The following is a 42,500-nucleotide window of genomic DNA, read 5'->3' as shown; positions in this document are numbered from 1 at the left end:
CAAAAAAGGGGCAAAACTATCAAAGACTACAAGCTCACAAACACACTGTTGAGTTCTCAAACAACACGATGTTGTATTTCCAGCTATCCGGAGCATAAACAAACCCCACCGTAAACCTTGCGGTTCATCTTGGGGGCTTGTCGCTCCGATCGAGGAACACCCACTCTACCACAACAGCGGGAGCTTGGTTCGTATTCCCCGGCCTGGTAACCCGCGCCCTGTGGTCTCCCACCGGCCCGGTCTCCCCGGCAACGAAGAAAAGATTACACCCCCCGAAACACCCCTCGAACAGGGGGGTCCCTTAACCGCGTATTCGCAGCTCAGGGACCCCGCTGGCCCGGCTCAGCGCAGGACGCGCACGCCGGCGAGGTTCCGCTTGCCCCGGCGCACCACGAGCCAGCGCCCGTGCAACGCGTCCGACCCACCGGGCCGCCAGTCCTCGGCGGTGATCTTGGTGTTGTTCACGTACGCGCCGCCCTCCTTCACCGTGCGGCGCGCGGCGCCCTTGCTGTCCACCAGGCCGCCCGCCACGAGCAGGTCGACGATCGTCGGCTCTTCCGCGAGCTTGACCTCCCCGGTGGGGACCTCGGCCAGCGCGGCGTTGAGCGTCGGCTCGTCCAGCTCGCCGAGCTCGCCCCTGCCGAAGAGAGCCTGGCTCGCCGCGATCACCTGACGCGTCTGCTCCTCGCCGTGCACGAGGTCCGTCAGCTCCTGCGCCAGCCTGCGCTGGGCGAGGCGAGCCGCCGGACGATCAGCGGTGGCCGTCTCCAGCTCCGCGATCTCGTCCCTGCTCAGGAACGTCAGCAGCTTGAGGTACTCCACGACGCTCGCGTCGGGCAGGTTGAGGAAGTACTGGTACCAGGCGTACGGAGTGGTCATCTCCGGATCCAGCCAGACGTTGCCGCCGCCGGTGGACTTCCCCAGCTTGCGCCCCTCGGAGTCGGTCACCAGCGGAGTGGTCACCGCGTGCACCTGCGCGCCGTGCACCCGTCGCACCAGGTCGACCCCCGCGACGATGTTGCCCCACTGGTCGGATCCGCCGATCTGCAGTTTGACCCCGTGCCGCTCGTACAGCTCCCGGTAGTCGGTCGCCTGCAGCAGCATGTAGCTGAACTCCGTGTAGGAGATCCCGTCGCCCTCGAGCCTGCGCTTGACGGTCTCGCGCGCCAGCATCGTGTTGACGGAGAAGTGCTTGCCGACGTCACGCAGGAACACGGGCACCGACATCGCGCCGAGCCAGTCGAGGTTGTTGACCTCGATGGGCGGCAGGTCCGCGTGGCCGAAGTCCACGAACTTCGCGAGCTGCCCGCGCAGCCGCTCGGCCCACTCCCGGACCGTCTCCTCGGAGTTCAGCGTGCGCTCACCGACATCGCGGGGGTCGCCGATCAGCCCGGTGCCCCCGCCCGCGAGCAGCACCGGCCGGTGCCCGGCGTTCTGGAAACGCCGCAGCACCAGCATCTGCACGAGGTGGCCGGCGTGCAGGCTCGGGGCGGTCGGGTCGAACCCGATATAGACCGCCAGCGGACCCGCGTCGAGATCGCGCCGCAGCGCGCCGAGGTCGGTGGACTGCGTGATCAGCCCTCGCCAGGCCAGCTCGTCAAGAATGTGCTCACTCACGCACCGGATTTTCCCCCACGCCCCGGTTCACCCCTCAGCCCGGGCACGAACCCGGCCGCCCCGCCGGTAGGTGCTGACCGCGGGCGACCCGTCGATCCAGAACCGCCAGGGGATGCCCATCGCCGCGGCCACCCCCACCCGGGGGCCGGTGCGGATCCGCTCCGGTGGCACGCGCGGACCGTCGAGCAGGCGCACGGACGCCTCCGGATCGGTGAGGTCGATACCGTTGTGGGCCCGGTCGACACCGAGCACGGACGTGAGCACAGCGGGGCCTTTCGCGACGGCCCCGTTGCCCCTCGCGGTCGGGCGGCGCGCCTTGGCCAGCTCGGTGCCCTCCAGCACTTCTCCGGCCCGCAGCAGCACCGCACCCGGCTGTCCGTCGGTGAGCCCGACGATGTTGGCGCAGAAGTGCATGCCGTAGACGAAGTACACGTACAGGTGCCCCGCCGGACCCCACATCACGTCGTTGCGCGGCGTGCGGCCCCGATAGCAGTGCGAGGCCGGGTCGTCGAGCCCGCGGTATGCCTCGACCTCGGCCAGCCGCACCCGCACGGTGCCCTGCTCGCCACGCGACTCCAGCACGCAGCCCAGCAGCCGCCGGGCGAGGTCGACGGGATCGATGGCGAGCTCGTCGCGCGTGAGCTGACGCCTCATCGCGGCACGGGCCCACGGGTCGGGAACGGCACGACTCCCCCAGCAGTGTCGGTCGGAAAGGCCAACCACCACTCTAGGAGCCCGCCGAGGTGGTCGATCACCCTGTCGCCCACGCCCGGTGCCCGGCCAGCCGCGCGACGAGCCGGTCGCGCTGCTCGGCGACCCGCGCCGGCGCCGTGCCGCCACGGGCGTCCCGCGAGGCCACGGAGCCCTCGACGGTAAGGACCTCGCGCACACTCGGCGTGAGAGCCGGATGGATCTTCGCCAGCTCGTCGTCGGTCAGCTCGTCGAGTCCGGCGTCACGGCCCTCCGCGACCCGCACACACTCGCCCGCCGCCTCGTGCGCGTCGCGGAACGGCACGCCCTGCCGCACGAGCCACTCGGCGATGTCAGTGGCGAGCGTGAACCCGGCCGGTGCCAGCTCGGCCAGGCGCTCGGTGTGGAAGGTGAGCGTGCCGAGCATCCCGGCGATCGCGGGGAACAGCAGCTCGAGCTGCTCGACGGAGTCGAAGACCGGCTCCTTGTCCTCCTGCAGGTCCCGGTTGTAGGCGAGCGGTTGCGCCTTGAGCGTCGCGAGCAGCCCGGTGAGGTTGCCGATCAGCCTGCCCGACTTGCCCCTCGTCAACTCCGCGACGTCCGGGTTCTTCTTCTGCGGCATGATCGAGCTGCCCGTGGCCCACGCGTCGTCGAGCGTGACGTAGCCGAACTCGGCCGTGTTCCAGATGATGACCTCCTCGGCGATCCGCGAGAGGTTCACCGAGAGCATCGCCACCGCGAACGCGAACTCGGCGGCGAAGTCGCGCGAGGCGGTGCCGTCGATCGAGTTCTCCACCGACGTGGTGAAACCCAGCTCCTCGGCCACGGCGTCGGGGTCGAGACCGAGCGAGGAGCCCGCCAGCGCGCCGGAGCCGTACGGCGACTCCGCGGCGCGGACGTCCCAGTCACGCAGCCTGCCGACATCGCGCAGCAGCGACTGCGCGTGGGCCAGCAGGTGGTGCGCCAGCAGAACGGGCTGCGCGTGCTGCAGGTGCGTACGGCCCGGCAGGACCGCGTCCGGGTACCGGTCCGCCTGCGCGACCAGCGCGTCGACGACGTCGAGCGTGCCCGTGACCACGCGGCGTGCCGCGTCCCGCAGCCACATCCGGAACAGCGTGGCCACCTGGTCGTTGCGCGAACGGCCGGCGCGCAGCTTGCCGCCGAGCTCCGCGCCGGCGCGTTCCAGCAGACCGCGTTCGAGGGCCGTGTGCACGTCCTCGTCCGCGATGGTCGGCGTGAACGCGCCGGACGCGACGTCGTCGGCCAGCGTGCCGAGCGCGGCGAGCATCGCTTCCAGCTCGTCGCCGGTGAGCAGCCCCGCCCGGTGCAGCACGCGGGCGTGCGCCCGGGAGCCGGCGATGTCGTAGGGCGCCAGTCGCCAGTCGAAGTGGGTCGAGGCGGAGAGCGCCGCCATCGCTTCGGCAGGGCCGCTCGCGAACCGCCCGCCCCACAGGGCCACCGGCTGTCCGCTGTCCTTCTCGGTCACGCTGTCACTCTCTGTCGGAAACGGTCAGTTCTTGCTCTGCTGGCGCTTCGCCGCGATCTTGCTGGGCAGGCCCCACAGCTGCACGAAACCCTTCGCCAGCGACTGGTCGAAGGTGTCGCCCTCGTCGTAGGTCGCCAGGTTGAAGTCGTACAGCGACTCGTCGCTGCGCCGGCCGGTCACGGTCGCGGTGCCGCCGTGCAGCACCATGCGGATCTCACCGGTCACGTGCTCCTGCGTCTTCGCGACGAAGCCGTCCAGCGCGTCCTTCAGCGGCGAGAACCACAGGCCGTCGTACACCAGCTCGCCCCAGCGCTGCTCGACCTGCCGCTTGAACCGGGCCAGGTCGCGCTCGACGGTGACGTTCTCCAGCTCCTGGTGCGCGGTGATCAGCGCGATCGCGCCCGGCGCCTCGTACACCTCGCGGCTCTTGATGCCCACCAGCCGGTCCTCGACCATGTCGAGCCTGCCGATGCCGTGCGCGCCAGCGCGGGTGTTGAGCTCCTTGATGGCCTCGAGCATCGTGACCGGCTTGCCGTCGATGGCCACCGGCACGCCCTTGTCGAACGTGATCACCAGCTCGTCGGGCGCCTGGAAGTGGACCGTCGGGTCCTGGGTGTAGGAGTAGACCTCCTTCGGCGGCGCGTTCCACAGGTCCTCGAGGATGCCCGTCTCCACCGCGCGGCCCCACACGTTCTGGTCGATCGAGAACGGCGACTTCTTGGTGACGTCGATGGGCAGGTCGCGCTCCTCGGCGTAGGCGATCGCCTTCTCCCGCGTCCACGCGAAGTCCCGCACCGGGGCGAGCACGTCGAGGTCCGGCGCGAGCGCGCCGATGCCGACCTCGAATCGCACCTGGTCGTTGCCCTTGCCGGTGCAGCCGTGCGCGACGGTGGTGGCGCCGTGGTACTTGGCGGCCTCGGCGAGGTGCTTGACGATCACCGGCCGCGACAACGCCGACACCAGCGGGTACCGGTCCATGTACAGCGCGTTGGCCTGCAGCGCGGGCAGGCAGTACTGGTCGGCGAACTCGTCGCGCGCGTCGGCGACGACGGCCTCGACGGCGCCGCAGTCCAGCGCCCGCTTGCGAATGGTCTCGAGGTCCTCGCCGCCCTGGCCGAGGTCGACGGCCACCGCCACCACCTCGGCGCCGGTCTCCTCGGCGATCCAGCCGATCGCCACCGAGGTGTCGAGCCCGCCCGAGTACGCGAGCACCACCCGGTCAGTCATGGTTGTTCTCCTCACTACCGTTTACGTCCGAAGTAGACGATCGCTGCGCCATCGCGGCGAAGCGGCCTGCCAGGTCCTTGCCCGACAGCGGTTCCCTGGCGATCACCGCCACCGTGTCGTCGCCCGCGATCGAGCCGACGACCTCCTCCAACGCCGCCCTGTCGATCGCGCTGGCCAGGAACTGCGCGGCCCCCGGCGGGGTCCGCAGCACCATGAGGTTGCCCGAGGCGTCCACCGAGACCATCAGCTCGGCCAGCAGCCGCGACAACCGGGACGTACCGCCCTGCACGCCCCGCACCGGGCTGCCGTCCTCGGGTATCACGTACACCGGCGCACCGGAGTCCGCACCCCTCAGCTTCACCGCACCCAGCTCGTCGAGGTCCCTGGACAAGGTAGCCTGCGTGACCTCGATGCCCTCGGCGGCCAGCAGTTTCGCGAGCTCTGTCTGGCTGCGGATGGCCATCGTGGACACCAGCTCGGTGATCCTGGCCTGGCGCGCCGCTCGACTCATCGTCGGTCCACCTGGTCGAGCAGCCAGACGAGCAGCGCCTTCTGCGCGTGCAGGCGGTTCTCCGCCTCGTCCCACACCGCGCTCGCCGGGCCGTCGAGCACCTCGTCGGTGATCTCCCAGCCCCGGTGAGCGGGCAGGTCGTGCAACACGATCGTGTCCTCGCCGGTACGGGCCAGTAGCTCGGCGTTGACCTGGTACGGCCGGAACGGCAGCACCCGGTCCTTCCCGTCGTTCTCCTGGCCCATCGACGTCCACGCGTCCGTGGTCACCACGTCGGCGCCGTCCACCGCGGCGTGCGGGTCGGTGAACACCTTCGCGCTGCCGCCCGTCTCCGCCGCCCGCTTGGCCACCGCGTCGAGCACCCACGGCGCCGGATGGAAGCCCTCCGGCGCCGCGACCCGCACGTGCAGCCCCGCCGTGACACCGCCGAGCAGCAGCGAGTGGGCCATGTTGTTGGCCGCGTCACCGAGGTAGGTCAGGGTCAGCCCGGCGAGGGTGCCCTTGCGCTCCCGGATCGTCTGCAGGTCGGCGAGGATCTGGCACGGGTGGAACTCGTCGGTGAGCGCGTTGACCACCGGCACGCTCGCCACCGACGCGAAGGAGTCGATGCGGGCCTGCGCGAACGTGCGCCACACCACCACGTCGACGTAGCGCGACAGCACCCGCGCGGTGTCCTCGATGGTCTCCTCGCGGCCGAGCTGCATGCTCCGCCCGTCGACCACCACCGGGTGCCCGCCGAGCTGCGCGATGCCGACCTCGAACGAGAACCGGGTCCGCGTCGAGTTCTTCTCGAAGATCACGGCGACGGCCTTCGGGCCCGCCAGAGTGTCCCGGTAGGGCTGCTTCTTCAGCTCGTCGGCGAGGTCGAGAACCTGGAGCTGTTCCTCGGGGCTCAGGTCGTCGTCGCGGAGGAAGTGGCGAGGCATGTCAGTCGGTGTCCTTCGTGGTGGTGGAGTCGAGCGCGCCGGGCAGCGCGGCCAGGAACTCGTCGGCCTGCTCGTTGCTGAAGATCAGTGGTGGGGCGAGCCGGATGACGTCGGGCTGGATCGGGTTGATCAGCAGGCCCGCCCGCTGCGCCGCGGCGGCGACCTTGGCCGACACCTGCTCGCGCAGCAGGATACCGATCAGCAGGCCCGAGCCCCGGACCCCGCCGATCAGCGGATGGCCGAGCTTCTCGACGCCGGCCGCGATCTCCTTGCCGAGGCCGGATGCGTGTTCGAGCAGCCCGTCGGCGGCGATCGTGTCCAGCACCGCGAGCCCGGCAGCGCAGCACACCGGGTTGCCGCCGAACGTCGTGCCGTGCTGGCCCGGCTCGAACAGCGACGCGGCCTGCCCGACGGCGATGCACGCGCCCAGCGGCAGGCCGCCGCCGAGGCCCTTCGCCAGCGTGATGACGTCCGGGACGATGCCGGCCCGGTGGAACGCGAACCAGCTGCCCAGCCTGCCGATGCCCGTCTGCACCTCGTCCACCACCAGCAGCGCGCCGTGCTTCGCCGTGATCGCACGGGCGACCTGCAGGTAGCCCTCCGGAGGGACGACAACGCCGTTCTCCCCCTGGACGGGCTCGACGACGAACGCGGCGGTCTCACCGTCGACGGCGGCCTCCAGCGCGGCGACGTCACCGAAGGGAATGTGCTCGACGCCCGGCACCAGCGGCTCGAACGGCGTGCGCTTGCCAGGCTGGCCGGTGAGCGACAACGCGCCCATCGTCCGGCCGTGGAAGCCGCCCTCGGTGGCGATCACCTTCGTACGGCCGGTGCGCCGGGTCAGTTTGAGCGCGGCCTCGACCGCCTCCGCCCCGGAGTTGCAGAACAGCACCCGGCCGTCACCGTCCACACCGGACAGATCGAGCAGCCGCTCGGCCAGCTTGAGCGCGGGCTCGTTGATGTAGAGATTGGATGTGTGACCGATCGTGGAGATCTGCCGCGTCACGGCCTCCACCACCGCGGGGTGCGCGTGGCCGAGCGCGTTCACGGCGATGCCGGTGAGCAGGTCGAGGTAGCGGTTGCCGTCGGCGTCCCACACCACGGCGCCCTCACCGCGCTCCAGCGACAGTTGCGGGGTGCCGTAGTTGTTCATCATCGCGGCCTGCCACCGCTGCTGCTTGTCCTGGTTGGACACTACGCTCCCCCTGTCTCCTGCGGCAGGACCATCGTGCCGATGCCCCGCGACGTGAAAACTTCGAGCAGTACCGAGTGCGCGATCCGCCCGTCGATCACGTGCGCCCTGCGGACACCGCCGTTGATCGCCCGCAGGCACGCCTCCATCTTCGGGATCATCCCGCTCGCGAGGCTCGGCAGCATTTCCTTGAGCCGGTCGGCCTCGATGCGGTCGATCAGCGACGAGCGGTCGGGCCAGTTGGCGTAGAGGCCCTCGACGTCGGTGAGCACCACGAGCTTCTCCGCGCCGAGCGCCGCCGCGAGCGCACCCGCGGCCGTGTCGGCGTTGACGTTGTGCACCACGCCGTCGACGTCCGGCGCCACGGTGGACACCACCGGGATGCGGCCCGCGTTCACGATGTCGAGCACGGCGTCCGGGTTGACGCTCGCGACCTCGCCAACGAGCCCGACGTCCACCTGCTCGCCGTCGACCGTTGCGTGCTTGCGCTCGGCGGTGAACAACCTGCCGTCCTCGCCGGAGATGCCGACCGCGTACGGCCCGTGCGCGTTGATGAGGCCCACCAGCTCGCGGCTGACCTGGCCCACCAGCACCATCCGGACCACGTCCATCGTCTCGGGGGTGGTGACGCGCAGGCCGCCCTTGAACTCGCCCTCGATACCCAGCCTGCCGAGCATCGCGGTGATCTGCGGGCCACCGCCGTGCACGACCACCGGCCGCAGCCCGGCGATGCGCAGGAACACCATGTCCTGCGCGAACGCCCGCTTGAGGTCGTCGTCGATCATGGCGTTGCCGCCGTACTTGATCACCACGGTCGCGCCGTGGAACCGCTGCAGCCACGGCAGCGCCTCGATCAGCACGCCGGCCTTCTCGGCCGCCGTCGCCAGCCGCTCGTCGGCGGGGACCAGTGATTCCGCGCTGTTGCCGCCCGTCATGTCGAGTACGCCGAGTTCTCGTGCACGTACGCGTGCGTCAGGTCGTTGGTCCAGATCGTCGCCTTCTCGGTGCCCGCCTTGAGGTCGACGACCACGCTCACCTCGCGCCCGGTCAGGTCGACCTTGTCGCGGGGCTCGCCCGGCTGGCCGTCCTTGCAGATCCACACGCCGTTGAACGCCACGTCGAGCGCGTCGGGCTCGAAGGCCGCGCTGGTGGTGCCGACGGAGGCGAGGATGCGGCCCCAGTTCGGGTCCTTGCCGAAGACGGCGGTCTTGAAGAGGTTGCTGCGCGCGATGGCGCGGCCCACCTCGACGGCGTCGTCCTCGGTCGCGGCGTTGACGACCTCGATGGCGATGTCGTGATCGGCGCCCTCGGCGTCGCCGAGCAGCTGCTGGGCGAGGTCGTGGCAGACCTCGGTGAGCCGTGCGGTGAACTCGGCCTCGTCCGGCGACGCCCCGGAGGCGCCACTGCACATGAGCAGCACGGTGTCGTTGGTGGACATGCAGCCGTCGGAGTCGAGCCGGTCGAAGGTCACCCGCGTGGCGGCTCGCAGCGCGCGGTCGGCTGTGTCGGCCTCCACCTGCGCGTCGGTGGTGACGACCACGAGCATCGTCGCGAGCGCGGGCGCGAGCATGCCTGCGCCCTTCGCCATGCCGCCGATGCTCCAGCCGCCGCCCTCGCGCAGGGCCTCCTTGCTGCGGGTGTCGGTGGTCATGATCGCCTCGGCCGCGGCGGGTCCTCCCGTCGCGGAGAGCCCGGCTGCGGCCTCGGTGATGCCGGCCATGAGCTTGTCGGCCTGCAGCTGCTCGCCGATGAGGCCGGTGGAGCACACGACGACGTCGATCGCGCCGATGCCGAGCTTGTCGGCCACCAGCTCCGCCGAGGCGTGCGTGTTCTGGAAGCCTTCGGGGCCGGTGTAGCAGTTGGCTCCGCCTGAGTTGAGGACGACAGCCCTGGCCTTGCGGCCCTGCATCACCTGCTCGCTCCAGAGCACCGGGTTGGCCTTGCAGCGGTTGGTGGTGAACACGGCGGCGGCGACGTCGGAGGGTCCGTCGTTGACGACGAGGGCGACGTCGGGCTTGCCGCTGGCCTTGAGGCCCGCGGTGACCCCGGCGGCACGGAAGCCCTGGGGGGAGGTGATCGTCATGGCGCGACTCCTACGGCCGGAAGTCCCGTGGTCTCGGGCAGCCCGAGCGCGATGTTCATGGACTGGACGGCACCGCCCGCGGTGCCCTTGGTGAGGTTGTCTATGGCGGCAACCACGACGAGGCGGCCCGCGTCGGCGTCGACGGCCACCTGCAGCTGGACGTTGTTGGAGCCGACCGTCGCCGCGGTGGTGGGCCAGCTTCCCTCGGGCAGCAGCTGCACGAACGGCTCGGCGTCGTACGCCTTCTCGTAGGCGGCCCTGACGGCGGCGAGGTCGGTGTCGGCCGTGAGCGGGGCGCTCGCGGTGGTGAGGATGCCGCGCGGCATGGGCGCGAGCACCGGCGTGAACGACACGGTCACGCGCTCACCCGCGACGAGGCCGAGGTTCTGGGCGAACTCCGGGGTGTGCCGGTGGGCGCCGCCGACACCGTAGGCGCTGGCCGAGCCCATCACCTCGGAGCCGAGCAGGTGCGGCTTGAGGCTCTTGCCAGCGCCGGACGTGCCGGTGACGGCGACGACCGTGACCTCGGGCTTGACGAGCCCCTCCGCGAACGCGGGCACAAGGGCGAGCGTGCCGCCGGTCGGGAAGCACCCGGGGACGGCGACGCGCTTGGCTCCCTGGAGCTTCTCGCGGGCGCCGGGCAGCTCGGGCAGGCCGTAGGGCCACGTGCCCGCGTGGTCTCCGCCGTACCAGCGCTGCCAGTCGGCCGCCTCGGTGAGGCGGTGGTCGGCGCCGAGGTCCACCACGAGCACGTCCGGACCGAGTTGGGCCGCGAGCTGGGCGGAGTGCCCGTGCGGCAGCGCGAGGAAGACCACGTCGTGGCCGGCGAGCTTCTCGGGGGTCGTCTCAGCGACGACCCGGTCCGCGAGCGGCACCAGGTGCGGCTGATGCCCCCGCAGCGGCGTGCCCGCACTGCTCGCGGCGGTCAGTGCGCCGATCTCGATGTCCGGGTGGGCGAGCAGCAGGCGGAGGAGCTCCCCGCCCGCGTATCCGGTGGCACCGGCCACCGCAACCTTCACCGTCATGCGAATGATTATGCATGATGACGCAATATCAATCAAACGGGTTCCCGTGAGCCCGCGGTGACGGCTCCGTTCGCGCCGGTTCGCGGCAGAGGGGCCGTTCTTGTCGGTGCCCGGTCCTACGGTCGCAGGAGATCAACGACAACGACAGGTGGGGGCAAGATGACCGGGCACGCGGACCGAAGCCGGTGGGAGAGGCGGGCTGACGATGACGCATCCGTTGGTACGAGCCGTGCGGGACGGGCTAGCCGAGCTGGCCGACCCTGCCAAGGCTCCCGACATGCGGCGGTACATGAAGTCGGAGCTGCCGTTCCGTGGGGTGCCCAAGCCCGCCAGGGAGATCCTCGGGCGCAGGCTGTTCGCGGAGCATCCACTGCCCGACGTGCCGGTGTGGGAGTCGGTGGTCCGGCAGCTGTGGGACGAGGCGGCACACCGGGAGGAGCGGTACCTGGCCATCGACCTCACGGGGCACCGCGCCTACGCCCGCTGGCAGACGCCGGAGCGGCTGCCGCTGTACGAGCACCTGATCGTCACCGGGGCGTGGTGGGACTACGTGGACGAGATCGCGATCCGCCGCGTCGGTCCCATCCTGCGGGCCGACCCGGCGACGGTGTCACCGCTGATGCGCGCGTGGGCCCACGACGGCGACCGGTGGAAGCGCCGCATCGCGGTGATCTGCCAGGTGGGGTCCAAGGAGGCCACCGACCCGGACCTGCTCGCGTACTGCGCGGAGGCAAACGTGGGTGACCCGGACTTCTTCCTGCGCAAGGGCATCGGGTGGGCGCTCCGCCAGTACGCCCGCACCGACGCGGACTGGGTCCGCGCGTTCGTCGCCGACCATCCGGGGCTGTCCCCACTCTCGCGGAAGGAGGCACTCAAGCATCTGAGCACCACCGCGTAGCGGCACGAGCCCCGGCGACCGCCTCTACGCGGGCGCGGCCTCAAGCGCGGGCGCGGCCTCAAGCGCGGGCGCGGCGTCAGCCGCAGGCGCGGCGTCAGCCGCAGGCGCGGCGTCAGCCGCAGGCGCGGCGTCAGCCGCAGGCACGGCACCAACCACGAGCGCGGCGTCAACCGCAGGCGCGGCGTCGGCCGCAGGCACGGCACCAACCACGGGCGCGGCCTCAACCGCAGGCACGGCGTCAACCACGGGGGGCGGCGTCAGCCGCCGTGCCCACTCAGCCGCGGAGGACGGCGCCGAACCGCTCCGCCGCGGCGGCGACGGCGGCATCGCGGGCCTGCGTCGCCTCCTCGACGGTGAGGGTCCGGTCGGGTGCGCGGAAGCGCAGCTTGTACGCCAGCGAGCGCTTGCCCTCGCCCACCTGCTCGCCCGTGTAGGTGTCGAACAGGGTGACGTCCTCGATCAGCTCGCCCGCGCCCTCGCGCAGCGAGGCGGCCAGGTCGGCGGACGGCACCTCGGCGTCGGTCACCAGCGCCACGTCCAGCAGCACGGGCGGGAACGGCGAGATCGACGGCGCGGGCCGTGAGTCCCGCAGCGGCACGGCGTCGAGGTCGAGCTCCATGGCCACGGTGCGCTTGGGCAGGCCGAGCGCCTCGACGACCTTGGGGTGCAGCTCACCGGCGTGGCCGACCGCGACGTCGCCGACCAGGAGGCGGGCGCAGCGGCCCGGGTGCCACGGCGGCAGGTCGGCGGCCTCGGTGTGCAGCTCGACACCGCCCGCCTCGGCGATGGTGCGGGCGGCCTGCACGGCGTCGGCCCAGTTCGCGGTCTCGCCGTCGCCCCACCAGCCGGAGCGGCGGCGCTGGCCGGTGAGCACCACGGCGACGTGCTGGGGCTGGTCGGGCACGGCCCGCTCCAGCGCGGCCAGGTCCTCGTCGCTCGGGCGAGCCGCGACGCCGGGGTCGGGCGCGGCCGCGCGGCCCTCGCCGGGCAGCACCACCTGGCCGATGTGGAAGAGCGCGAGGTCACGGAACCCGCGGGAGATGTTGCGCTGCAGCGTCTCCAGCAGACCGGGCAGAAGGGAGGTCGCCAGCTGGTTCTTGTCCGCCTCGAGCGGGTTGCGAACGGTCAGGCCGCGCCTGCGAGCGTCGTCGGCGGGCAGCCCGAACGCGTCCCAGACCGAGGCCGGGACGAAGGGGAAGGGCAGCACCTCGACATAGCCTGCCTCGGCGAGCGCACGGGACACCGTTCGACGGCGCCGCTGCGTCTCGGTGAGGCCACGGCCCGCGGGTGCGGGCGGCAGCGTGGACGGGATGCTGTCGTAGCCCTCGAGCCGCAGCACCTCCTCCACGAGGTCGGTGGGCTGCGCCAGGTCGCCGCGCCAGCTCGGCGGCACGGCCGTGACGAGCGCGGTGCCGTCGTCGCCGGTGCCGACGGCCACCTTGCAGCCGATCTGCGTGAGGCGGCTGACGGTCACGCCGCGCTCGTAGCGCACGCCGGCGACCCGGTCGGGCAGGTTGATCGGCATCGTGATGGCCGGCGTCGGCGGGACCTCGCCCACGTCGGTGCGGCCGGGCCGGATGCTGCCCTCGCCGTACTGGCGCAGCAGCCGGGCGGCGCGCTCCACGGCGACCGCGCACAGCTGCGGGTCGGTGAAGCGCTCGAACCGCTTCGCCGCCTCGGAGAAGAGCCTGTGCCTGCGCGCGGTGCGGCTGATCGACGGCGGGTCCCAGTGCGCGGCCTCGAGCAGCACGTCGGTGCTGTCCGTGCTGATCTCGGTGCTCGCGCCGCCCATGGTGCCCGCCAGCGAGATGACGCCGCTGTCGTCGGCGATCACCACGTCATCGGGGTCCAGCGCGCGCTCGGCGTCGTCCAGCGTGACGAGCTTCTCGCCCTGCCGGGCCCTGCGCACCACCAGGTCGCCCTTGATGGAGCCGGTGTCGAACGCGTGCAGCGGGTGGCCCAGCTCGAGCATCACGTAGTTGGTGACGTCGACGGCCAGTGAGATGGAGCGCATGCCGGACAGCAGCAGCCTGCGCCGCATCCACCACGGCGTCGGGGCGCCGGCGTCGAGACCCGTCACGCGGCGCAGCACGAAACGGCGGCAGCCCTCCGGATCCTCGATGTGCACGGGCCAGGCCTCGCCCTCGGCCTCGGGCACCTCGATCTTGGCGGGGTCACCGAGCGGCACGTCGAGCGCGCAGGCCAGCTCGCGGGACAGTCCGCGGATCGACAGCGCGTAGCCGCGGTCCGGCGTCGGAGCCAGTTCCAGGACGGTGTCGTCGAGGTCGAGCACCTCGCGGGCGTCGTCGCCGGGGCTCGCGGTGCCCGAGGGCAGCACGAGAATGCCGGTGTGGTCCTCGCCGAGGCCCAGCTCCCTGGCCGAGCAGATCATGCCCTCGCTGACGCGGCCGTAGGTCTTGCGTGCCGAGATCGTGAAGTCGCCGGGCAGCACGGCACCCGGGAGCGCGACCACCACGAGATCGCCCTCGGCGAAGTTGCTGGCTCCGCAGATGATCCCGTTGGTGCGCGGGCGGGTCGGGTCGACCTCCTCGGCGTCCTCGCCGGCGGCGGCCTCAGCGGTGTCGTCGTCGGAGTCGGCGTCGTCGTCCGCCTCGTCCAGGTCTGCGTCACCGACCTCCACCCGGCAGTACCGGATGGGCTTCTTGAACTCGGTGAGCTCCTCGATCTCGACCACGCGGCCGATCACGAGCGGACCGGTGACCGTGCCGAGCGGCTCGACGCCCTCGACCTCGATGCCGATGCGCACGAACGCGTCGACCAGCGCCTCGGTGGTCACGTCGTCGCTGAGCTCGAGGTGCTCCTTCAGCCAGCTGACGGGGACTCGCACTACGCCACTCCTTCTTGCGGGACACCGGCACCCGGTCGGCGCGCATGACCGGCTTCGCGATTGTCAGCCATTCACGCCTCCGTCCCGAAGGGAAGGGTGAACCGCACGTCGCCCTCCACCATGTCGCGCATGTCGGGGATGCCGTTGCGGAACTGCAGCGTCCGCTCGAGGCCCATCCCGAACGCGAAGCCCGAGTACACCTCCGGATCGACGCCACAGGCACGCAGCACGTTGGGGTTGACCATGCCGCAGCCGCCCCACTCGACCCAGCCCGCGCCGCCCTTCTTCTCCGGGAACCACACGTCCACCTCGGCCGAGGGCTCCGTGAACGGGAAGAAGTGCGGGCGGAACCGCGTGCCGGACTCCTCACCGAAGATCGCCCTCGCGAACGCGTCGAGCGTGCCCTTGAGGTGCGCCATCGTGATGCCCTTGTCCACGGCTAGCCCCTCGACCTGATGGAAGACGGGAGTGTGCGTGGAATCGAGCTCGTCGGTGCGGAACGTCCGGCCGGGGCAGACGATGTAGACCGGCAGGTCGCGGTGCAGCAGCGCCCTCGCCTGCACGGGCGAGGTGTGCGTGCGCAGCACGAGGTTCGAGTCGTCGTCGCCGACGTAGAACGTGTCCTGCAGCTGCCGCGCTGGGTGGTCCTTGCCGAAGTTCAGCGCGTCGAAGTTGAACCACTCGGCCTCGAGCTCTGGGCCTTCGGCGACCTCGTAGCCCATGCCGACGAAGACGTCCGCGACGCGCTCGGCGATCGTGGTGATCGGGTGCCGGGCACCCCGGGGCACCCGGTCCCACGGCAGGGTGACGTCGACGGCTTCGTCCCGCAGCACGCGCTCGTCCCGCTCGGCCTGCAGCGCGGCGAGGCGGGCGTCGTAGGCGGCCTGGACGGTCTGCCTGGCCTCGTTCACCCGCTTGCCTGCCTCGGCTTTCCGCTCCTTGGGCAGCGAACCGATCTCGCGGCGGGCGAGCGACAGCGGCGCCTGGTCGCCCAGGTGGGCCGGCTTCACCCCGGCCAGCGCGTCCAGGTCCGCGGCGGCGGCGAACTCCTCCTCGGCCGCCTTGACGGCGGCCTCGAGCTTCTCGGAGGCGAGCGGGTCCACCTGCGGGGACTCTTGCTTGTCGAAGGCTTCGGACATGGCTCCTCGGCGTCCGCAGACGGTTCTGGAAGCACCACGCAGGCGCGAGCGAACGTGGGCAGAAGGACGTGAAGATTCTAGGTGATCCGGGTTGGCTGCCCGGCGGTCACCCTCGGTCAGGGCTCGTTCCGCAACGCGCTCGCGTAGAGACAGACGGCGGCCGCGGTGGCCAGGTTGAGGCTCTCGGCCTTGCCGTAGATCGGCACCTTCACGACGGCGTCGGCCGAGGCCAGCACGTCCTCGGGCAGCCCGTGCGCCTCGTTGCCGAACAGCCACGCCGTCGGCGCGGCCAGGCCAGGCGCCGAGCGCAGGTCGTGGTCCGCGTAGCCGTGCGCGGCGACGGTGCGCAGCCCCGCCCGTGAGCACGCGGCCAACACTGCGGCGACGTCGCGGTCCCTGGCGACGGGGAGGTGGAAGAGGCTGCCGGTGGAGGCGCGGACGCACTTGCCGTTGTGCACGTCCACCGCGTCGCCCGCGAAGATCACCGCGTCGGCGCCCGCCGCGTCCGCGGCGCGGAGCACGGTGCCCGCGTTGCCGGGGTCGGCGATGCCGACCAGCACGGCGACCAGGCGTGGCGTCCCGGCCAGCGCGATGTCCACTCCGACGGTGACGGTGTCGCACACGGCCACGAGGCCCTGCGGCGACACGGTCTCCGACAGCAGCTCGGCCGCCCGCTGGTTGATCGGCGACACCCGGGGTGCCTGTTCGAGCAGGTCCGGGTGCCTGGCCGCGGCGGCCTCCGTGGCGAACAGCTCGTGCACCCGCCCGTACCGCAGCGCCTCGCGAACGGACTGTGCGCCCTCGGCGAGGAAGCGGCCCGCCTCTTCGCGGCCGGACCGGGTCGTCAGGCGCCGAGCGGCAACGACCCGGGGCGTCCGGTGCGTGAACACCGTGACCTCCCCGGGTCGGTCGTCACCGGCGATCAGGCCGACTTCTTCTCTTCGGTGTTGACGTTCTGCTTCGCGAGCTCGGCGAGCGAGGCGAACGCAGCGGCGTCGTTGACGGCGAGCTCGGCCAGGATCTTGCGGTCGACCTCGACACCGGCGGCCTTGAGGCCCTGGATGAACCGGTTGTAGGTGATGCCGTTCTGCCTGGCGGCGGCGTTGATGCGGGTGATCCACAGCTGCCGGAAGTCGCCCTTGCGGGCACGACGGTCCCGGTAGGCGTAGTTGAGCGAGTGGAGCGTCTGCTCCTTGGCCTTGCGGTACAGCCGCGAACGCTGACCGCGGTAGCCGCTGGCCAGTTCGAGAGTTGCGCGACGCTTCTTCTGGGCGTTCACCGCCCGCTTGACGCGTGCCACGGGTCCATCCTGTCGTTCAGGGGGCGCGCCCGGGCGCCCCGGTGGTTACGGCGGGTTCGTCGGGAGGTCAGCGACCGAGCAGCTTCTTGATGCGCTTGACGTCGGCGGCGGCGACCTCCGTGGTGCCCTCGAGACGGCGCGTGACCCGGCTGGACTTCTTCTCCATCAGGTGGCGACGGCCCGCCTTCTGGCGGCGGATCTTGCCGGTGCCCGTGACCCGGACACGCTTCGACATCCCGCTGTGAGTCTTGTTCTTCGGCATTCTTTCCTCTTTCAGACGGCAGCACACCGAGAACCGGTGTGCTGCTGTGCGTGCTCTCGGCCGACGCTGGCCGTCACGACTCGGCGGACTCGGTCTCCTTGGCCGCCTTCGACTTTGCCTTAGCGTTCTTGTGCGGCGCCAGCACCATGATCATGTTGCGGCCGTCCTGCTTCGGCGACGACTCCACGAAGCCCAGCTCGGCGACATCGTCGGCGAGCTTCTGCAGGAGCCGGAATCCCAGCTCGGGCCGCGACTGCTCCCGTCCGCGGAACATGATCGTCACCTTGACCTTGTTGCCGGCCGCGAGGAAGCGGGACACGTGGCCCTTCTTCGTCTCGTAGTCGTGCTGGTCGATCTTGGGACGCAGCTTCTGTTCCTTGATGACGGTCAGCTGCTGGTTCCGGCGGGACTCGCGGGCCTTCTGCGCGCTCTCGTACTTGAACTTGCCGAAGTCCATGAGCTTGGCCACTGGCGGCCGTGCCTGCGGGGCCACCTCGACGAGGTCGAGGTCGGCCTCCTGGGCGAGCCGCAGCGCGTCCTCGATGCGGACGATGCCGACCTGCTCACCGTTCGGTCCCACGAGGCGAACCTCGGGAACACGGATGCGCTCGTTGATGCGCGTCTCGGAGCTGATGGGGCCTCCTTGGTCCAAATGTCGCTGTTCTCGTTTCGACCCTGGTGCCCACATACCACGGGCCCCGGTCACACGTACTCTTCGTACTGGTGTGCGGGGCCCTCGATCCGATCGGTGCCTGGTCGTACCAGGCGTTCCGCCTGCGCCGACACGGATGAACCGCTCGTACGCCGCGGGACCGGACCCGGCCGCCTCGTCGTGCTGGCGGCGACTCGGGTGGGAGCGGGGCTCCACTTGCGGCCCCCGATCGCTCGGAGGCTGGTCGCTCGTGGAAGGGTACCAGACGTGGTGGACAACGCTTCTCAGCAGCCCGAAAATTCCCCGGAGGACCGCGAGCTCCGGGACATCCCGAGCGTCGAGGTCATCAGCAGGGCCGCCGTCATGCTGCTCTCCGCCGCCGCCGAACGGCTCGGTCTCGCCGACCCCGACCCCGAAACGAGCCCGCACCGCGACCTCGACGAGGCCCGGAGGCTGATCACCGCCCTGGCCGGGCTGGTCACCGCCTCCGGCGAGTACCTCGGCCTGCACGCCGCGCCGCTGCGCGACGGCCTGCAGTCCCTCCAGAAGGCGTTCCGGGAGGCCTCCGCGGTGCCGGACGCACCTGGCCAGGGTCCGGGCGAGAAGTACACCGGCCCGGTTTACTGAACTACCCGTCGAGCACGGCCAGCGCGTCGATCTCCACGAGCAGGCCCTCGGGCAGGCCCACGTACACGGTCGTGCGGGCGGGGTACGGCTCGGGGATGAGCGCGTTGTACGTCTCGTTCAGCTCGGCGAAGTGCGCGGTGTCGGTGAGGTAGACGCGCATCATCACGACGTCGGTCATGCTCGCGCCCGCCTCGGCGAGCACAGCCTCGAGGTTGGCGAACACCTGCCGGGTCTGCTCGGCGACGCCGCCGGGCACGACCGTCCCGGTGGCCGGGTCGATGCCCACCTGACCCGCGAGCTGCAGGATGTTGCCCTTGCGCTTCGCCTGCGAGTACGCGGCGACGGGCTTGGGGGCGGCATCCGTGCTGATCGCACCGTTCGTCATCGGCTGGTTCCTCCCTGTTCGTTCCTCGACCATCCACATCGGATGGACGCTTCCTCCGCGGCCGCCAGCAGGTCGGGGACCAGTGCCAGCAGGCCGTCGATGTCGAGCAGCACCGTGGGCACGGACAGCGACAGCGCGGCGAGCACCTCGCCGCGGGCTCCGCGCACCGGTGCCGCGATGCAGTGGATGAAGTCCTCGTGCTCGGTGGCGTCGAGGGCGTACCCACGTTCGGCCACGCGCTCCAGCTCGGCGAGGTAGGAGTCGGCGTCGGTGATGGTGTTCGCCGTGAGCGCCGGGTAGCCGAGCGAGCGGGCGAGCTCGTCGCGCCGGGCCGGGGGCAGCGCGGCGGCCAGCACTTTGCCGACAGCCGTGCAGTGCAGCGGCGCGCGCTTGCCGACGCGCGAGTACATGCGCACCGCGTGGTGTCCCTCGAACTTGTCGATGTAGACGACCTCGCCGTCCTCGAAGCTCGCGAGGTGCACGGTGTGGCCGGTGCGCTCGTTGAGCGCGGCCAGTGCGGGTTCGGCGCCGCGCCGCACGTCGCGCTGTTCGAGCGACCGGTTGGCGAGGTCGAACAGCGCGCTGCCGAGCCGGTAGTGCCGCGCGCCCTCGCGGTGCACGAAATGGTGCGACTCGAGCGTGCGCAGCAGCCGCAGGACGGTGGACTTGTGCACACCGATCTCCGCTGCGAGCTGGTCGAGCGTCTTCGGCTCGCCGGCCAGGGCGGCGACGAGCGTGAGCGCGCGGTCGAGGCTCTGGCTCATCCGCGCACCTCCCCGACGGTCAGCCGCGCCGCCGCCCACTCCGGCTCGGCGGCGCGCAGCAGCGTGGCCACGACGTCGGGGGGCAGCGGCGTGCTCACGTCGTCCCTGGTCAGCAGGGTCGCTGCGGCCTGGAGGTGCCCGGCGCGCAGACGGGTGCGGGCATCCTCGCCGCGGAGTGTGGCCGCGAGGAAGCCCGCCGCGAAGGCGTCGCCGGCACCGACGGGCTCCACCACGTCGACGGCGAGAGCGGGCTCGAACACCGGCGCCCGCCCGCGTTCCAGCAGCGTGGCGCCGCGCTCGCCGTGCTTGACCACCACCGTGGCCGGCTCGGGCAGCAGCGCGCGCAGGCGCGCGGGCTCACCGGTCCCCCACACCTGCTCGGCCTCGTCCTCGCCGGTCAGCACGAGGTCGGCGAGCGCGGCGAGGCCGGCGACCTCGCCGGGATCGCGGCCCGCCCACAGCGTCGGCCGCCAGTTGACGTCGAACGACACCAGGCGGTTTCCGCGCGGCGCTTCGAGAAGCGCGCGGACGAGCTCGTGGCAGGCGGGTGAGAGGGCCGGGGTGATGCCGGAGAGATGCACCAGCCGCACGACGGAAAGGTCCACTGTGGACAGCAATTCGGGACCCATCGCGGACGCGGCCGAGCCCGCGCGGTAGTAGCGCATGACGGTGCCGGAGTCGCCGTTCTCCTTGACGTAGAGGCCGGTCCGGCGCGCGGGATCGGTGCGGACGCGGCTGACGTCGACCCCCTCGGCGGCGAGCTCCGCGAGTAGCGCCCTGCCGAAGGCGTCGTCGCCGACCGCTCCCGCGAAGGCGCTCGGCACACCCAGCGCGGCCAGCGCGCGGGCCACGTTGGACTCGGCGCCGCCGACGGTCCGGCGCCACGTGCGCACCTCGTGGGCGGGCCCCGGCTCGGCGGGCACGAACACCGCCATCGCCTCGCCGACGCACAGCACCTCGACCACGTGTCCCCTCCGAATCCGGCCGTTGACCCCGCTGCGGGAGCGATGCTACATCTTTCGAATGCGTTCTACGCAATCAGCATTGCACATTATGCAACATGAGCCTGCGACGCTGGACACCTCCGCACTGCGCGCCCTCGGCGAGGAGCCGCTCGGCTGGCGGTTCAAAGCGCTGCCCTCGGCGTGGGAGGGCCGCCCGCTCGCCGAGGCCGCCGCGAGCGGTGCGAGGCTGTTCGACGACGGGTTCGTCGGCCCGATCGTGGTGCTCGACGCGGCGGCGCTGGAGCACAACATGCGCGCGATGGCGGACTGGTGCGCCACGCACGGCGTCGCGCTCGCCCCGCACGGCAAGACCACGATGGCGCCGCAGCTGTTCGCCCGGCAGCTGGAGCACGGCGCGTGGGGTATCACCGCCGCCAACGCCAGCCAGCTGCGTGTCTACCGCGCGTTCGGCGTCTCGCGGGTGCTGCTGGCCAACCAGCTCGTGGACCCGGCCGCCCTGCGCTGGCTGGCCGCGGAGCTCGACCGCGACCCGGGGTTCGAGTTCTGTTGCTGGGCCGATTCCGTGCGCGGCGTCGAGCTGATGACCGAGGCGCTGGCCGGCACCCCCCGGCCCGTCGACGTGCTCGTGGAGCTGGGCGCGAGCGGCGGGCGCACCGGCGTGCGCGACCGGGAGACCGCGCTCGCCGTCGCCGCGGCGGTGCGCGACAGCCCGGTGCTGCGGCTGCGCGGCGCGGGTGGCTACGAGGGCGCGCTCGCCCACGACACCGGCGCGGAGGCGCTGGCCCGCATCACGTCCTATGTGGACGATCTGCGCGCGCTGACCGCCTCGCTCGCCGAGGGCGGCTACACCACCGAGGACGAACCGCTGATCGTCACGGCGGGCGGCAGCGCCTACTTCGATCTCGTGGCCGAAGGACTCGCCAGCGGCTGGGGATCAGGCCTCTCCGTGCTACCCATCCTGCGCAGCGGCGCCTACCTCACCCACGACGACGGCTTCTACCGCACGATGTCGCCGCTCGGCGCCGCGCCACGGGTCGAGGGCACACCCTTCAGGCCGGCGCTCCGGGCCTGGGCGCAGGTGACGTCCCGGCCCGAACCGGATCTGGCCCTGCTGACCCTCGGCAAACGCGACGCGTCGTTCGACGAGGGCCTGCCCGAGCCACAGCTGCACCGTCCGCGCGGCGGCGGCCTGCGGGAGCTGACCGGCCACACGGTGACCAAGCTCAACGACCAGCACGCGTTCGTGGCGCTGCCGCCGGGCTCACCGTTGGAGGTCGGCGACTGGGTGGGGCTCGGGCTCTCGCATCCCTGCACGGTGTTCGACAAGTGGCCGGTAGTCCCCGTGGTCGGCGAGGACGGAGAGACCGTGGTCGACCTGGTCCGCACCTACTTCTAGGAGGCCGAGATGGACACCGTCCTTCGTGGCGCGCGCATCGCCGACGGCACCGGCGGCGAACCGTACGAGGGCGACGTCGGCATCGCCGAGGGCCGCGTCGCCGCACTCGGCGAGCCGGGGTCGCTCACCGGTTCCCGCGTGATCGACGGCACCGGGCTGGTGCTGGCGCCCGGGTTCATCGACATGCACGCGCACTCCGACCTCCAGGTGCTCGCCGAGCCGGGACACCTCGCCAAGATCTCGCAGGGCGTCACCACGGAGGTGCTCGGGCAGGACGGGCTCTCCTACGCTCCCGTCGACGATTCGACACTCGCCGCGCTGCGCGCCCAGCTGGCCGGGTGGAACGACGACCCGCCCGGCTTCGACTGGAACTGGCGCTCCGTCGGCGAGTACCTCGACCGGCTCGACGAGGGCATCGCGGTGAACGCCGCGTATCTCGTGCCACAGGGCTCCGTGCGGATGCTCGCCGTCGGCTTCGAGGACCGGCCGGCCACCGAGTCCGAACTGGACACGATGCGGGGGCTCGTCGCCGAGGGCATGGCGCAGGGCGCGTTCGGCCTGTCGTCGGGGCTCACCTACACGCCCGGCATGTACGCGGACACCGACGAGCTCGTGGCACTGTGCGAGGTCACCGCCGAGCACGGCGGGTACTACAGCCCGCACCACCGCAGCTACGGCGCGGGCGCGCTGGAGGCGTTCGGCGAGATGGTGGAGGTGTCGCGCCGCTCGGGCTGCCCGCTGCACCTGGCGCACGCGACGATGAACTTCTCCGTCAACAAGGGCAGGGCCCCTGAGCTGCTGTCATTGCTGGACGACGCGCTCGATGACGGCTGTGACATCACGCTCGACACCTATCCGTACCTGCCGGGCGCCACGTACCTCTCCGCGCTGCTGCCGAGCTGGGCCGCGGAGGGTGGCCTCGACGCGACGCTCGCGCGGCTGTCCGATCCGGACACGCGCGAGCGGATCCGCGCCGAGATGGAGGAGACCGGCTCCGACGGCGCGCACGGGGTGCCGATCGACTGGGACGCCATCGAGATCAACGGCGTCCGCGCCCCGGCCAACGCGCATCTCGTCGGGCACAGCGTCGCCGCCTCGGCGACGGCGCAGGGCCGCGCGCCCAGCGACCTGTACTTCGACGTGCTGCGCTCCGAGCGGCTCGGCACGTCGTGCCTGATGCACGTGGGGCACGAGGAGAACGTCCGCGCGATCATGCGGCACCGCACGCACACCGGCGGCAGCGACGGCCTGCTCGTCGGCGACCGCCCGCACCCGAGGGCGTGGGGCACGTTCCCGCGCTATCTCGGCCGGTACGTGCGCGAGCTCGGGGTGCTCTCGCTCGCGGAGTGCGTCGCCCACCTGACCGGCAGGGCCGCCAGGAGGCTGCGGCTGCCCGACCGCGGGCTCGTCCGCGAGGGCTACGCCGCGGACCTGGTGCTGTTCGACCCGGAGACCGTCGCCGACACGGCGACGTTCGACCAGCCGAGGCAACAGGCCCAGGGCATCCCGTACGTGTTCGTCAACGGCGTCGCCGCGATCGACGACGGCCGTCCCACCGGAGCCCTCGCGGGCGGCTCCCTGCGCTCCTCCGGGAGGACCGCGTGACCGGATTCGTCGACTGGCTGCAGGAATCCACCGCGGGCCTGCTGACGCTGGCCGCGGTGTCGATCGCCGTGCTACTGGTGCTGATCATCCGCGTGAAGCTGGAGCCGTTCATCGCGCTCATCGTGGTGGGCCTGCTGACGGCGCTCGCGGCGGGCGTGCCCGTGGGCACGCTCGTCGGGTCGGCACAGGGCGCCTCGGACTCGCTGCTCGAGTCCGGTTTCGGCGGCGTGCTCGGGCACATCGCGGCCATCATCGGGCTCGGCACGCTGCTCGGCGCGGTGCTGGAGAAGTCGGGCGGGGCGCAGGTCCTCACCTCCGCGCTGCTGCGGGCGTTCGGCGAGAAACGCGCCCCGCTCGCGATGGGCGTCTCCGGGCTGATCTTCGGCGTCCCCGTGTTCTTCGACATCGGCATCTTCGTGCTGGCACCGCTGGTCTACGTCGCGGCGAAACAGGGCGGGCGCTCGATCCTGCTGTACTGCCTGCCGCTGCTCGCGGGGCTGTCGGTGACGCACGCGTTCCTGCCGCCGCACCCCGGACCCGTCGCCGCGGCGGGGCTGCTGGGCGTGGACCTCGGCTGGGTGATCCTCATGGGCGCCATCGCGTGCCTGCCCGCGTGGTTCCTCGGCGGGGTGCTGTTCTCGTCGTGGATCGGCAAGCGCATCGACGTCCCCGTGCCGGAGGAGATGCTGGCGGCGTCGCGGCAGGAGGGCCCCGGCGCCGCGAAGGACGCGCCCTCACTGCGGCTGGTCGCGCTGATCATCGCGGTGCCGCTCGTGCTGATCCTGCTCGGCACGTTCGGCAGCATCCTGCTCGCCGAGGGCTCCCGGTTCTCCGGCGTCGCCACGTTCGTCGGCACGCCCGCCGTCGCGCTGACGATCACGGTGCTGCTGGCGTTCTGGCTGCTCGGCACGCGGCGCGGCATGACGGCGAAGGACCTCGCCGAGCTCTCCAGCGTCGCGCTGCGGCCGGTGGCGATGATCCTGCTCGTGGTGGGCGCCGGCGCGTTCTTCGGCACGGTGCTCGCGGAGACGGGCATCGGCGACGCGGTGGCGAACTCGCTCGACTCGGCGGGGCTGCCCGTGATCCTCGCCGCCTACGTGATCAGCTGCGGCATGCGCATCGCGCAGGGCTCGGCGACGGTCGCGATCGTGACCACCACCGGCATCATCGCGCCGACCGTGACCCAGCTCGGCTACTCGCAACCCCAGCTGGCGCTGCTCGTGGTGGCCATCGCGGCCGGGTCGATCATCGCCTCGCACGTCAACGACGGCGGGTTCTGGATCGTCTCGCGCTACTTCGGGATCTCGGTGCAGGACACCTTCAAGACGTGGACGGTGCTGGAGACGATCCTGTCGGTCGTGGCCTTCACCGTGGCCGCGCTGCTGATGGTGTTCGTGTCGTGACGGCTCAGGAGACGGGCGAGTACCGGACCTCTGGCCGGCCGACGCTGCCGTAGTGGGGCTTGCGCTCGGCGAGGCCGTTGTCGGCGAGGTACTCCAGGTACCGCCGCGCCGTCACCCTGGATACCCCCGTCGCCGTGGCGACCGCGGCCGCCGAAAGGCCGTCACCCGTCTCGGCGAGCACAGCGCTGATCGCGTCGAGGGTGGCCCCGCTCATGCCCTTCGGCAGCGAGCCGTGGTCGGGCGTGCGCAGGGTCGCGAGCATCCGGTCGACGTCGGCCTGGCCGCTGACCTCGCCCGGCTTGGCGATGTGCTCGCGGAACCGGGCGTAGCGCTCCAGCTTGTCGCGCAGCGACGCGAAGGTGAACGGCTTCAGCAGGTACTGCACCACGCCCGCCGACACCGCTGCCCGCACCACCGCGAGGTCGCGCGCCGAGGTGACGGCGATGACGTCCACCTGCGTGCCCGCGGCCCGCAGCGCCTGGCACACGGCGAGGCCGTGGGTGTCTGGCAGGTAGAAGTCGAGGAGCACGAGGTCGACGTGGTGCCGCCCGCAGAAGCGCACCGCCTCGTTACCGGAGTGCACCACGCCGGCGACCGTGAAGCCGGCCACGCGCTCGACGTACTGCCGGTGTGCGTCGGCGGCGACGGGGTCGTCCTCCACCACGAGCACGTTGATCATCCGGTCACGTTCCTTCCCGCGGAACCGTAACAGCCGCTCACCGCAGCGGAATCCGAACCGTGAAGACGGCCCCGGGATCGTTGGTGACCTCCACGGTGCCCCCGTGCCTGCGCACCGCCTGCCCGACGAGCGCCAGCCCGAGGCCCCGGCCCGTCTCACCGCCGCCCGGCTTGGTGGACCAGCCCCTGCGGAAGATGTCCGACGCGGCGTCGTCGGCGATACCCGGCCCGGTGTCGGCCACCCGCAGCAGCAGCTCGTGCTCGTCGGAACGCACGGTCACGGTCACCCGGGGCGTGCGCTCGCCGGCCGTCTCGATCGCCGCGTCCACCGCGTTGTCGACCAGGTTGCCGACGATGGTCACCAGGTCGCGGGGGTCGATGTGCGGCGCGGTGTCCTGCATCGCGGTGTCCTCGGTGAGCACCAGCTCCACGCCCCGCTCGCTGGCCTCGCTCGACTTGCCGAGCAGCAGCGCGGCGAGCACCGGTTCGGCCACGGCGCCGACGACCCGGTCGGTGAGCTGCTGCGCGGTCTCCAGCTCCGCCGTGGCGAACTCGACCGCCTGCTCCACCTTGCCGAGCTCCACCAGCGACACCACCGCGTGCAGCCGGTTCGCGGACTCGTGTGCCTGCGAGCGCAGCGACTCGGCGAAGCCTCGCACAGTGTCCAGCTCGCCGGTGAGGCTCTGCAGCTCGGTGTGGTCCCGTAGCGTCACGACGTTGCCCATCCGGTCGCGCGATCGCACCGGCATCGTGTTGACGAGCAGCACCCGTGTGTCGGTGACGTGCAGCTCGTCACTGGCCGGTTCGCTCGACACGAATGTCGAGACCAGCCCGGGCGCGAGCCCCAGCTTCCCGACGGGCTTGCCGCGCACGGTGTCCACGTCGTCGGGCAGACCGAGCAGTTCGCGGGCCGCGTCGTTGCACAGCACCACGTGCCCGTCACGGCCCACGAGGACGAGCCCCTCGCGCACCGAGTGCAGGATCGCCTCGTAGTACTCGAACATCCGGCTCAGCTCCGCCGGCCCAACGCCCCGGGTCTGCCTGCGCAACCGCGCGCTCACGAGGTAACTGCCCGCGACACCGACCACGAGCACCCCGCCCGCGACCGCGAGCACCGGCGGCAGGCGCTCGCTCAGCTCCTTCGAGATCGATTCCACGGTGATGCCGACCGCGACCAGCCCCACCACGCTCCGGTCGTCGTCGAACACGGGCGCGACGGCGCGCACCGACGGGCCGAGCGTGCCCGTGTAGGTCTCGGTGAACAGCGTGCCGCGCAACGCGGGCCCGGTGTTGCCGATGAACCTCCTGCCGATCAGCGCCGGGTTCGGGTGCGTGTAGCGGATGCCGTCGCGGTTCATGATCGTGATGAAGTCGACGCCCGTGTCCGCCCTGACCCGCTCGGCGAAGGGCTGCAGCTCCGCGCTCGGCTCGGGTGCGGCCAGCGCGTCGCGCACCCCGGGCGAGTCGGCCAGCGTCGCGGCCACCGAAACGACCTCCTCCGCGGCCTTGTCGTCGGTCGCCTGCGCGGCGTCGAGGTAGGCGAGCGCGGCCCCGCCGCCGACGAGCAGGCCCACCAGCACGAGCTGCAACACGAGCAGCTGACGGGCGAGACTCCAGCGCCGGGCGGAGGAAAGGGACGACGGCACGCGCACCACCACATGACATCACAGTCGCGGCGAACGAAATGAACACAACCGTGACCCTCACGCGGCCGGTGCCGATAGTCGTCCTGACGCAAACCGACCCGAGGAGGCAACGATGCCTGAACCGTCCACGGCGGCAGGCCAGGCCCCGAAGCGCCGCGACCGGATGCACTACCTCTACCTCGCGGTGATCGCGGCGGTGGTGCTCGGCGTGATCGTCGGGTTCGCCTTTCCCGACCTCGCCGCGGAGCTCAAGCCGCTCGGCAGCGGCTTCGTGTCCCTGATCAAGATGATGATCAGCCCCATCATCTTCTGCACGATCGTGCTCGGCATCGGCTCAGTGGCAAAGGCCGCGAAGGTCGGCAAGGTCGGCCTGCTCGCGCTCTGCTACTTCCTGCTCATGTCCACGTTCGCGCTGGCGATCGGGCTCGTGGTGGGCAACATCCTGCACCCCGGTGAGGGCATGCGGCTCGACCCCGCGGACGCCGCGGCCGTACAGGAGCAGGCAGCCGAGGGCGGCGAGGGCACCGTCGACTTCCTGCTCGGCATCATCCCCGAGACACTGGTGTCGGCGTTCACCGAGGGCTCGGTGCTCCAGACGCTGCTCGTCGCGCTGCTGGCCGGGTTCGCGCTGCAGAAGATGGGCGGCGCCGGCCAGCCGATCCTGCGCGGCATCGAGCACATCCAGCGGCTCGTGTTCCGCATCCTGGCGATGATCATGTGGGCCGCACCGGTCGGCGCGTTCGGCGCGATCGCGGCCGTGGTCGGGGAGACCGGCTGGGAGGCGCTGCGCAGCCTCGCCGTGATCATGATCGGCTTCTACCTGACGTGCCTGGTGTTCGTGTTCGCCGTGCTGGGCGCGGTGCTGTGGTTCGGCGCGCGGATCAACGTGTTCAAGCTGCTCGGCTACCTCGGCCGCGAGTTCCTGCTGATCGTGTCCACGTCGTCGTCGGAGTCTGCGCTGCCGAGGCTCATCGCGAAGATGGAGCACCTCGGAGTCAGCAGGCCGGTTGTCGGCATCACGGTGCCGACGGGCTACTCGTTCAACCTCGACGGCACCGCGATCTACCTCACGATGGCGACCCTGTTCATCGCGACCGCGCAGGGCAGCCCGCTGGGCGTCGGCGAGCAGATCTCGCTGCTGGTGTTCATGATCATCGCGTCGAAGGGCGCGGCGGGCGTCAGCGGCGCCGGCATCGCGACACTGGCCGGTGGGCTGCAGTCGCACCGCCCCGAGCTGGTCGACGGCGTCGGCTTCATCCTCGGCATCGACCGGTTCATGTCCGAGGCCCGCGCGCTGACCAACTTCGCGGGCAACGCCATCGCGACGGTCGTGATCGGCTCGCTGACGAAGGAGTTCGACCGGGAACAGGCGCATCGCGTGTTCTCCGGACAGGACCCGTTCAACGAGGCTACGCTGGTGGATGATGATCACAAGCCCACGGCCGAGAGGGAACCGGTGAGGGAACCGGCGCCCGTCTAGAGCTGTCCGGGCCGGCGTAGCTCCACATCCCCCGGCCGGCCCGGTGGAATCCCAGCACACTGGGGTTCGACCGACCGCCAGGTCTCGCCCGTGATCGCGGGCCGGACCTGGCGGTCCACGCGTTTCCGGGGTCTGGTCATCGACCCAGCAGGGACCGCAGGCCATACAGGCCCCGGCGCATCATCACCGCGTGGTTGACGCGGAACACCGGGTGGGCGACGGGCGAAAGCGCCCGGAGCAACGCCTTGCGCACCACCACCTGCTGGGCGATCTCGAGCCGCGTGCCCTCGCTGTGCTCCCGGACCAGGCCGGTGAGCGAACCCTCCAGGTCACCGCTGAGCGCGACGCCGAGCCGCCCCGCGCGCTCGTCCTCCTCCACCCGCGTCAGCCGTAGCCGCAGCGCGAACGGCAGGGTGGCGCGGCACACGACCTCGGCGGTGCTGTCGTCGACCCGGGTCACCGATCGCACGTCCGGCCACCACGCCGGATAGCTCCCGAGGTCGACGAGCGTGGCGAAGACGGCTGGGGCGGGAGCCCGGATCGTCCAGTCGGTGCGGAACCGGTATCGGGTCAGCGGCACGCTTTCAGTATGCCGCCGACCCCGCCGTGGTTCAGTCCGCTCAGGCCAGCACCGGCTTGAGGAACTGGCCCGTGTAGCTCTCCTCGGTGTCCGCGACCTGCTCCGGAGTGCCCTCGGCGACGACCATGCCGCCGCCGGACCCGCCCTCGGGGCCCATGTCCACGATCCAGTCCGACGTCTTGATCACGTCGAGGTTGTGCTCGATCACGATCACCGTGTTGCCCTTGTCGACCAACCCGTTGATCACGCCGAGCAGCTTCGAGATGTCCTCGAAGTGCAGGCCGGTGGTGGGCTCGTCCAGCACGTAGACGGTCTTGCCGGTGGAGCGCTTCTGGAGCTCGCTGGCGAGCTTCACGCGCTGCGCCTCGCCACCGGACAGCGTCGGCGCGGGCTGGCCGAGCCGGACGTAACCGAGGCCGACGTCCACGAGCGTCTGCAGGTGCCGGTGGATGGCCTTGATCGGCTCGAAGAACTCGGCGGCCTCCTCGATCGGCATGTCCAGCACGTCGGAGACCGTCTTGCCCTTGTAGTGCACCTCGAGCGTCTCGCGGTTGTAGCGGGCACCCTTGCAGACCTCGCATGGCACGTAGACGTCCGGCAGGAAGTTCATCTCGATCTTGATGGTGCCGTCGCCCGCGCACGCCTCGCACCGGCCGCCCTTGACGTTGAACGAGAACCGGCCCGGCTGATAGCCGCGGACCTTGGCCTCCGTGGTGGCGGCGAACAGCTTGCGCACGTGGTCCCACACGCCTGTGTAGGTGGCCGGGTTGGAGCGCGGCGTCCGCCCGATCGGCGACTGGTCCACGCGCACGAGCTTGTCCACGTGGTCCAGGCCGCGCACCCGCGTGTGCCTGCCGGGCACCTGGCGCGCGTTGTTGAGCTTGTTGGCGAGCACCGTGGCGAGGATGTCGTTGACCAGCGTCGACTTGCCCGAACCCGAGACCCCGGTGACGGAGATGAGGCAACCCAGCGGGAACGACACGTCGATGCCGCGCAGGTTGTGCTCGCGCGCGCCCACGACCGTCAGCTGGCGCTTCCTGTCCACCGGCCGCCGGATCGCGGGCACCTCGATGCCGCGCCTGCCGGAGAGGTAGGCGCCGGTGAGCGACTCCTTGTTGCGCAACAATTTCTTGTACGGTCCGCTGTGGACGATCTTCCCGCCGTGCTCGCCCGCGCCAGGGCCGATGTCGACCACCCAGTCGCTCGAGCGGATCGTGTCCTCGTCGTGCTCCACGACGATCAGCGTGTTGCCGAGGTCACGCAGCCTGGTCAGCGTCTCGATGAGCCGGTGGTTGTCGCGCTGGTGCAGGCCGATCGACGGCTCGTCCAGCACGTAGAGCACGCCCACGAGCCCGGAGCCGATCTGCGTCGCCAGCCGGATGCGCTGCGCCTCGCCACCGGACAGCGTGCCCGCGGCGCGGTCGAGCGAGAGGTAGTCGAGACCGACGTCGAGCAGGAAGCGCAGCCGGGCCTGGATCTCCTTGAGCACGGCGCCGGCGATCATCGCCTCGCGGGGGCCCAGCTCCAGGTCGTCGAGGAACTCCGACGCCTCCGCCACCGACAGCGCGCAGACCTCGGCGATGGAGCGCTCCCCCTGCTCGGCGTGGGCGAGCGTGACCGCGAGGATCTCGGGCTTGAGCCGGCTGCCCTGACACGCGGGGCACGGCACCTCGCGCATGTAGCCCTCGTACCGCTCGCGCGCGTAGTCGGACTCGGTCTGCTCGTGGCGCCGCTCCAGGAACGGGATGACGCCCTCGAAGTTCGCGTAGTACGAGCGCTGCCTGCCGTAGCGGTTGCGGTAGCGGACGTGCACCTGCTCGTCCACACCGTGCAGCACGGCCTTCTGCGCCTTGGCCGGCAGCTTGCGCCACGGCTGGTCCATGCGGAAGCCGATGGTCTCCGCCAGCGACTCCAGCAGCCGCTCGAAGTACTCGGCGCTCTGCCCGCCCGCCCACGGGGCGATGGCGCCCTCGGCCAGCGACAGCTCGTCGTCGGGCACCACCAGCTCGGGGTCGACCTCCTTGCGCACACCGATGCCGGTGCACTCGGGGCACGCGCCGTAGGGCGAGTTGAACGAGAACGAGCGTGGCTCCAGATCCTCGATCGCCAGCGGGTGGCCGTTGGGGCAGGCCAGGTTCTCGGAGAAGCCGCGGATGCGGTGCGGGTCCTGCTCCGGCAGATCCACGAACTCCAGCTCGACCAGCCCGTCCGCGAGCCGCAGAGCCGTCTCGACCGAGTCGGTGAGCCGCTGCTTCGCGCTGGCCTTGACCGTGAGCCGGTCGATCACCACCGCGATGTCGTGCTTCTCCTGCTTCTTCAGCTTCGGCGGGTCGGTGAGCGAGTACACCGTGCCGTCCACGCGGGCGCGCGCGTAGCCCTGCTGCTGGAGGTTGGCGAACAGGTCGACGTACTCGCCCTTGCGGCCGCGCACCACCGGCGCGAGCACCTGGAACCGGACGCCCTGCTCCATGTCGAGCACCTGGTCGACGATCTGCTGCGGCGTCTGCTTGCTGATCGGCTCGCCGCACTGCGGGCAGTGGGGCTTGCCCGCGCGGGCGTAGAGCAGGCGCAGGTAGTCGTAGACCTCGGTGATCGTGCCCACCGTCGAGCGCGGGTTGCGCGAGGTGGACTTCTGGTCGATCGAGACCGCGGGCGAAAGGCCCTCGATGAAGTCGACGTCCGGCTTGTCCATCTGGCCGAGGAACTGGCGGGCGTAGGCGGACAGCGACTCCACGTACCGACGCTGGCCCTCCGCGAAGATCGTGTCGAACGCGAGGCTCGACTTGCCAGAGCCCGAGAGGCCGGTGAACACGATCATGCTGTCTCGCGGCAGGTCGATGTCGACACCGCGCAGGTTGTGCTCGCGGGCGCCGCGAACTACGAGGCGATCAGCCACCCGAAGGTCCCTTCACTGGTCTGTGGAGTGCCGGCGTCGAAGCTGACACTCGGCCGCCACCATGCTAGGTCGCACCACCGACAGAAACCGCCGGCTCGGAATCCGGCCGGACCGGTGCCGCGAGGGCGGGCCCCCTCCTGCCGGGGCGCGAACCGGTGAGCACACGGTACGCCGGTCGTTCGACGAGGATGGTCACGAGCCAGCCCAGCACGACCGCGAACGCGACCACCAGCACCAAGCGTAACCACCACGCCGAAAGACCCGCCTCCGAGAGGACCCTGGCGAGCTGGTAGCCCAGCGCCTGGTGGACCAGGTAGACGCCGAAGCTGATGCCGCTCAGCCACGCGACCGGCCTGCGCAGGCGCCGCAGCCCCGGCAGGTCCCAGTCGGGACCCCTTGCCGCGAGGCACATCAGTCCGAGCATGACTGTGAACCCCGCCACGGACTCCGGCCGGGGCTCGCTCGTCCGGAACGCGTGCAGCACGATCACGGTGAGCAGCATCCCCGCGAGGTGAGGGGTGGAGAGCCTGCGCCGCTGCCACAGCCAGATCGCGAGGCCGACCGCGAACAGATGCGCGTAGAAGAGGCCGCTCGCCGTCGGCAGCACTCCGATGACCAGGCTCAGCACGGGCGACGCCGCGGCGATCGCGAGCACGGTCCACAGCGCGGTGTGCGGCCGCACCCGGTGGTGGAGCCGGGCGCGCCAGAGCAGCGCCGCGCCCGCGAACGCGAGCACCTGGATCGGCATCGTCCACCACGAGCCGTCGATGCGGTGGTACGGGTCGGGGTTCCACAGGTGCAGCAGCGTCCCGTGGAGCAGGAGATCGTTGAGGTCGGGGACGTGCCACGGCGGCAGCGTGCCGGGTGCGGGCTCGTCGGGCACGGCCGGCGGCGCGAACAGCAGGCCGAACCAGCCGGGCCGGTGCTCCCAGCCGTTGAACCCGACCACCAGCAGGCGCGCCGAGACGTAGGTGACCGCCAGCGCGAAGAAGTACGCGGGCAGGATCCGCGCGAGCCGGGCCCGGAACCACGTGCCCGCGTCGCTCCGGCGCAGCGTCGGGCCGATGAAGTAGCCCGAGAGCACGAGCAGGGTGACTGTGCCGAACGGCACGTTGAGGGAGAAGGGATAGGGCTCGATGCCCGGCACACCGGCGGCCACCCCGGTGACGTGACCGGTCACCACAAAGGTGATGGCGATCACCCGGATGAGGTCCCAGCTGAGCCGCCGCGACGACGCGCGGTGAGGCCGCGGGGAGCTCGTCACGAATTTTCCTCGTTGCCGGTGATCTTGTTCAGCGCACACTAACGGGCTGTGCGGGCGCGCCCTCGATCGGGGCGCGATCACCTACTACCGTGTGCCGGGTGAACGTCGTTGAGGAGTACACCGGCCACGTCGAGCCGGGGGGCGACGCCGCCCGGCGCACGCTCGACGCGCTGACCATCACCAAGCTCTCGGTCGGCCCCATGGACAACAACGCCTACCTGCTGGTCTGCCGGGCCACGAACGAGGCGCTGCTGATCGACGCGGCCAACGACTCGGAGCGGATCTCCGACCTCATCGGGCACGGTCCCGACCGCCCGGCGCTGCGCAAGATCGTCACGACCCACCAGCACCCGGACCACTGGCAGGCGCTGGGCGCGGTCGCCGGCGCCAACGGTTCCTACACGGCGGCCCACCCCGCGGACGCGGACCCCCTGCCGGTGCCCCCGGACTACCTGCTCGAGCACGGCGACACCATCACCGTGGGCGACTGCACCCTGGAGGTCATCCACCTGCGCGGCCACACCCCGGGCTCGCTGGCGCTGCTGTACCGCGACCCGGCGGGAGTGCCGCACCTGTTCACCGGCGACTCGCTGTTCCCCGGCGGGGTCGGCAAGACGAACTCGCCGGAGGACTTCACGTCGCTGCTGAACGACGTCGAGGAACGGATCTTCGGGCAACTGCCGGACGAGACGTGGTTCTACCCGGGCCACGGCGACGACTCGACCCTGGGCGCGGAGCGCCCGAAGCTGGCGGAGTGGCGCGAACGCGGCTGGTGAGGACTGCGCGGTCGGGAGCCGGCTGGGCGCTACGGGCCCCGCCTCCCCGCCAGCCGAACGAACGGGTCCGAGCCCGCTCGATGAGGCGACCGCTCACACGGCGACGACGTGGACCATGCTTTCCAGACCCTTGAAGTCGTTCGCGTTACGCGTGTAGAGGGCAGTCCACGGGAAGACGCGATCGCGGCGATCATCAGATCAAGGCGGCGAGGCCGTGGACCCCGGTTCGCGGCGAGGAACAGCGCGACCAGTGTTCCGTACCGGGCGGCCGCCTCACCGTCGAACGGCAACGGAACGAATTCGACGATGGCGGCACCGAGCTGCTCGTTGCGAGCCGCGCGGACAGCGGGGTCCTTCGCCCTCGCCACACCGTGGTGCAGCTCAGCCATGGTGACCGCCGTGAGTTCCGGGACCTTCGGCAACACCGCGGGGTCGAGCTGATCGAGGTCTATGTAAGTACAGGTGTCCAGCACACCTGCTTCGTGACGCTCAGCCACGGCTTCGATCCCACGGATCGTCCCCGCCCGCCCGATCATCGTCACCGAAGGAGGCATCGGCTTCCTCGCGCAGCTGCGCGACATCGACGCGCGGCAATCGTCGGTGTCGTTCGACCAGTTCCTCGGCGGTGAACCGACGCCTGCGCGTTACCGGGCGCAGCTCGGCGACCTCTTCGAGCGCGATGCCGTCCATCTCAGCCGACGGAAGATCGAGTATGCCAGCGAGCAGATCGACAGCCGGCTCACCGACTATCCGGCATCCCTAACCCGCTCGCCGCGCCAGTGAGCGGATCGTGCCCGTGCCAGGGCCTGACGGGAGGAACGCGAACACCGTCGACGGGATCGCCGATTCCCGCAGCCTGCGCAGTTCCGGTTCTTGGTAGCGCACACACTTGTCGTGCCACTCCCGGATTCCCGCCATCCAGTCCTTCAGGCCGTCCGCGTGGCGCGTGAGGATCTCCCGCACCGATTCGTCGACGTCGTGCTCCTCGAACAGCGCGGGCAGGCCCTCCGCGACAAGGGTTTCGAACTGCCTCATGCGCTGTTCCATCAGCTTCGCCACGAGGTCGCGGGCGCGGACGCGGTCGGTGTTCAGGAACTTCTCCACCACCAGCACCATGTTGTGCACCTCTCCCTCGTACTCGACTTCCTTCTGGTACGAGTACAGGTCGTTGGTGAAGCACGCGTAGTCCTGCGCCGACGTTTCCAGCTCCCGCAGCACCCTCGTCTGGTACAGGTGCGCGGGCACCTCGTCGGCGTGCGCGAGGCGCGCGAGCCCGATCGTCATGTCCGAGCCGAACGTCCTGCGCCGCATCTCGACGTAGTCCACGGGGTCCGGGATCCGGTTCTGCGCCTGGTTCCGCAACTCCCAGAGCCAGCTCGCCGTCATGTCCTCCACCGCCGTGCGGAACTGCCTGCGCGCGAACTCCGGCATCGGGCCCGCTGTGCGCCGCCACAGGTCCGCGAGCCCGCGTTCGAGCGCGTTCGCCGGTTCCGGGGTCTCGCCCGCGTCGAGCGGCATGAACGCGGACAGCCGGTCGTTGCACGCCTTCGCCGCCGCGAGGTGGCGGCCCACGCCGAACACGACCGGGAAGTAGTCGTCGCCGTAGGTGCCCCAGGCGAGCCAGTCCGACGAGAGGTACAGCTGCTCGGGGCTCGCGTCGGCGTGGATCATCGAGGCGCAGTGCGCCAGGTCCAAGCCGCGGAACCGGCGCTCGTCCCACACGCCGCCCGCCTCGACGCCCGGCACGGAGTCGAACATGCCCATCCGGCGCGCCCAGCCGACCGCGTACTCCCTGGCGTCGTCGAGGTGGGGGCTCATGCGGTACGGGTACGGCAGGTACAGCTCGGGCAGCGGCAGGGGCCCGGTGGGCGTGAACGGCACGTGCGAGTGGGCGCTGACCCTCGGCCGCACGCCGGGCGCGAGGTTGATCCCCGACGTGCCGAGTCCACTGGGCCCCAGCCCGGCGCCGCCCGGCACCTCCTCGTTCATGTACCTGCTCGACATGGCGTGCCACTCGTGCCCGCCCGCCTGCCAGTCCTGCAACCCCTTCGCGTAGGCGAGCACCGCGGTCTGCTCGTGCGGGGCCGCGCCGTGCTCGGCCAGCAGCGCCGGGATCTCGGTGACGGCCGTGTTCTCGAACTGCTGCAGCCGTGAGGTGAGCAGGTCGTTGACCAGCTCGGCCGCCTCCTGGGTGGAGCAGTCCAGGAACCGCTCGAACACGAGCACCGCGTTGGAGTTCTCGCCTTCCTCCTGCACCTCGCGCTGGTAGGAGAACAGGTCGTTGCGCAGGTGCACGGCGTCGGCGAACGTGTCGGTGAGCACCTGCAGCGGCCGGGTTCCCGCGAGCCCCGGCGGGATCTCCGCGCGGGCGGCGTACTCGATGAGGTTCGCCGACCACGGCGCCCCGCCGACCCGCCGCCGCATCTGGATGTACTCGATGGGGTTGGCGATCCGGCCGCGGTCGATGTTGTCCAGCTCCCACATCGACTCGACCATGAGGTTGTGCGTGCTGGTGCGGAACCTCCGCCGCCAGGCGGGTGACATCGCGGGCACGGTCCGCTCCCACAGATCCCGCAGCCCGGCCTCGGCCGGGTTCGCCGGTTCCGGCGGCTCCTCGCCGTCCTCGGTCATGAACAGCTCGAGCCGATCGAGGTAGGTCTTCGCGCCGTCGAGGTCGCGGGAGTACTTGAACTGTTCGAGGAAGTGGTCGTCGAAGAAGAACACCCAGACGTACCAGTCGGTGATCAGGTCGAGCGCGGGCCCGTCGCAGTCGGGATGGGTGTACGCGCACATGAGCGCGTAGTCCATTGCGGCCAGGTCGTCATCCGTCCACACGAGACCGCCGCCGGGTTTCCCGGTGTCGAGCATGCCCATCCGTCGCGCCCACTCCGTGCTGTGCGCCCTGGTTCCCTCCAGGTTCGGGTTGATCCGCGCGGGATAGGGCAGGTAGAAGTCCGGCAGCGTGAATGCCTGCATGTGCGTTCCAACTCCCTCGGGGCCGACTGCGGTGCTGCGCTCGCCCTCGACGCTGACAGCCCGCCGTCACGGCGGGCTACGTCCGCGAGGGGGAACCGGCGGAACCGTCGGAGGAACCGGAGCGGACACGCTGCGTAGCCCACGGCGTGGTGAGTCGTTTCCAACTTTCGATGGGTTGCCGTCAACGCTTCACGGCCACCAGCCTGAGTGCATGGGTTCGACACGCCGCGTGCCGGCCGCACTCGCCGGTCTGGTCCTCCTGCTCACCGTCACCGCGCCCGCGAGCGCCGGGGAGTCGCCCTCGTCGGTGTACGAAGTGGACACGGCGAACGCCGCGCAGCGCACGGAGATCGCCGCCACGGGCGTGGACGTGCTCGGCGCACGGGACGGCACGCTGACGTTCGTCGCCGACCCCCAGCAGGCCGAGGAGCTGCGCGCGGACGGGTTCCGGATCCAGCGCGTCGGCGAGGCACCCACTCGGGTGGCCGACGCGGCCGCGCCCGCCGACTTCCCCGCGGGCGACGAGGGCTACCACACCTACGCCGAGGTGACAGCCGAGCTGGATCAGGCCACGCGCGACCACGGTGACATCGCGCAGCTCTCCAGCGCGGGCGAGTCGTTCGAGGGCCGCGCGCTGCACGTGCTGAAGATCAGCGACAACGCGGCGCAGGACGAGGACGAGCCCGAGGTGCTGTTCACCTGCAACCAGCACGCGCGCGAGCACCTGACCACGGAGATGTGCCTGCGCATCGTCCAGCGTTTCACCGACGGCTACGGCAGTGACGCGAAGGTCACCGAGTTCGTCGACAGCCGCGAGATCTACGTGATCCCGACCGTGAACCCCGACGGCGCCGAGTACGACATCAGCGGCGGCCAGTACCAGGGCTGGCGCAAGAACCGCCAGGGACAGGGCACCGACGTCAACCGCAACTGGGGCTACCGGTGGGGGTGCTGCGGCGGGTCGAGCGACGACCCCGCCGACGAGACGTACCGCGGCACGGAGGCGTTCTCCTCCCCCGAGGCGAAGGCGGTGGCCTCGTTCGTCGACTCCCGCGTGGTCGGCGGCACACAGCAGATCACCGCGCACATCGACTTCCACACCTACTCCGAGCTCATCCTCTGGCCCTACGGCCACACCACGGACGACACCGCGGAGGGAATGAGCCCGGAGCAGGCGAAGCGGTTCTCCGACGTCGGCACCGAGATGGCGAGCAGCAACGGGTACACGCCCCAGCAGTCCAGCGATCTCTACGTCACCGACGGTTCGATCAACGACTGGATGTGGGGCGAGCACCAGATCCTGAGCTTCACCTTCGAGATGTACCCCGCGGACGGGAGCGGTCTCGACGGCTTCTACCCGCCCGACGAGCAGATCGGCCCGCAGACCCAGCGCAACGACGGCGCGGTGGACATCCTGCTGCGCGAGGCGGGCGAGACCAGCTGAGTCCTACTAGGACTTGCCGGCCTTGCTCTGGTCGTTGCTGAGCCACTTCTCCGGGCGCATCCGCACCAGGATCGAGCTGTCGCCGAGAGCGCCGTCTACGTAGGCGACCGCTTCGGCCTCCGGGAGATACCGGCGGGTGATCGCGAGCGCCTGCTCCCGCGTGGGCGGCTCGTCGATACCGACGACGGGTCCCTCGGCGGTGACGTAGCGGTAGGGCCACTCCTCCGACTGCGCGACGAGGCTGAACCGGCCCGCCTTACGGATGTTGCGATCCTTGACGGTGTCGCGATCCATCCAGAGCAGCACCTCGCCGTCCACGTAGTCGTACCAGATCGGCACGGCGAGCGGCGCGCGTCCGTCCCGCTCCACCGCGAGAACCCCGACGTGCACCCCGGACAGGAACTTCTCCCGCTCGGCTGCGGTCATCACCAATGACATTCCGGTTGTCCCTTCGGCTCCCCATAGCTGGTCATCGTCGCCAACACGGGGAGCCGGGGAAACATTCCGCCTCAGGAGTACGCGCTCGCGAGTTGCTCCGCCCGGTCGAACGGCGACCAGTCGACCTCGCGGCCGTCCAGCTGCGCGACCATCACCTCCAGGCCTGCGTGCCACCCGGCGCCGGCCGGGGCGAGGATGTCGCGGTCGCCGACGACGTTGGTGAACACCACGTGGCAGCCGCCGTCGCCGTCAGGGGACAGCTCCCAGCGCAGAGTCTCCTCACCCCACGTGAACTCCAGCAGCTTCGGTGGATCTGCGCGCAGCACTTCGCCCTCGGTGACGTGTCCGGCGTCCGTGCCGTAGCGGCGCACCTGCTCGGGAGTGACGGCGAACCGCAGCCGCGCGCCGGGGCGCAGGTCGAACTCCACGACGGCGGGGAACCACGAGCGCAGGTGCTCCTGCTCGGTGATCGCCCGCCAGACCTTCTCGGGCGCGTGCCGCACGTGCCGCTCGAAGCGCAGCGCGTACCGCCCGTCGCCGGTCTCGTGCACGGTGCCCAGCTCCAGCTCGGTGGCGTAGCCTCGGCGAAGCCGCTCCGTGCGCTCGGCGGGCCACGGGCAGCGAACGTCGCCGTGCAGCGCGGCGAAGAACAGCTCCAGGTGCGTCTGCCACGCCGCGAGCGCGGTCGCGCGCAGCTCGGCGAGCCGGGCCGGCACGGTCTGCGTCAGCACGAGCCGCGTGCCGACGGGCTCCTGCTCGCGCAACTCGAACCGCACGCGTCCTGCGGGCGCACCGCCGTGCAGCCAGGTGTACTCCACGACACGGCCCGCTTCGGCGACGGTCACCTCGCCCGGATCGAGGTAGCCGTGCGTGAACCGCACCGGAACCGGCCCGCCCGCCTCGGGCTCGTCGCCCTCGGCCAGTGTCCGCCAGACCGCGGCGGGCGGCTGGACGAGATCGCGCTCGAACCACAGCTCGCACCCGTCGCCCCGCGTGCGCACCTCACCGCGGCCGAGGCCGAACTCCTCGACGTAGCGCTCCGCGCGGGCGAGGAACTCCGGTTCGGGCGCGGGACGTCCGTCGAGCCGCGCGGCCAGCAGGTCGAGGCACGCGTCCCAGCCGGGGGCCTGGCGCGCCACCGAGGGCACGTCGCCGGTGGTGCCGCTTCCGCTGAGCGTGTGGCTGAACAGCAACCGGCAGCCCGCTCCGTCGGGCACCAGCTCGAAGCGCAGCACCGAGTCCGCCCACCGGAAGGCGTAGACCTTCGGCGGGTCGAACTCCAGCACCTCGCCCTCGGCGAACGCGCCGCCGAGGTCGTGGCGTTCCTCGCCGAAGCGGAACCGCATCGCCGCGCCGATCGCGGGCTCGGTCTCGATCGAGGCGGGGAACCAATGCGCCGACTCGGCGGGATCGGTGACCGCGCGCCACACCTTCTCCGGCGCGTGCGTGAGCCGCCTTTCGAAGCGCAGTACGGGTTTCCCGGCGACAACGTCCATTGTGCCCAGTGGATCGAGTTCGCCGAGCGTGGCGCCGAGCGCGTCGAGACAACCCAGCCAGCCCTGGTGCATCTGCTCGGCCCACTCGTCGTCGGCGAAGAGGTGCCGGAACGTCAGCAGGCAGCCGGCCCCGTCGGGTTCCAGGTCGAACCGCGCGTGGTGGGTGCCGGTCTCGGCGTCGAACTCGTCGAACGCGAACACCGACGCCTCGGCCAGTTCAGTGATCACCGCGCGGACCTCGGTGCCCTCCTCGTCGCGGAAGCGGATCGCCCCGCCGACCCGCAGGTCCAGCTCGACCGCTGTCAGGGGGTACCACCGGCTCAGGTGCTCCGGTTCGGTGAGAGCTCGCCACACCTTCTCGGGCGGATGCCGCAGCCTGCGCTCGAACCGCAGCTCCCAGCGGTCGCCCACCCGTCGCGCCACGTCGTTCACCGGTCGTCCTTTCGCTCGTCGTCGGGCATCGCGTCGAGGTGCCGCTCCAGCGCGTCGAGCCTGCCAGCCCAGAACCGCCGGTAGGGCGTGAGCCAGGCGTCGATCTCCAGCAGGGGCTCGGGGCGCAGGCGGTACCAGCGGCGCTGGGCGTCGTGCCGGACGTCGACGAGCCCGGCCTCACGCAGCACCTTGAGGTGCTTGGAGACGGCTGGCTGGGTCAGCGTCAGCCGCTCCACGAGGTCGCCCACCACACGTTCCCCATCGCGTAGCAGGTCGAGGATCTCCCTGCGCCGGGGCTCGGCGAGGATCTCGAACGTTGTTGCCACCCGAGTAATATAACCACACAGGCATATAGAGGCAATGGGCCGGTGCCTGTTACCCACTGCAGTGAAGGCCACCCTGCCTGCGTTGAACGCAGTGAAGGTGGCCTTCACTGCAGTGCTCAGGTGCCCCGCCAGTCGGCGTGGAGCCTGCGGCACGCCACGAGCTCCACGGCGAGCAGCACGCCCACGGCCTCAGCGGCCAGCAGCCCGATCAGCACCAGCAGCTGGGTCACCCCGGCCTGCACGGGCCCCGCGCCGCCGAGCAGCACGCCGACGAACGCGCCGGGCAACGTCACCAGCCCGACCGTGCGCGTCTGGTCCAGCGGCGGGATGAGCGCGTGACCGGCGGAGGGACGGCAGATCTCCAGCGCGGCGGCCCGCTGCGGCAGCCCGAGCGCGAGCGCGGCCTCGTACTCGCCGTAGCGAGTCCGCAGCTCGTCGACGGCGCGGCGCGCGGCCTGCGCGGTCGCCGTCATCGTCCCGCCGATCACGATGCCCGCGATGGGCACCACGGCGATCGGCCGCAACGGAACCACACCCGACGCCAGCACCAGCCCCAGTACGGGCACCACCCCGCCGCCGAGCGCGAGCGCCACCCACGCCACGTTCCGCGGCGCCCCGATCCGCCGGGCCGCCGTCACGACGGCGACCGTGAACATCAGCAGCACGAAGCCCGCCGTGAGCCAGCCCGAGCGCAGCACCGCCACGATCACGAACGAGACCGCGGCGAGCTGCACGACCGCGCGTATGCCCGCCACCACCACGTCCCGCCACGAACCGAGCCCGCCGAGCCACACCACCACCGCCGCGAGCGCGAGCAGCAGCGCCAGCACGACGGCCAGCGCGGGACCGGCGACGACAGCTCCATCAGCCACGAGAGAGATCGTCGCCCATCCCGGCACTAACCTCGACACCGTGACGCACAACGAGCCCGCCGAGCCCGAGTACCCGCAGTCGCGTTTCCAGCCGCCGCCCGGTGCCGCCCGGATCCTGCTGATCCGGCACGGCGCGTCCGCCGCGGCCCGCGAGAGCGAGCCGTTCCCGCTGGTCGGCGGCCAGGGCGACCCGCC

The 42,500-nt window shown here is 71.2% G+C and carries 38 protein-coding genes; 8 read left to right on the top strand and 30 right to left on the bottom strand.

Features of this window, described 5'->3' with window-relative positions:
- Positions 1-342: 342 nt before the first annotated feature.
- The 10 genes from tyrS to argC form a co-directional block, all read right to left on the bottom strand.
- A complete protein-coding gene (tyrS, locus tag DI005_RS15605; RefSeq protein WP_113642635.1) occupies positions 343-1,617 on the bottom strand; it encodes a tyrosine--tRNA ligase in 1,275 nt (424 codons plus the stop codon).
- A gap of 27 nt (positions 1,618-1,644) precedes the next feature.
- Positions 1,645-2,271 carry a DNA-3-methyladenine glycosylase gene (locus tag DI005_RS15600; protein ID WP_113642634.1) on the bottom strand — a complete coding sequence of 209 codons (627 nt, stop codon included), beginning with the start codon at positions 2,269-2,271 and terminating at the stop codon, positions 1,645-1,647.
- Positions 2,272-2,368: 97 nt separating this feature from the next.
- Positions 2,369-3,766: an argininosuccinate lyase gene (gene argH / locus DI005_RS15595; protein WP_199542825.1), complete on the bottom strand. Its 1,398-nt coding sequence runs from the start codon at positions 3,764-3,766 to the stop codon at positions 2,369-2,371.
- 51 nt (positions 3,767-3,817) lie between these two features.
- On the bottom strand, positions 3,818-5,020 hold the full coding sequence (locus DI005_RS15590) for an argininosuccinate synthase (RefSeq protein WP_112272127.1): 1,203 nt from the start codon (positions 5,018-5,020) through the stop codon (positions 3,818-3,820).
- Complete coding sequence (locus DI005_RS15585) at positions 5,013-5,531, bottom strand: arginine repressor (protein WP_110339725.1); 519 nt, start codon at positions 5,529-5,531, stop codon at positions 5,013-5,015. The genes DI005_RS15590 and DI005_RS15585 overlap by 8 nt, the downstream gene beginning before the upstream one ends.
- On the bottom strand, positions 5,528-6,457 hold the full coding sequence (gene argF, locus DI005_RS15580) for an ornithine carbamoyltransferase (RefSeq protein WP_112272129.1): 930 nt from the start codon (positions 6,455-6,457) through the stop codon (positions 5,528-5,530). Before argF ends, DI005_RS15585 begins: the two co-directional genes overlap by 4 nt.
- 1 nt (position 6,458) lies before the next feature.
- Positions 6,459-7,652 (bottom strand): acetylornithine transaminase, encoded by a 1,194-nt coding sequence (locus DI005_RS15575; RefSeq protein WP_113642632.1) that lies wholly within the window; start codon positions 7,650-7,652, stop codon positions 6,459-6,461.
- Positions 7,652-8,584 (bottom strand): acetylglutamate kinase, encoded by a 933-nt coding sequence (gene argB, locus DI005_RS15570; RefSeq protein WP_112272133.1) that lies wholly within the window; start codon positions 8,582-8,584, stop codon positions 7,652-7,654. Before argB ends, DI005_RS15575 begins: the two co-directional genes overlap by 1 nt.
- A complete protein-coding gene (argJ, locus tag DI005_RS15565; protein WP_113642631.1) occupies positions 8,581-9,732 on the bottom strand; it encodes a bifunctional glutamate N-acetyltransferase/amino-acid acetyltransferase ArgJ in 1,152 nt (383 codons plus the stop codon). The genes argB and argJ overlap by 4 nt, the downstream gene beginning before the upstream one ends.
- Positions 9,729-10,757 carry an N-acetyl-gamma-glutamyl-phosphate reductase gene (argC, locus tag DI005_RS15560; RefSeq protein ID WP_113642630.1) on the bottom strand — a complete coding sequence of 343 codons (1,029 nt, stop codon included), beginning with the start codon at positions 10,755-10,757 and terminating at the stop codon, positions 9,729-9,731. The genes argJ and argC overlap by 4 nt, the downstream gene beginning before the upstream one ends.
- Before the next feature lie 205 nt (positions 10,758-10,962).
- Between argC and DI005_RS15555 the strand changes: the two genes are divergently transcribed.
- Complete coding sequence (locus DI005_RS15555) at positions 10,963-11,655, top strand: DNA alkylation repair protein (RefSeq protein ID WP_113642628.1); 693 nt, start codon at positions 10,963-10,965, stop codon at positions 11,653-11,655.
- A gap of 274 nt (positions 11,656-11,929) precedes the next feature.
- Here the strand turns inward: DI005_RS15555 and pheT are convergent, their stop codons facing one another.
- The 6 genes from pheT to infC form a co-directional block, all read right to left on the bottom strand.
- Positions 11,930-14,503, bottom strand: a complete 2,574-nt coding sequence (gene pheT / locus DI005_RS15545; RefSeq protein ID WP_113642627.1) for a phenylalanine--tRNA ligase subunit beta — start codon at positions 14,501-14,503, stop codon at positions 11,930-11,932.
- Positions 14,504-14,574: 71 nt separating this feature from the next.
- Positions 14,575-15,642, bottom strand: a complete 1,068-nt coding sequence (gene pheS, locus DI005_RS15540; protein WP_113642625.1) for a phenylalanine--tRNA ligase subunit alpha — start codon at positions 15,640-15,642, stop codon at positions 14,575-14,577.
- Positions 15,643-15,758: 116 nt separating this feature from the next.
- On the bottom strand, positions 15,759-16,532 hold the full coding sequence (locus DI005_RS15535; RefSeq protein WP_199542819.1) for an RNA methyltransferase: 774 nt from the start codon (positions 16,530-16,532) through the stop codon (positions 15,759-15,761).
- Between the two features lie 32 nt (positions 16,533-16,564).
- Entirely contained in the window at positions 16,565-16,942 is a 378-nt protein-coding gene (rplT, locus tag DI005_RS15530) for a 50S ribosomal protein L20 (protein ID WP_110339742.1), read from the bottom strand.
- A gap of 67 nt (positions 16,943-17,009) precedes the next feature.
- Positions 17,010-17,204, bottom strand: coding sequence for a 50S ribosomal protein L35 (rpmI, locus tag DI005_RS15525; RefSeq protein WP_110339744.1), 195 nt, complete (start codon positions 17,202-17,204; stop codon positions 17,010-17,012).
- Between the two features lie 73 nt (positions 17,205-17,277).
- On the bottom strand, positions 17,278-17,892 hold the full coding sequence (infC, locus tag DI005_RS15520; RefSeq protein WP_112272140.1) for a translation initiation factor IF-3: 615 nt from the start codon (positions 17,890-17,892) through the stop codon (positions 17,278-17,280).
- 231 nt (positions 17,893-18,123) lie between these two features.
- Between infC and DI005_RS15515 the strand changes: the two genes are divergently transcribed.
- Complete coding sequence (locus DI005_RS15515) at positions 18,124-18,483, top strand: DUF1844 domain-containing protein (protein WP_112272142.1); 360 nt, start codon at positions 18,124-18,126, stop codon at positions 18,481-18,483.
- Between the two features lies 1 nt (position 18,484).
- On the opposite strand, the gene DI005_RS15510 is transcribed toward DI005_RS15515, so the two are convergent.
- The 3 genes from DI005_RS15510 to DI005_RS15500 are packed head-to-tail and all read right to left on the bottom strand — an operon-like array spanning position 18,485 to position 20,597.
- Positions 18,485-18,868: a RidA family protein gene (locus DI005_RS15510; RefSeq protein WP_112272144.1), complete on the bottom strand. Its 384-nt coding sequence runs from the start codon at positions 18,866-18,868 to the stop codon at positions 18,485-18,487.
- Positions 18,865-19,632, bottom strand: a complete 768-nt coding sequence (locus DI005_RS15505) for an IclR family transcriptional regulator (RefSeq protein ID WP_113642623.1) — start codon at positions 19,630-19,632, stop codon at positions 18,865-18,867. The genes DI005_RS15510 and DI005_RS15505 overlap by 4 nt, the downstream gene beginning before the upstream one ends.
- Positions 19,629-20,597 (bottom strand): sugar kinase, encoded by a 969-nt coding sequence (locus DI005_RS15500; RefSeq protein ID WP_255565703.1) that lies wholly within the window; start codon positions 20,595-20,597, stop codon positions 19,629-19,631. The genes DI005_RS15505 and DI005_RS15500 overlap by 4 nt, the downstream gene beginning before the upstream one ends.
- A gap of 88 nt (positions 20,598-20,685) precedes the next feature.
- Between DI005_RS15500 and DI005_RS15495 the strand changes: the two genes are divergently transcribed.
- From DI005_RS15495 to DI005_RS15485, 3 genes are read left to right on the top strand one after another with little or no spacing between them, the layout of a single operon-like run.
- Positions 20,686-21,993, top strand: a complete 1,308-nt coding sequence (locus tag DI005_RS15495; RefSeq protein WP_113642621.1) for an amino acid deaminase — start codon at positions 20,686-20,688, stop codon at positions 21,991-21,993.
- 9 nt (positions 21,994-22,002) lie between these two features.
- Positions 22,003-23,598: an amidohydrolase family protein gene (locus DI005_RS15490; RefSeq protein WP_113642619.1), complete on the top strand. Its 1,596-nt coding sequence runs from the start codon at positions 22,003-22,005 to the stop codon at positions 23,596-23,598.
- Complete coding sequence (locus DI005_RS15485; protein WP_113642617.1) at positions 23,595-25,001, top strand: GntP family permease; 1,407 nt, start codon at positions 23,595-23,597, stop codon at positions 24,999-25,001. Before DI005_RS15490 ends, DI005_RS15485 begins: the two co-directional genes overlap by 4 nt.
- Before the next feature lie 4 nt (positions 25,002-25,005).
- Here DI005_RS15485 and DI005_RS15480 read toward each other — a convergent pair whose 3' ends face one another.
- Both DI005_RS15480 and DI005_RS15475 read right to left on the bottom strand, forming a co-directional pair.
- Complete coding sequence (locus DI005_RS15480; protein ID WP_112272153.1) at positions 25,006-25,680, bottom strand: response regulator; 675 nt, start codon at positions 25,678-25,680, stop codon at positions 25,006-25,008.
- Between the two features lie 37 nt (positions 25,681-25,717).
- Positions 25,718-27,325, bottom strand: a complete 1,608-nt coding sequence (locus DI005_RS15475) for a sensor histidine kinase (RefSeq protein ID WP_233520152.1) — start codon at positions 27,323-27,325, stop codon at positions 25,718-25,720.
- A 163-nt stretch (positions 27,326-27,488) separates the two neighbouring features.
- Between DI005_RS15475 and DI005_RS15470 the strand changes: the two genes are divergently transcribed.
- Positions 27,489-28,805, top strand: a complete 1,317-nt coding sequence (locus DI005_RS15470) for a cation:dicarboxylate symporter family transporter (RefSeq protein ID WP_112273157.1) — start codon at positions 27,489-27,491, stop codon at positions 28,803-28,805.
- A gap of 136 nt (positions 28,806-28,941) precedes the next feature.
- Here the strand turns inward: DI005_RS15470 and DI005_RS15465 are convergent, their stop codons facing one another.
- The 3 genes from DI005_RS15465 to DI005_RS15455 form a co-directional block, all read right to left on the bottom strand.
- Entirely contained in the window at positions 28,942-29,385 is a 444-nt protein-coding gene (locus DI005_RS15465) for an SRPBCC family protein (RefSeq protein WP_112272155.1), read from the bottom strand.
- A 40-nt stretch (positions 29,386-29,425) separates the two neighbouring features.
- Entirely contained in the window at positions 29,426-32,281 is a 2,856-nt protein-coding gene (gene uvrA / locus DI005_RS15460; RefSeq protein ID WP_113642615.1) for an excinuclease ABC subunit UvrA, read from the bottom strand.
- Between the two features lie 64 nt (positions 32,282-32,345).
- On the bottom strand, positions 32,346-33,545 hold the full coding sequence (locus DI005_RS15455; RefSeq protein ID WP_113642613.1) for an acyltransferase: 1,200 nt from the start codon (positions 33,543-33,545) through the stop codon (positions 32,346-32,348).
- Positions 33,546-33,643: 98 nt separating this feature from the next.
- On the opposite strand from DI005_RS15455, the gene DI005_RS15450 reads away from it, so the two are divergent.
- Positions 33,644-34,321 (top strand): MBL fold metallo-hydrolase, encoded by a 678-nt coding sequence (locus DI005_RS15450; RefSeq protein WP_112272161.1) that lies wholly within the window; start codon positions 33,644-33,646, stop codon positions 34,319-34,321.
- 489 nt (positions 34,322-34,810) lie between these two features.
- On the opposite strand, the gene DI005_RS15440 is transcribed toward DI005_RS15450, so the two are convergent.
- Together DI005_RS15440 and DI005_RS15435 are read right to left on the bottom strand one after the other, a co-directional pair.
- Positions 34,811-35,011: a hypothetical protein gene (locus DI005_RS15440; protein WP_199542817.1), complete on the bottom strand. Its 201-nt coding sequence runs from the start codon at positions 35,009-35,011 to the stop codon at positions 34,811-34,813.
- Positions 35,012-35,080: 69 nt separating this feature from the next.
- On the bottom strand, positions 35,081-37,297 hold the full coding sequence (locus DI005_RS15435; protein ID WP_113642611.1) for a germacradienol/geosmin synthase: 2,217 nt from the start codon (positions 37,295-37,297) through the stop codon (positions 35,081-35,083).
- 211 nt (positions 37,298-37,508) lie between these two features.
- On the opposite strand from DI005_RS15435, the gene DI005_RS15430 reads away from it, so the two are divergent.
- The gene (locus tag DI005_RS15430) at positions 37,509-38,741 is read left to right on the top strand and encodes a M14 family metallopeptidase (protein WP_113642609.1); all 1,233 of its coding nucleotides are present in this window, start codon (positions 37,509-37,511) and stop codon (positions 38,739-38,741) included.
- Between the two features lie 6 nt (positions 38,742-38,747).
- Here DI005_RS15430 and DI005_RS15425 read toward each other — a convergent pair whose 3' ends face one another.
- The 4 genes from DI005_RS15425 to DI005_RS15400 all read right to left on the bottom strand — a co-directional run bounded on the left by DI005_RS15425 (position 38,748) and on the right by DI005_RS15400 (position 42,305).
- Positions 38,748-39,167 carry a pyridoxamine 5'-phosphate oxidase family protein gene (locus tag DI005_RS15425; protein ID WP_199542815.1) on the bottom strand — a complete coding sequence of 140 codons (420 nt, stop codon included), beginning with the start codon at positions 39,165-39,167 and terminating at the stop codon, positions 38,748-38,750.
- 83 nt (positions 39,168-39,250) lie between these two features.
- Entirely contained in the window at positions 39,251-41,107 is a 1,857-nt protein-coding gene (locus DI005_RS39700) for an SRPBCC domain-containing protein (protein ID WP_369973586.1), read from the bottom strand.
- Complete coding sequence (locus DI005_RS15405) at positions 41,104-41,433, bottom strand: helix-turn-helix transcriptional regulator (protein ID WP_112272168.1); 330 nt, start codon at positions 41,431-41,433, stop codon at positions 41,104-41,106. The genes DI005_RS39700 and DI005_RS15405 overlap by 4 nt, the downstream gene beginning before the upstream one ends.
- A 116-nt stretch (positions 41,434-41,549) precedes the next feature.
- On the bottom strand, positions 41,550-42,305 hold the full coding sequence (locus DI005_RS15400) for an ABC transporter permease (RefSeq protein WP_112272170.1): 756 nt from the start codon (positions 42,303-42,305) through the stop codon (positions 41,550-41,552).
- Positions 42,306-42,500: the final 195 nt, after the last annotated feature.

The organism is Prauserella sp. PE36 (genome assembly GCF_003311655.1).
In the GTDB taxonomy this organism is placed as follows: Bacteria; Actinomycetota; Actinomycetes; order Mycobacteriales; family Pseudonocardiaceae; genus Prauserella_A; species Prauserella_A endophytica.
Note: the sequence above shows the minus strand (reverse complement) of the source record. Positions and strands in the feature narration are given on the sequence as shown.

Bases quoted from the DNA above. Each gene is read 5' to 3' on its own strand.
- DI005_RS15555 (WP_113642628.1), top strand. From the start codon at position 10,963: ATGACGCATCCGTTGGTACGAGCCGTGCGGGACGGGCTAGCCGAGCTG.
- DI005_RS15440 (WP_199542817.1), bottom strand. From the start codon at position 35,011: ATGGACGGCATCGCGCTCGAAGAGGTCGCCGAGCTGCGCCCGGTAACG.
- DI005_RS15495 (WP_113642621.1), top strand. From the start codon at position 20,686: ATGCAACATGAGCCTGCGACGCTGGACACCTCCGCACTGCGCGCCCTC.
- DI005_RS15480 (WP_112272153.1), bottom strand. From the start codon at position 25,680: ATGATCAACGTGCTCGTGGTGGAGGACGACCCCGTCGCCGCCGACGCA.
- DI005_RS15505 (WP_113642623.1), bottom strand. From the start codon at position 19,632: ATGAGCCAGAGCCTCGACCGCGCGCTCACGCTCGTCGCCGCCCTGGCC.
- pheS (WP_113642625.1), bottom strand. From the start codon at position 15,642: ATGTCCGAAGCCTTCGACAAGCAAGAGTCCCCGCAGGTGGACCCGCTC.
- DI005_RS15425 (WP_199542815.1), bottom strand. From the start codon at position 39,167: ATGACCGCAGCCGAGCGGGAGAAGTTCCTGTCCGGGGTGCACGTCGGG.
- argB (WP_112272133.1), bottom strand. From the start codon at position 8,584: ATGACGGGCGGCAACAGCGCGGAATCACTGGTCCCCGCCGACGAGCGG.
- rpmI (WP_110339744.1), bottom strand. From the start codon at position 17,204: ATGCCGAAGAACAAGACTCACAGCGGGATGTCGAAGCGTGTCCGGGTC.
- argF (WP_112272129.1), bottom strand. From the start codon at position 6,457: ATGCCTCGCCACTTCCTCCGCGACGACGACCTGAGCCCCGAGGAACAG.
- DI005_RS15435 (WP_113642611.1), bottom strand. From the start codon at position 37,297: ATGCAGGCATTCACGCTGCCGGACTTCTACCTGCCCTATCCCGCGCGG.
- DI005_RS15600 (WP_113642634.1), bottom strand. From the start codon at position 2,271: ATGAGGCGTCAGCTCACGCGCGACGAGCTCGCCATCGATCCCGTCGAC.
- DI005_RS15585 (WP_110339725.1), bottom strand. From the start codon at position 5,531: ATGAGTCGAGCGGCGCGCCAGGCCAGGATCACCGAGCTGGTGTCCACG.
- infC (WP_112272140.1), bottom strand. From the start codon at position 17,892: ATGTGGGCACCAGGGTCGAAACGAGAACAGCGACATTTGGACCAAGGA.
- DI005_RS15590 (WP_112272127.1), bottom strand. From the start codon at position 5,020: ATGACTGACCGGGTGGTGCTCGCGTACTCGGGCGGGCTCGACACCTCG.
- DI005_RS15510 (WP_112272144.1), bottom strand. From the start codon at position 18,868: ATGACGAACGGTGCGATCAGCACGGATGCCGCCCCCAAGCCCGTCGCC.
- argJ (WP_113642631.1), bottom strand. From the start codon at position 9,732: ATGACGATCACCTCCCCCCAGGGCTTCCGTGCCGCCGGGGTCACCGCG.
- DI005_RS15490 (WP_113642619.1), top strand. From the start codon at position 22,003: ATGGACACCGTCCTTCGTGGCGCGCGCATCGCCGACGGCACCGGCGGC.
- argC (WP_113642630.1), bottom strand. From the start codon at position 10,757: ATGACGGTGAAGGTTGCGGTGGCCGGTGCCACCGGATACGCGGGCGGG.
- DI005_RS15470 (WP_112273157.1), top strand. From the start codon at position 27,489: ATGCACTACCTCTACCTCGCGGTGATCGCGGCGGTGGTGCTCGGCGTG.
- DI005_RS15430 (WP_113642609.1), top strand. From the start codon at position 37,509: ATGGGTTCGACACGCCGCGTGCCGGCCGCACTCGCCGGTCTGGTCCTC.